We start from the raw sequence: 49260 nt of genomic DNA, 5'->3' as shown, positions 1-49260 counted from the left end.
GCGTTATTTTATAAGGCTTTTCACTTTATTTTTTTGTTCTCTCGGCTAACTCACTTAGCGTGGTTTGCCGTGACAACGAGGGCGCATTATAGGGAGTTTTGTGAAGCTGGCAACACTTTTTTTGAGTTTTTTTACTGACCGTTGAATTTTCCACCAAATTGCACTTAAAGCGCCAGTTTTCTGAGCGATTCAAAGCCAAAACCCGCTAAAACAGGTTTTAATAATTCGCTATTCTCATCTTCTTTTAAGCAATAAGCGAAACTAATTTCATTAGTTCCCTTTATTTTCGCTTGATTTACGACCAACCACGCAGTTCTTCGTGCAATTGCAGCACCAGAATCGATAATTCGTGTGCCATCAGGTAAAACAGAAAGAAGTTCATCAGCTAATAAAGGGAAATGAGTACAACCTAATACCACCGTATCTGGCGGTTCTTTCATTTTTAGCCAAGGTGTAAGGATTTTACGAAGCGCATCTAAAGAAACGGCCTCACCATGAAGTTTTCTTTCCGCCAATTCCACCAGCTCAGCCGAACCTAAAGAGTGAACTTTGCAATCAGTTGCAAAGCGTTCAATAAGTTCGTGGGTATAAGGACGTTTAACGGTTGCTCTTGTTGCTAATAATCCAACCACACCATTACAGGTTAATTTAGCTGCCGGTTTAATAGCAGGAACAACACCCACAATAGGAATATCAGTAAACTTGGCACGTAAAGCAGGAAGGCTCACTGTGCTTGCTGTATTACAAGCAATAACAATGGTGGCGAGATCATGCTTTTCCGCAACCGCGCTAACTATTCGAACAACACGGTCAATAATGAATTCTTGTGACTTCTCACCATAGGGAAAAGCTTCATTATCGAAAACATAGATATAGTGAGCATCCGGTAATTTTTCACGGATCTCACGATAAACAGATAAACCGCCAACCCCTGAATCAAAAACTAATACAGTAGGGTTAGCGGTAAGTTGTGCATCAGAAGTTGTAGCTTCCTGTAAGGAAGTATTCACGTCCTGGCGTGCGATAGCCATAAGCTGTCTCATAATCTTTATCAAACAGGTTGGCTATTCTACCACGAATTGAGAGATGTGATGTAATAGGATATGACGCAGTTAAATCCCAAATACTCACACCGCCTAAAGAAATAGGTTTTGATGAATAAGTTGAAGGATCGTACTCTTTATCAGTACGTTGACCAATATATTGGTATGTCACTCCCATATCTAATTTTTCGACTTGCCAATCAAGCTGATATTTCACTTGCTGACGAGCTCGGCGATCAAGGCGTTGATGTGTTTCATCATTTCTTGCATCTATATATTGGTAATTAAAAGTGTGATGGAAAATACCTGTATCCATTTCCCCTGTAAATTCTGCACCTTTAATTAATGCCTCGCCAATATTATGATTTTTCCAACCCTGATGAGGATCTGACTGGATAAGATTATTAATTCGGTTTCTATATGCGGTTAATCGCCATGATAAAGGTCCCGTTAACCCTTCAAATCCCCCTTCCCACTGTTTGCTCTCTTCAGGTTGTAAATCTGGATTACTTCCCCATTCACTATAAAGTTGCATCAGTGTCGGTGCTTTAAATGCCGTACCATAGCCACCAATCACATGATAGCCCTCAACGAACTCCCACGCTAAGTTAGATTGCCATGTAGTGTGCCAGCCATATTCAGAGTGTTTATCAGAACGCACTGAAGCTTCTGCAATCACATCGCCTAATTTTTGCTGACCAGTAAGATAGAGCCCAGTATTGTCGGAATGTTCTTTATTAGGGAATCCATTAGAACCTTCTTTAACAGATTGACGTTGCCAATCTACTCCCCCCCCTACACTGCCATTGCCTAATAAAAGGTGATTGCTCCACTGCACATTATATTGTTCAGAGTTGGTAAACCGGCTGCCTTTACCATAGCGACCTTGATGTGGATCGTAATCATAATCTTTGGTGTAGTTATAACTGGTATTTAAAGAAGAAGAGTAGTTATCACGATGAAATTGCATACCTGCATCATAAGTGCGGCTAAACAGTGCGCGAGTATCCGTAATAATGGTATTATCGTTATAATCTGGCTCAGCATCATAAGCCGTACGATTATCAAAACCATAAGCCCGTGCAAATAAAGAAACGTTATCATTTATATCGTGATTAACGCCTAACCATAGTGACTTATTCATAAAACCATCACGATCAGGTTGAGGATGCCCTCCTGTATTACCTCTCGCTTCTACATCATAGCCTTTGGTATAGAGATAACTACCTGCCGCCGTTAGTGTTGTTTTATCACCGAGTTTTTGTTTTACAGAGCCATCATATTCTTGATAACCATGAGAACCCATTGTGGCATTGAGAGTACCACCTTCGTTTTCTCTTTCAGTTAGAATATTAATTACCCCACCAATTGCATCAGATCCATAAACCGAAGAGCGAGGCCCTCTTATATATTCAATTCGCTGAACAAGAGAAAGAGGAATTTGGCTGATATCAGAACTTCCTGAAACATTCGCCTGATTTAAACGTACACCGTCTACTAAAATGAGAACATGGTTTGAATTTGTACCTCTCACAAATATTGAGCTTTGTTGCCCTATTCCACCATTTTGCCCAACATCAATCCCCGGCAATCGGCGTAATACATCAAGGACACTATTACTTTGCCAACGCTCTATTTGCTCGCGTTCAACTATCGTCATTGGCGCTAAAATAGAAGAGCTAGGTTCTTGGAAACGATTTGCAGTCACACTTAATGTATTGTTGTTATCTGCAAATGTACTAAAACTACTTGCCATTACACCCAAAGCAAGACTCGAAATGAAAAAAACATTTTTATGATTCATGAATAATCTGCATCCAACAGAATAAGTAGCAGGATGCCGCCAAAATTAAATAAAGCGCGTATTTAATTTAAGATGCGACAGGTCTTCGGCAGGTCTTCGGACTTTAGGTTAAAGCAACAAATTTATGTCTTTAAGATAATGACTTCCCACTACACTTATATAAGTGCTTTGCAGTGTCTTTTATTATCCTTGATCCTATTACCGCTGCGCGTCAGTTCTGGCTTTGCACCAGATTCCCTTTTCACTCCTATTAGGAGACCGAATAACTATGCTACGATTTCAAATCCATTGAGTCCAGAAATTGAACATGAAGAATACTGGACATCTTCATGAGGATCTCTACAATTTCGCTCGCTTAACTTTATTACTGCCAAAAAAGGCGAGATACCATGCAGAATTCATTACCAACGCAAACATATCAGTCTCAACTGAATGAAAAAACACAACGTCTACAAACAATGATGGCTCCTTTTAATGCGCCTAAAGCCGAGGTTTTTTCATCACCAGAACAGCATTATCGTATGCGTGCGGAATTCCGTATCTGGCATGAAGAAGAGTCTCTCTATCATATTATGTTTGACCAAGAGACTAAGCAGCGTATTCGGGTTGACCAATTTCCCGTTGCTAGCCAGCTTATTAATAAAATGATGGTTGTCTTGTTGGCAGAAATAAAAGATAAACCAACACTCAGAAAGAAACTGTTTCAGATTGATTATCTTTCTACGTTGAGTAATAAAATTATTGTCTCACTGCTTTATCACAAGAAAATTGATGAAACTTGGCAGCAAGAAGCAATGGCATTACGCCAATCATTAATTGCTCAAGGTTTTGATGTGCAATTAATCGGTCGTGCATATAAAACAAAAATTATGCTTGATAACGATTTTATTGATGAAGTATTACCCGTTGCTGGCAAAAAAATGATTTATCGCCAAGTTGAAAATAGCTTCACGCAACCTAATGCTCAGGTCAATATTAAAATGCTGGAATGGGCATTAAAGGCAACGGAGAATGCAAAAGGCGATCTGCTTGAACTGTATTGTGGTAACGGCAATTTTTCATTAGCACTTGCGCGTAATTTTGAACGCGTACTGGCAACTGAAATTGCAAAACCTTCTGTTTATGCCGCGCAATATAATATTGCAATGAACCATATTGATAATGTGAAAATTATTCGCATGTCTGCGGAAGATTTTACTCAAGCAATGAATGGTGTAAGGGAATTTAAACGCCTAGAAGGGATTGATTTAAAAGATTACCAATGTGAAACCATTTTTGTTGACCCACCTCGTAGTGGTTTAGATGAGAAAACTGTAGAGTTGGTTAAAACTTACCCTCGTATTTTATACATTTCTTGTAATCCAGAAACACTGTGCCAAAATTTAGAAACGCTCATTAAAACCCATAAAGTCAGTAAATTAGCCTTATTCGATCAATTCCCATATACCCACCATATGGAATGTGGCGTGTTATTAGAAAAAAGATAACCCCTTATTTCACTGGTTATAGATAAAAAGCGTTCAATAGCACGAGTAAAAACAAAAACACCAGCAAGATAACTTGCTGGTGTCAAAATTTCGCTGTGTTTACAACAAAGAGATAAGTACAGGCTAGTACTGCTCTGCTTGTGATGCTTTCTCAGCTTCTTCTGCCTGTATACGTAAACGTTGACGCTGTTTGAATTGACGATAAATCCACAACGCAACAATAACGATACAAACTGAAGAGAAGAAATTTGAACCCCATTCAGGGTTAACGGTTCTGGTGTAAGCGTTATAACCAAATAAGCCTAATAAAAAGAATGAAAAAATCAGCTTAGGCATACCATCGGTCATGGGTTGATTTAAATAGCGCTGATATAAACAGTAAACTGCCAAGATTAAACTGATGAGTGGGAAAACTGACCACGACTCAATAAACGGGTTAAAAAGACTTGAATAAGTACCATGTAAAGCGACACCAATGACTGTGGCAAGTAATAGCGTGCTTTTTTCACAGCGATTTTGTTCCATCATTTGTCTCCTTTCTGATGCGTTTTTTTCTTTATCTCTGGGTTATCTTGTGGAGGTATTTGCGTTTCTTGCTCACGTCGATACCAATAATAGGCACCTTTAGCAATCATTCGCAGTTGTATAACTAATCTTTCTTCTAATTGTTGACGCTTTTCAATATCGATATCCAGTGCTTCTGCGCCTGCACTAAATACAATAGTGACCATTGCTTCAGATTGCATTTCTGTAAAATAACGTGGCATATGGCTCTCTTGCTCAAGATAGTCTGCCAGTTCTGCAATAAAATGTTGGATCTCTCGTGCGACAGCCGCACGAAACTCAGCAGAAGTCCCTGAACGTTCACGAAGTAATAATCGAAACGCATTAGGATTATTGCCAATGAATTCCATAAAAGTTGCTACTGATGTTCTGATAACACTGCCACCTTTCGCAATACGTTGACGTGCTTGGCGCATTAATTGGCGTAACATCAATCCACTTTCATCAACCATGGTGAGCCCAAGTTCATCAACATCTTTAAAATGACGATAAAATGAGGTGGGTGCAATACCAGCTTCTCTAGCCACTTCTCGTAAACTTAGACTTGTAAAGCTACGTTCAGCACTGAGTTGGCTAAAAGCAGCTTCAATTAAAGAGCGACGGGTTTTTTCTTTTTGTTTAGCTCTAATGCCAATATTATTACTCACAGAAATCCTGATAATCCTAATTTGGTTTATACTCAATATATCAAACTTTGTTAAAAAAGCAGTGCGTACAATCATCTATCAAGACACATTCTCATAAAAACTCAACAAAGTGTGACTAATGCCCTTAATGTCCGTTGGGCTATTATTCATTGTAATGTTAATATAGCGTTGTCGGTTTGTATAAAACAGGTCTCTTCCTATGCAACATTCTCATTTCGATGCAATTGTGATCGGTTCAGGTCCTGGTGGTGAAGGCGCGGCCATGGGGCTTGTTAAACAAGGAAAGCGCGTCGCTGTTATAGAACGTTATAACAAAGTCGGTGGGGGCTGTACTCACTGGGGAACTATTCCTTCAAAAGCCCTACGTCATGCAGTAAGTCGTATTATCGAATTTAATCAAAACCCGCTTTACAGCGACCAATCTCGTCTTATTAACTCTTCTTTCTCTCAAATACTTCGCCAAGCCAGTACCGTAATTAATCAGCAGACTAAAATGCGTCAAGGTTTTTACGAGCGTAATAATTGTACGATGTATTCGGGTGAAGCTGCATTTATTGACGAGCACCGGATCAGCGTGCGTTATCCTGATGGTACTTGCGATATTCTTTCCGCTGATAGTTTTATTATTGCAACAGGCTCACGCCCGTATTGCCCGCCAGATGTCGATTTCTCTCATTCTCGTATTTATAACAGTGACACTATTCTCGATTTAGAGCATGAGCCTCATCATGTCATTATTTATGGTGCAGGTGTTATTGGTTGTGAATATGCCTCTATTTTTAGAGGATTAAGAGTAAAAGTAGACTTAATTAATACTCGTGATCATCTATTGTCTTTCCTTGATCAAGAGATGTCTGATGCCCTTTCTTATCACTTCTGGAATAACGGCATTGTTATTCGTCATAATGAAGAATATGAAAGCATTGAGGGTGTCGATGATGGTGTTATTGTACATCTAAAATCAGGTAAAAAAGTCAAAGCAGATTGTCTACTTTATGCGAATGGTCGAACAGGAAATACAGACACTCTAGGCTTAGAGAACGTGGGTATCAAAACAGACAGTCGTGGACAAGTTTCTGTTAATGCACATTACCAAACCAGTTGTGAACACATTTATGCCGTCGGTGATGTGATTGGTTATCCAAGTCTAGCTTCAGCTGCTTATGATCAAGGTCGAATTGCGGCGTTAGCTATCACAACCGGAAAATCAGAAACGCATTTAATTGAAGATATTCCAACGGGGATCTACACCATTCCTGAAATTAGTTCTGTTGGTAAAACAGAGCAACAACTCACGGCAATGAAAATCCCTTATGAAGTAGGGCGCTCTCAATTTAAACATTTGGCAAGAGCACAAATTGCAGGTATGAATGTAGGGAGTTTAAAAATTCTCTTCCACCGCGAAACCAAACAAATTTTAGGTATTCACTGCTTCGGTGAGCGGGCTGCTGAAATTATTCATATCGGTCAAGCGATTATGGAGCAAAAAGGTGAAGGCAATACTATCGAGTATTTCGTTAATACCACCTTCAACTATCCAACAATGGCAGAAGCCTATCGTGTTGCGGCTCTTAATGGTTTAAACCGTTTATTTTAATGCATTTTGTTTTTCTGCATAAAATGCGGTCATATGTTCACGGATTGTCTCTGCTAACTGTTCATAACGATTACGCAAAGGCGATCCGGGACGATAAACCAAAATAATAGACCGTGATGGATTAGGATCGGTACATTCTAGATAACACACCCCATCACGCTTTTGTTCTTGAGGGACGGATAAATCAGGTAACAAGGTTATTCCACTACCGGCAGCGACCATATTACGTAGGGTCTCTAAACTCGTTGCTCTAAAATGAGTATCTTCTTTTGCACCTGCTTGAAAACAGAAACCTAACGCTTGATCGCGTAAACAGTGTCCATCTTCTAACATTAATAAACGTTGACCTGCTAAGTCACCCATCGGCACAGATCCACGCTCATGCCATGGATGTCCCTCATAAATTGCTAACTTCATTGGCTCTTCAAATAGAGGCACTTCAATAAACGGCGCGCTCTCTTTTACCATTGCCAAAATGGCACAATCGAGTTTTCCGCTATCTAATTGAGCTAATAAGCTATGAGTTTGTGCTTCATGAAGATACATCTCTAACTTAGGATAGTTTTTATGTAATTCCGGAATAATGTGAGGCAATAAATAAGGACCAACAGTAGGGATAAGCCCGATATGTAAAGGCCCAGCCATACTTTCTCCTTGCAATGAAGCCATTTCTTGTAGCACTTTGACTTCACGTAAAACGGTTTTCGCTTGATCCACCAGCAATAAGCCTTGTTGAGTAAACAAAACCTTACGGCTCGTTCTTTCAAGTAACATTACACCGAGTTCATCTTCAAGTTTACGAATTTGACCACTTAATGTTGGCTGACTCACATGGCAAGAATCTGCCGCACGACGAAAATGTTTATGCTCAGCTAGAGCCACCAGATATTCCAAGTCACGGATATTCATTGCAGATCCTACATTTATTGCTGATAGTTAATGTCTATAGATAATATAGTAACTGATAAATTTTTCTATCAGTCGAATGTTATTCTGTCTCTCTTTTTCGATATTTTCTAAACAAACAACTCAAAAAACGAATTACTTCATACTCTAAAGAATTCAAAATGAGTATAGATATTATCGGCAATTAAAAATAAAAGAACAGAGTGGCATTCACCCTGTTCTTTTTGAATAACAGTCAGTTGTCTTAGATAAACGTTTTTTTATTTATCCATATTTAAGACTTCTTTGGCTTTTACTATCGCATAAGCGACCTGTTTTTGAGAAACACCACCTTTTGCAAGACGTTTATCTAAACAAGATTGAAGCGATAAAATGTCGTACACATCAATCATAATTTTACTGTTAAACATCTGTAATTCAGACAGCGGGAGTTCTTCAATCGCTTTACCTTGTTCAATGGCACAAACAACCACTTCACCCACAATATGATGAGCTTCACGAAATGGCACACCTTTCGCAACAAGATAATCTGCCAGTTCAGTGGCATTAGCATAACCTTGTTTTGCGGCTTCTTCGCAACGAGGGCGACGGATTTGGAGCCCATCAAGAACGAGCGTTGCCATATGCAAACAATCAGACCATGTATCGATAGCGTCAAACAGTCCTTCTTTATCTTCTTGCATATCTTTATTGTAAGCGAGAGGTAGACCTTTTAAGGTCATCATCATGCCCGTTAATGCACCTTGTACTCGTCCACATTTCCCACGGATAAGCTCAAGTGCATCTGGGTTTTTCTTTTGTGGCATTAATGATGAACCAGAAGTCACTTTGTCTGATAATTCAATAAAACCCGCTTCACCACTATTAAAGAAAATAAGATCTTCTGCAAAACGCGATAAATGCACCATACCAATAGCCGCAGAGGATAATAGCTCTAAGACATGATCACGATCGGATACACTGTCTAAACTATTATTGGTTGCACTCGCAAAACCTAACCATCCTGCTAATTGTTCACGATCAATATCATAAGCCGTTCCGGCTAAAGCCCCACAACCTAATGGACTAATATCTAAACGTTTTAATGCATCAGCTAAACGGCTTTCGTCTCTGGCTAGCATTTCATTATATGCTAAACACCAATGCGCAAAAGTGACTGGCTGGGCGCGCTGTAAATGGGTGTAACCCGGCATTACCGAGTTTTGATTTTGTTCTGCGGTGATAACTAAGGCTTTTTGTAGCTCAACAATCGCTTGACGAAGATGAATAACTTCTTCTTTACACCATAATTTTAAGTCTGTTGCGACCTGATCATTACGGCTACGCCCTGTATGTAGTTTTTTACCTAAATCACCGACTTTAGCAATAAGCTTACTTTCAACCCAGCTATGGATATCTTCTGCATCACTTTGCAAAATAGACTGCGGATTTGCTGTGACTTCTTCTGATAATTCATTTAAAGCTTGCTCAAGTTGAGCTTGTTCATCTTGCGACAATACGCCAACTGTGACTAACGCTTTAGACCAAGCTACTGAGCCAAAGATATCCTGTTGTGCCAGTCGAAAATCAAACCGCAGTGAATCATTGAATTGTTTAAACCGTTGATCAGCTTCCTGACTAAAACGTCCACCCCAGAGTGCCATAATCGCTTCCTGTATTTATTCTATGTAATAAAAAGAGTGAGAGTGATGCCTTATTAGCACCACTCTATTGCCTTACGTTATTTCTTGCTCAGTGCACGAATACGTGATGGCAGAGAATATAAACGGATAAAACCTTCAGCATGGCTATGGTCATAAACTTCATCTTCGCCAAAGGTTGCGAACTCTTCAGAGTACAGACTGTTGTCTGATTTTTTCTGAATAGCATTCACATGACCTTTATAAAGTTCTAACACCACTTCGCCATTCACATCTTTTGCCAGCGCTTCAGCAGCAGCTTGTAATGAAGCACGAATTGGCGTAAACCAACGCCCATCATAAGCGACATAAGACATCTCTAAGCCTAATTGCTGACGCCATTTAAAAGCATCTCTATCAAGTACGAGTTGCTCAACACCACGCAGAGCCGCCATCATGATCGTGCCCCCAGGGGTTTCATAGCAACCACGAGATTTCATACCCACTAAACGGTTTTCAACAATATCGATACGCCCAATACCGTGTTTTACACCTAACGCATTCAAGGTATCTAAGCATTCAAAAGGTGATTGTGTTTTACCATTAACCGCAACCACTTCTCCTGCTTTTACCGTCACAGTGACTAATTCTGGTGTTTCTGGTGCTTTTTTAGGATCAACAGTCCATGCCCAACAATCTGCATTTGAGGCATTCCATGGGCTCTCTAATACGCCACCTTCTGTTGAGATATGCCATGCGTTTTCATCACGGCTATAAATTTTCTCTAGGGTTGCTGTTGTTGGGATATTACGCACTTTTAGATAATCCAACAGCGCTTCACGAGAGCGTAAATCCCACTCTCTCCAAGGCGCAACGACTTTCAGTTGTGGCGCAAGTGCCGCATAAGTGCTTTCAAAACGAACCTGATCGTTACCTTTACCCGTTGCGCCATGAGCAACAGCATCCGCACCTAATTTTAAGGCTAGTTCAACTTGTGCTTTAGCGATAACAGGACGTGCCATTGAAGTACCTAATAAATAGCTACCTTCATATAACGCGCCTGTTTTTAATACAGGGTAGACGTAGTCTTTGATAAATTCTTCGCGTAAATCGACGATATGACACTCGGAAGCACCTGATGCTAATGCCTTTTGTTCCACACCGACTAAATCATCACGGCTTTGCCCCACATCTGCCACAAAAGCGACAACTTCACAGTTATCATAATGCTCCTTTAGCCAAGGGATGATTGCCGAAGTATCCAATCCGCCAGAGTATGCCAATACGATTTTCTTAATACCTTTAGTCATAGTGATAACCTTCAATTCCCAATTTATTTAAATTCTGCCAATGATCAAATAACGATAAGATATCTAGCGTAATTTTTAAGCTAAAATACGAGTTCCTACTGCAACACCATTAAATAATGTCGTCAGTTTTTCAGCGTGGCGCCAACTTGCGATTTCAACAGGTCGTCCTAACGTTTTAGCCGCTTCCAATGCCGCATTAACTTTCACTATCATGCCGTCAGTAATAATGCCTTGGTCGATTAACATTTGTGCTTTTTCAGCTGACATCTCGGCAATCTTCTGACCTTTACCATCTAAAATGCCACTGACATCGGAAAGTAGGACTAAATCAGCACCTAATGTTTCAGCAATAGCGGTTGCCGCTTGGTCAGCATTCACATTCATCAGCTCACCTTTTTCAGTCATACCAATCGAACTGATAATAGGTAGGTAGCCAGCACCCAATAATAAATTGAGTAAATCAGGAGAGCCGGGATTGGCATTTCCTACATGACCTAACTCTTCATTGATTTGAGTGACTTTAGCTAACTGGCCATCACCCAAAGAAAGCCCCACGCCATTAAGCCCAAACTTCGTTGCCCACGATAACAAGGTTTTATTGGCACTTCCGGCAAGCGCCCCTGTAATGATGTCTATCTGATCAACGGGTGTAACTCGAAGCCCCTGCTTTTTCACCACAGGCAACTGCAATTTACCCATCAACTCATCCACTAAACAGCCACCACCATGTACGATGACTAAAGGACGAGAATACGTTGAGCGATACTGTTGTAATGCAGTAAAAAACCGTGTTAACGCTTCTTCATTATCAAGGAGCACACCACCCAGTTTGATAATTAATGGTTCCATGAAACTTCCCTACCCATTATTTAAATAAGTGATTCGGTTTCAGCGAAACCAAACCGAATGTTCATACATTGCACTGCTTGTGCAGCAGCCCCTTTCAACAAATTATCTTCAACACCGACGACAATCAGATGTTCACCTTGTTGAGCAAATCCGATATCACAGAATGCAGTTCCTACCACGGCTTTTAATGCAGGCAACCCTTTTTCATAAACACGCACTAATGGTTTATCTTGATAAGCATCTTCAAAGACTTGTCTTACGTTCTCTTGTGTCACACCTGCTTTTAACTTACAGGTGATAGTGGCTAAGATCCCTCTGGCAAAATTGCCTAAATGAGGTGTAAAAATCACATCGATACCCAGATGTGTGGCAATTTCAGGTTGATGGCGATGCGTAAACACGCCATAAGGTTGCAAGCTCACTTCGCAAAAGCTACTGGTTAAAGAGGCTTTTCTGCCAGCACCACTCACACCGCTGGTGGCATTAATCACAGGCCACTGTGCTGTATCTAACAGTCCTGCTTCTACTAAAGGTTTTAGTGACAATTGAGAGACTGTTGGATAACACCCCGGCACAGCAATTAATTGCGCCTGACTAATAATGTCGGCATTCCATTCAGCTAACCCATAAACTGCCTGTGATAACCAATCAGTATTCTTATGCTCGAATCCATAGTATTGTTGATAAAAATGCTTGTTTTGTACTCGATAGGCACCAGACAAATCGAATACCACACAACCTTGCTCTAAAAAAACAGGGGCGATGTCATGACTGACTTCATGAGCGGTTGCGAGAAAAACGATATCAATGTTTTCAGCAGCTTTCGCGACATCAACCATCGGCTCAAGTGGGAGATCCACTAAACCACGATATTGTGGATGAAGTTCAGAAAAGTACTTCCCTGCATCTGCACTTTGAGCGGATACCATCAGTCTGCTCAAATTCACATGAGGATGCTGCTGAAGATAGGCGGCTAATTCAGCGCCAGTGTAACCACTTGCTCCTACAATCAGAGTATTTAACATGTCATTCTTACCTTGTACTATGAACACAAACCGATTAATGTATTTTTATTCAAAAAAAGTGCATGAATATTGATACTATTATGAAGAAAGGCTGTCAACAGTGAATATTAAATTACCTACATTTATTGAGATTTATCGTCAATTAATTGCAACACCCTCTATCAGTGCTACAGACGCTAAAAATGATCAAAGTAATGAAGCGCTGATTAATTTACTTGCTAATTGGTTGGAAACATTGGGTTTTTCAATTGAGATCCAACCCGTGCCCGAAACGCGAGGTAAATTTAACCTTTTGGCAACATTAGGATCGGGTAAAGGTGGGTTATTACTCTGTGGTCACACTGACACAGTACCGTTTGATGAAGGCCGTTGGACGCAAGATCCTTTTACGCTGACAGAAAAAGAAAATAAGTTATATGGTTTAGGCACTGCCGATATGAAAGGCTTTTTTGCCTTTATTCTCGATGCATTGCGACATATCGATCCTAAGACGTTAACTCACCCACTCTACATTCTTGCTACCGCAGATGAAGAAACCTCTATGGCAGGGGCTCGTTATTTTGCCGCTCATACAGCAATCCGCCCTGATTTTGCCATTATTGGGGAACCTACATCGCTAAAACCTATTCGTGCTCATAAAGGACATTTATCGAATGCAATACGTATTACAGGGCAATCAGGGCATTCTAGTGATCCAGAAAAAGGGGTGAATGCAATAGAGCTGATGCATGAATCGATTACTCACCTGAGTACACTGCGCGATACGTTAAAAACTCGCTATAACAACCCTGCGTTTGTTATCCCTTATCCAACAATGAACTTTGGTTATATTAATGGCGGTGATGCAGCAAATAGAATTTGTGCTTGCTGTGAATTGCATATGGATATTCGCCCACTACCGGGATTAACGCTACAAGACTTGGATGATTTACTTCACGAAACATTAGCGCCAGTCAAAGCACGTTGGCCGGGTCGTTTAAATGTTGAAGCGTTACACGATCCTATTCCAGGTTATGAGTGCCCAACCGATCATAAGATGGTCGCTGTGATCGAAAAACTATTAGGTGAGAAAGCGCAAACTGTGAATTACTGTACTGAAGCGCCGTTTATTCAAGATCTCTGCCCTACCTTAGTTTTAGGTCCTGGTTCTATTGAGCAAGCACATCAACCTGATGAATTTATTGATATGGCATTTATTGAGCCGACTCGTGAATTAATGGGGCAATTAATTGAAAACTTCTGTTTAACAGAGAAAACCCTATAATAAAAAATAACCCTATCGATTGATGTTGATAGGGTTATTTATCTTCAGTCTGACTTAATAGCTAGCGTAACCAATTCGTTTTTGCGAGTTGAACAATTTCATCGCCTCGACCATTAATGATCGCTTTCATCATATACAGGCTAAACCCTTTTGCTTGTTCAAACTTCACTTCAGGAGGCATTGAAAGCTCTTGTTTTGCCGTCACCACATCCACAATCACAGGGCCATCATGTTCAAAAGCCTCTTTTAGTGCATTATCGAGATCTTCACCTTTTTCTACTCGAATACCCTTGATACCAGATGCATTCGCAATAGCAGCAAAATCAGGATTATGTAAATCCGTACCATCGGTTAAATAGCCACCGGCTTTCATCTCCATTGCCACAAAACCTAATACACTGTTATTAAAGATAATCACTTTTACAGGTAAATTCATTTGGGCTAATGAGATAAAATCGCCCATTAACATGGTAAATCCACCATCACCACACATTGCGACTACTTGACGCTTTCTATCTAATGCCTGTGCACCAATGGCTTGAGCCATCGCATTTGCCATAGAGCCATGATTAAACGATCCCAGCAAACGACGTTTTCCATTCATTCCAACATAACGCGCTGCCCACACTGTTGGCGTTCCTACATCACAGGTAAAAATAGCATCATCATTTGCAAGTTCACTTAATCGACGCGCTAAATATTGTGGATGAATAAGTTCACGCTCACTCGGTTGTGCCAGTGCATCCAGATCTTGTCGTGCTTTCGCATAATGTTTTAATGAAGCATCAAGGTGAGTGGTGTCCGTTTTCTCTTTTAAACGAGGCTGTATCGCATTTAGTGTAGCTTTAATATCGCCAATCATCGCCATATCAACATGACAATGCGAACCAAGACTGCTTGGATTAATATCGATTTGAATAATATTGGCTTTTGATGGATAAAATGCACGATAAGGAAATTGCGTACCTAATAACACTAACGTATCAGCATTTTCCATCGCATGATAACCCGATGAAAAACCAATTAATCCTGTCATTCCTACACTGTAGGGATTTTTCCACTCTATATACTCTTTCCCTCGCAATGCATGTACAACAGGGGCTTTTAATGTTTGAGCCAGTTTAATCACTTCGTCACGCGCTTGAGCACATCCGGCACCGCACATTAAAGTGATATTTTTTGCATTATTTAGTGCATCGGATAATTTTTCGATTTCGAAACGGTTTGGCATGATGAGTGGAAATTGCAACGGATACCAGTTTTCATGCGCATCTTCTGGGGCTGGTTTCAGTGCCACATCTCCCGGTAAAACAACTACTGCAACCCCTTTTTTCAAAATAGCGGTTCGCATTGCAATAGCCAACACTTGAGGGATCTGTTCTGGATTTGAGACTAATTCACAGTAATGGCTACATTCGCGAAAAAGTTCTTGAGGATGTGTTTCTTGAAAATAATTGCTACCAATTTCAGCAGAAGGAATATGTGCGGCAATGGCTAACACAGGGACATGATTACGATGACAATCAAAAAGCCCATTGATAAGATGTAAATTTCCCGGTCCACAAGAGCCCGCGCAAACCGCTAATTGACCATCAACTGCCGCTTCAGCTCCTGCCGCAAAAGCCGCAACTTCTTCATGGCGGGTTCCCATCCACTCAATCGTTCCCATCTTTCGCAAGCTATCACTTAATCCATTGAGAGAATCGCCTGTCACGCCCCAAATACGTTTTACACCTGCATTATGGAGTACTTTAGCAATATAGGTTGCAACTGTTTGCTTACTCATGGTGATGTTTTTCCTCAGTTTTGGGTGAATTGCACCTCTGCGAGCTACACGTATTTCCTTCCCATATTCTGTTTCTCTTTCTTCTCAGCTTGCAGAGAAAATCATCTGACTAACTCAAATATAAAGAATAACACCAATCACTATAATGTCACTGTGGAGATAAAATCCGTTCTCAAAAATGTGAAAAATAAAATATCACTTCCAAATACATTCGCTAAATTTATAATAATCGCATTAAATAAGAATATATCTCATTAATAACGTATTATTATTTATTAAATTATAGACAATCTTCACTTATAGGATTATTTTAATAATTAAAATAATTTTTAATTATAATTTCCCCCTTCACATTTTTATTAACAATTAAGCTGACTCATTTCAGCCTTACTCACTGTCTTTATTAATAAATTTACCTTTCTTCTATTTGTTAATAAATTTATCACCATTGTATTATTTCATGCCCCATGAAAAAGAGGTATGAAATAAACATGACATTGGTCACGCTACCTTTTGCTTTTTGTCCTCTAGAATAAAGCCTGATTATTTTTCAACGGAGATTAACGGATGGACAAAAGTAGAAGTCCGATAAAGGTTTTCTTTATTAGTATTCTGGCAGTCCTTTTCTTAATTTTTATTTCACAATATGTCATTGGTAAAAAAGAAATTAAGATTGGCATTGCGGTAATACCTATTTTACCAATGCTATTCGCTGTCATTATTGGTATGTGTATATCTGCTGGATTTACCCGTAAAAAAATTAAAGTATGGGGTAAATTATTTACAGAAAAAGAAGAAGGCTTCTGCGGTAAAATGGTAGGTTTCAGCCTACTTATTTTAGGTACACAATATGCGGGAATGATTGTTCCTAATATTAAAATGATTTTAAGTGTCGGTATTCCTTTATTTGTTCAGGAACTCGGCAACTTATTACCAGTATTAATTGCGGTTCCATTAGCCATTAAATTTGGATTTGGTCGTCGTGCAATTGGTGCTTGTTCATCTATTAGCCGTGAACCTTCTATCGCTGTTATTCAAGGTAAATTTGGTACAGGTTCTCAAGAATATATTGGTGTATTAGCCATTTATTTATGTGGTTCTGTTATCGGTACTTTATGGTTTAGCGTATTAGGTAGTATTGCTCCATTAACTGGATTACATCCACTTGCTCTTGCAGCAGGCTCTGGCGTGGGTTCAGGTTCAATGTTAAGTGCGGCATCAGGTGCATTAATTAATGGTCTTGATGAAGCATTAGCACAGCAAGTATTAAGTGTTGCCGCTGCATCTAACTTATTATCTTCAGCACTTGGCGCACTGTCATTAACCTATTTAGGTTTACCTCTTTCAGAAAAAATTTATAAAATTTTCACCAGAGGCAAAACTGCATGAAAAATATAATTATTGATATGAAATTTGTATTCGTTGCTATTTTACTGGCAATGTTTACTCAGACGTTAACATCAGGGATCGCTCTTTATGCAATGTGGGATAGCTTTATTGCTATGTCATTAGTGGTATTTATTTCACTCGTTGCAAAACATTATTTACCTTCATCTTTACCCACATTTGCTTATGCAACAATTATCGGGATACTTATTTGTTTACCCGAAACTCCGGTAAGAGATTTCTTTATTAGTTCTATTGGTAAAGTTTCCTTCTTATCTTGTTGTGTTCCTTTATTAGCATTTGCTGGGTTATCTGTTGGTGGTCAATTAGAAGAACTTAAGAAAATGTCATGGAAAGTTATTCTTATTTTCATGATTGTTTCAACTTGTTGTTTCTTTGGCGCATCAATCGTCGCGCAAATTGGATTTACTATCCAGGGAGTTATCTAATGAATAATATTTATAATGTCAGTGAAAAACTCTTTCAATTAAATGACTTTAGTAAAAAAACACGACAAGACCTGCATAAAATACCTGAGCTATCAGGTGAAGAATATAAAACATCTAAATACTGTCGTGAATTAATGGAAAGTTTTGGTTATCAAATTAAAACTTTTGATGGATATACTGGTTTCACAGCAGACTTAATTGTTAATTCTGAATTTCCATTAATTGCTATCCGTGCTGATATGGACGGATTAGAAATGCCAGACTTAACCAATAATGAACATAGTTCAGTTCACCAAGGTTGTGCGCATAACTGTGGTCACGATACTCATATGACCATGGCATTAACCAGTGCTAAATATCTTGCCGAAAATAGAGAAGAGATGAGCGCGAACGTTCGCTTTATTTTCCAAATGGCTGAAGAAGATATGCGTGTACCTGGCGCTGAAAAAATGGTTGAACTCGGTTGCATGGAAGGCGTTGATGAAACTTACGCACTTCATAACGATGCAGCGATTGAAACAGGTTGTGTTCGCTTTAATGATGGTGTGATGTCATCTTATGGTTCTGCGTGGACATTAGATGTTTATGGTGTTTCTGCCCATGGTTCAACACCACACAAAGGGTTAGATGCGATTCGTGAAGCAACGCGCTTAATTGATTATATGGATTATGTTGTTGCGAAAAAAACAGATCCATTTAGCCCTGCGGTATTTGGTTGTGGCATGATCAATGGGGGAACAATCCCTAATGCATTAGCCGATCACGTACAAGCTCGCGGTACTATCCGTTCGATGGATGAAAATACCGACCAAGTACTGAAAGCTAGTTTTGATGAAATCGTTGCACGCAGTACAGCAGGTGGATTTAAAACCACATTAAGCTATAGCGGATACCCAGCGGTTGTGAATCATCCAACTGCACATCAGCGTTTATTAGATGCGATGCGTAAATTCTTACCAGAAGAGAATATTGAATCGAACGGTAAGCCAATGACAGGCAGTGAAGACTTTAGCTATATGGTTAACGCCACTAAAGGCAAGGTCGGTGCCATGTTCTTCTTAGGAAGTGGTAACCAAGCGAAAGGTATTAATAATTACCTTCACGCAAATCCTTATTTTGTCGATGATGATTGTTTACTTGTTGGTGCTCAGATTTTTGTTAATATTCTGACTCGCTAATCGCTTATTATTCTGCCCTAAGCCCGTTATTGCCCCCGCAAAACGGGCTTTTTTATTCTGACGTCTATTCTTATTCTGCAACGCTATTATTCACATTTACTGATCGTAAATCAGGTAATCCTTGGTATACCTCTTGACTGTGCCATTGTGTTTCCCACTGCTCTGGCATCTGAATAATATTTCTATCAATATGTGGCGCATAGAGAGAAATAAATTCATGCATATAATCTTTCATATGAGTATGTTTACTGACACAAATATGGGTATAACTCGGTTGCACTAAATGATCGATATTAATACATTTTAATGCGCCACCATCTTCAATCTCATCATAAGAGGCGGTCGCAATAACGCCGATACCTAAATGTCGCTTAACATAGTATTTAATAATCTCTGTATCCGTCGCGGTTAACGCCACTTTAGGTTTCAGGTTATTTTTATAAAATACCTTGTCTAATTTAGACCCTCTTGTAAAACCAAAAACATAAGTAATCAATGGATACTCTGCCATTTGTTCAATAGTAACCTGCTCATCCTCTTTCAATAAAGCAAGAGGATGATCATAAGGAACTAATAAACTACGAGTCCAGCGGTAACACGGTAGTGTAATGAGATCTTCATAAAGATGCATAGATTCTGTTGCAATAGCAAAATCCACATCACCATTCTTAACCATTTCCGCTAATTGAGCTGGCGCACCTTGATGAAAATGTAGCGAAATATTAGGGTAATAGCGACGAAAGTGATCAATCACATTCGGTAATGAATAACGTATTTGAGTGTGTGTTGTCGCAATATGTAAATCGACTTTTTTATTACGATCTTCTTCTGCCACAATGCTTTTGATTCGGTCAACTTGCCCAAGAATATCGCAAGCAATTTTATGGACTTCTTTACCCATCGGGCTGAGTGCTAATAAGTTATTATTTTTACGCACAAACAGCGACACACTGAGTTCATCTTCTAATATTTTTAGCTGCTTACTGATTGTCGGTTGTGAGGTATAGAGTTTTTCAGCCGCATTAGTGATGTTGAAATTATTTTTCACGACTTCAACAAAGCTTTTCAGTTGATTAATATTCATAGAGGTACCCGGGTTAATCTGCACAAATGCGCGGTTAATTATTAAATTAATAAATTGTTATTCTAAATATAGGTAACGCTTGGCGATCTTTAATATCTCTGTAGTAATATCCCATAACGACCTTGATATAATCTTATAATAAGAATAGCGAGATCTATTCTATTATCCACATTTTCATCTTGATTATTCTCTCAAATAATTAAGTAAAATAAGGCATTATTATTTGCTATTTATCTATCAGACCTTGCATTATGCACAATACACATATAAATGCGTTAGCCTGAATCAAAAAAACGGAAAAAGGATATAACACACTGTTATTAAAACAAAAAATAAATTTGTTTTTTTATTTCTCCAAGCGAGATTTTCCGTTGACTTAACACAAATAACACCTAAGTAACGCTATGAATTTTACACAAAAGCAGAATTACGTTATGATATTGATCACATTTTAATACTTAGAGGCTCTGTTTTGTTATATCAAAACAACAACGAAAACTTTCTAATATCTTATTCAATCTCATCTATACTTAATAAACATTCTCTTATCTATTAGCTTAATACCTCACTTTAAATTTGGTAGAAGTAAGCTGTTTTTTAGTGAATTTTTATCACTCACTCTTCTCGCTAACAAATAGTCGCTTCATTTCTTTTAATTAATTGATAAACAAAAAATCACAAATACCTTAATAAAGGTCACTTAATATGAAAATGAAGAAAAAAAGAAACAAACCACTACAAATCAACGATATAACTATTATTGATGATAGTAAGCTAAAGAAAGCCATTACTGCAGCGGCGTTAGGTAATGCCATGGAATGGTTTGACTTTGGTGTCTATGGCTTCCTTGCGTATGTCTTAGGTCAAGTTTTCTTCCCTGGTGCATCTCCGGGTGTGCAGATGATTGCCGCGCTTGCCACATTCTCAGTACCATTCCTTGTAAGACCATTAGGAGGTGTTGTATTTGGGATGCTTGGGGATAAGTTTGGTCGTCAGAAAGTGTTATCGGTTACTATCATCATTATGGCACTGAGTACATTTGCCATCGGCCTTATTCCTGCTTATGAAACCATCGGCATTTGGGCTCCGGTCTTATTATTACTCGCTAAATTAGCACAAGGTTTTTCCATTGGTGGTGAATATTCTGGGGCGGCGATTTTCGTCGCAGAATACTCGCCAGACCGAAAACGTGGATTTATGGGAAGCTGGTTAGATTTTGGTTCTATTGCAGGTTTCGTTATGGGTGCCGGTGTTGTGGTACTGATCTCGACTATCCTTGGAGAAACAGCATTCCATGAGTGGGGATGGCGTATCCCGTTCTTCTTAGCATTACCATTAGGTCTTATTGGCTTATATTTACGTCATGCATTAGAAGAAACGCCAGCATTCCAACAACATGTCGATGAAATGAATAGCGACGATCGTAAATCTATCCAAGATCCACCTCGTGTTTCATTACGTGAAATTGCATCAAAATATTGGAAAAGTTTAACCGTCTGTGTCGGTTTAGTGATTGCCACTAATGTGACCTACTATATGTTATTGACGTATATGCCGAGTTATTTATCTCATAACTTAAATTATTCGGCAGATCACGGTGTACTGATCATTATCGCAATTATGATAGGGATGTTGTTTGTACAACCTGTCATTGGGTTACTGAGTGATAAAATTGGTCGTAAGCCATTTGTTATTGGCGGTAGTATTGGATTGTTTGTCCTTGCTTACCCTGCGTTTATGATGATTAACAGTGATGAAATTGGTTTAATTTTCTTAGGGTTATTAATTCTAGCGGTTTTACTCAACTGTTTTACTGGGGTAATGGCATCGATTTTACCCGCTATTTTCCCAACCCATATTCGCTATAGTGCATTAGCAATCGCCTTTAATATTTCGGTATTAATTGCAGGGGCAACACCAACAGCGGCAGCTTGGTTAGTTGAAGCAACCGGTGATTTATATATGCCAGCTTATTACCTGATGATTGTCGCTGTTGTCGGTTTGATAACAGGCATCAAGATGATCGAAACTGCAAATAAACCTTTACGAGGTGCAACACCTGCAGCATCAGATAAATCAGAGGCAAAAGAAATTCTGTCTGAACATTATGATAATATCGAACAACGCGTTGAAGATATTGAAGCAGAAATCGAAGCATTACAGAAAAAACGCCAATCCCTTATCGATCAACACCCTAAATTAGATTAAGAGAGGCTACATGCACCCGTCCCCTGTTCATTTAGTTTGGTTTCGTAATGATTTAAGAGTGACAGATCACAAGGCACTCTTTCACGCTTGCCAAGATAAACAAGCACAGGTGCATGCTATTTTCACCGTAACGCCTGAACAATGGAAAGCTCACAATATGGCTTTGTCATGTCAGGCGTTCATTCATAATGCGTTGCTGGATCTTTCAATCTCACTAGCAAAACTCAATATTCCACTGACCGTTGTGATAAGCGATACTTATTCAAATGCGGCCGATAAAGTGGCTGAGTATTGCCAACAACATCACGTCACTGCACTTTATTTCAATCACCAATATGCCCTTAATGAACAACGCCGTGATAAAAAAGTCACTGAGTTACTAAAGAATAAGACAACCGTTTATACTTATCATGACAATGTGTTTATTCCTCCAGGTCATGTCGTTACCCAACAAGGGGAAATGTATAAAGTTTTTACGCCCTTTAGAAATGCATTTTTGCGACTCTTTGTTTCACAAGATAACGCCTCGTTACCTATCCCAGAGATCAGAACACATCAAAAAGCGGTATCGCCGTTAAAAGCACCGCTATTTTCACTTGAAAATACAAGCTCGCTCTCTTTTATCTCTACAGAAGAAGAGGCTCTTAAACGCTTAAAACACTTCTGTTATGAAAGCGTGCCACATTATGCAAAATGGCGAGATATTCCTGCCGTTGATGGCACAAGCCGATTGTCTCCTTATCTTTCAATGGGATTACTGTCTATTCGCCAATGCTTTAATCGCCTTTACCAAACCGAACCTGATTTCTTAGAAAACAATACTTCAGGCGCATTTGTTTGGTTTAATGAACTTATTTGGCGAGAGTTTTACCAACACTTAATTGTAGCAAACCCCAATTTATGCAAACACATTGCATTTCAGCTTTGGACAGAAAAAATCAATTGGCGTAACAGCCAAGATGAATTTACGGCTTGGACTCAAGGCTCAACAGGTTTCCCTATTATTGATGCGGCAATGCGACAGCTTAACCAAACAGGTTGGATGCATAACCGTTTACGTATGCTTACGGCTAGCTTTCTTATCAAAGACTTGCTGATTGATTGGCGTTGGGGCGAACGTTATTTTATGTCGCAACTCATTGATGGTGATTTCGCATCAAATAATGGGGGTTGGCAGTGGGCTGCATCAACAGGAACTGACGCCGTACCTTATTTTCGGATTTTTAATCCTACCACCCAAGGTCGTAAGTTCGATCCTGACGGTGAATTTATCCGTCACTGGCTCCCTGAGCTCGCTCATGTGCCGAGCCGATATATTCATACACCTCACGAATGGGCGGCAAAAACAAATAACTCTCTCGATTATCCATTACCCATTGTTGATCACGCAAAAGCACGAATAAGAGCGATTGAGTCTTATGAACAAGCAAAAAAATAAAGCCAATATCCGCAATAAGAGATAAAAAAACAGCGCTGTTATTAAGCGCTGTTTTTATGTCTAAATACAGATAACTAGCCTGTATTACGCATACCCGCAGCAATACCGGCAATAGTGACCATTAGTGCCTGCTCAATTCGAGGATCAGACTCGCTATGTGTGCGAGAACGTTGTAACAACTCAGCTTGAAGTACGTTTAATGGATCGGTATAGACATTACGTAGTGCAATAGATTCCGCAACCCATGGCAAATCAGCCATTAAGTGTTCATCTTTTGAAATTGCCAAGACACTCTTAATATCATCGGAGAGTTGCTGACGTAATTTAGATCCTAATGGCCATAAACGCTCTTCAACTAAACGTTGATCGTAATATTCTGCTAACCATAAATCCGCTTTGGCATACACCATTTCCAACATCGCAATACGTGTATTAAAGAACGGCCAGTTCTCACACATATCGTCTAATACGGCTTGTTTTCCGCTATCAATTTCATGTTGTAATGCGGCACCAGCACCCAACCAAGCAGGTAACATTAAGCGGTTTTGAGTCCATGCGAAGATCCACGGAATAGCACGCAAGGTTTCAACACCACCAGTAGGACGGCGTTTAGCCGGACGTGAGCCTAATGGTAGTTTACCCAACTCGCCTTCTGGGGTTGCTGCTCTAAAATAAGGAACAAAGTCTTCTTGCCCTCGTACATAGTCACGATACATAGCACAAGAAACATCAGATAAGGAATCCATTACCTCAATCCAAGGCGCTTTTGGCTCTGGTGGTGGCAATAAATTCGCTTCTAAAATTGCACCTGCATAGTGAGCAAGGCTACTGATTGTGACTTGTGGTAAGCCGAACTTAAAGCGGATCATTTCGCCTTGTTCCGTCACACGCAGACCCCCTTTTAAACTTCCTGGTGGTTGAGAAAGTAATGCTGCATGTGCAGGTGCACCACCACGACCAATCGTACCGCCACGTCCATGGAATAGTGTTAATGTTACGCCTGATTTTTCGCAGAGTTTGATTAATGCATCTTGAGCACGATATTGCGCCCATGATGCCGCCATCACACCCGCATCTTTTGCTGAATCTGAATAGCCAATCATCACCATTTGTTTATCATCGATTAAATCGCGATACCAAGGGATATCAAACAAACGTGTCATCACGCTTTCAGCGTTATTTAAGTCTTCAAGTGTTTCAAATAATGGTGCAACAGGTAAGCGAATATTTGCACCGGCTTCTTTCAGTAATAGTTTTACGGCTAATACATCAGATGGCACTTTTGCCATTGAAATCACATAAGAAGCAATAGAATCTTTAGGTGATTGTGCAATGACACGACACGTCTCAAAGACTTCTTGAGTCGCGGCACTTGGCTGCCAATTTGTCGGGATCAGTGGGCGTTTAGAATTTAATTCTTCAAGTAAGAACGTTTGTTTTTGCTCTTCAGACCAATTCGCGTAATCACCCAGTTCTAAATATTGTGTCAATTCAGAGAGTGCTTCCGTGTGATTGGTACTTTCTTGGCGAATATCAAGCTTAACGAGCTGTAAGCCAAAACAACGGATACGACGTAATGTATCTAACAGTTGCCCATTAGCGATAATACGCATACCACACTGAGTCAGTGATTGATAACACGCATATAGCGGCTCCCAAAGTTGGGCATTATCAATTAATAATCCTTCAGGAGGTAGAGATTGCTGTCCTTTAATGCGTTGTTCTAAATAATCGCGTGTCACTTGTAAGCGAGTACGCAATTGTTTAGCGATTTCACGATATGGCTCTGCAACTTCAGCACCACCGGCTAATTCACGCAGTTCAGGTGTACTTTCTGTCATTGAAAGTTCTGAAACAAGGACTTGAATATCATTTAAGAATAAATCAGCGGCTTTCCAACGACTTAATAGTAAAGCATGACGTGTGATTTCAGCCGTCACATTTGGGTTGCCATCGCGATCTCCACCCATCCATGAGGTAAAACGAATCGGAGAAGCTTCTACTGGTAAATTGTAATCAATGGATTCTTTAAGCTGCTCATTAAATTCACGTAAAAAAGCAGGAACACCTTCCCATAAACTATTTTCAACAACCGCAAAGCCCCATTTCGCTTCATCAATCGGTGTTGGGCGAATTTTTCTAATTTCATCCGTGTGCCATGATTGCGCAACTAACTGGCGCAGACGGCGCATAATATTAGTTCGCTCATAATCCGCTAAATCATCGTGATCCAGTTGAGATAAACAGGTATTTACTTCAACTAATTTATGAATAAGTGTACGACGTGCAATTTCGGTTGGGTGTGCCGTTAATACCAGTTCAATAGAGATTTGCTCTACGGCTTCTTTTAATTGCTCGTCAGTAAAATTCTTATCTTTTAGTCGAGTGATTAGTTTTGCCAATGCCACAGGATTGCTCGCCGCTTCACCGTGAGGCGAAATACTATGGTATTGTTCTGCCACATTCGTCAGGTTTAAGAATTGATTGAATGCTCTAGCAACAGGCAATAATTCATCATTAGAGAGATTTTGTAACGTCAACAACAGCTTTTGTCGCTGAACTTCATTACCTGCTCGTGACGATTTAGATAATTTTCGAATAGATTCAACCTTATCTAAAATTTCTTCACCGAGTGCTTCTTTTATCGTATCTCCAAGTAGCTTACCAAGCATACTGACATTGCTACGCATAGCTGAATATTGTTGATTCATAAGACTCCTGACCTTGTCTTTGTGGCGGTAACAACATGCTTCTTCCTATTAGAAAAGTCATGTCCTCCCAGTTGTGTAATTAACTTTCATTTCTGATGTGACTTTATTTTGATTTTTGTGATAAGCCACACTGCTTTTTTTACTTAGCCTACTATTCATATCAGAAAATAATCGTTTTGGGGGATTTTTCTGAAATTTAATTACGGCTTTAGTCTTATTAGAATGGCTAATATTCATGCTGTTCTAGCTCAATTTTATCGAGAATAAGGACATTTTTTCGTTTCTTATCTACAGTGAAGAGTTTTTTACTAAAAAGAGAGAGATACGTGAAAATTTATCTGGCGAGAAATTTAGATGATTTTTTTTAATATTGATAAATTGTCTGGTCTATTTTTTGATTTTTAGCTTATTTTACTAACGAGCTATAACTCATGTTTCTCTTTCACTCCTTATTTCTCTTCTCTTTTACTAGATTAAGATTTTCATAAGATAAAAACGAATAAAGCGCTGAATATCAGCGCTTTAAATTAAGAATAACGAATTGTCTTTCAGTAAGTTAAGTTGTCTGTTGTAAATAATGTGGTTAATCGAATTGTACTCTAAATAACGTTTAAACACGTTGTCACTGTACTTCAACTTCCACTCAAGACGCTTAAATTTCACATCATGAGCTACCGACAAAAGTTCTCTTTAGCTTGATGGTTCACCTCCGTCATTTCATTTCTTAGTGGGACAATCTGTCTTACTACTTTTGACATCAATCGCTCCTTTGTGACTAGAGATACGTTAAGTATAGCCAAAGAAATTAAAAAAATTGGGTGATATGACACAAAAATGACAAAAGGTTATCAGCAGAAAATAACCCGCTGATAACCCTTATAAAAAAGAAATAATGTAATTACAGTAATTGAGAAAGGCGGTTTAGATCTGACTGAATTGCGCCTGCGGTCACATCTCTGCCAGCTCCTGGCCCTCTGATCACAAGTGGATTATCACGATACCAACGACTTTCAATCGCAAATAAATTATCCCCCGGTAACAGTGAAGCAAGAGGATGATCTTTTCTCACTGCTTCGACACCAACTTTGGCTTTACCATTAGCATCAAAACGGGCGATATAACGTAATACCATATCCATTTCATTTGCGGCAGCTAATCGTTGTTCCATTTGTTCATTGATCAATGCACTGTTATCAAAAAACGCTTCTAACGAACCCGTTTCAGCTTGTACTGGTACTAAAGATTCAACTCGGACTTGTTCTGGCTCGATGTCATAACCGGCTTCACGAGCAAGAATAACCAGTTTACGCATCACATCTTGCCCTGATAAATCAATACGAGGATCAGGCTCGGTTAATCCTTGTTGCCAAGCTTGTTCCACCAGCTCACTGAAAGGGACTGTGCCATCAAATTGCAAGAATAACCAAGAGAGCGTGCCAGAAAAAATACCGCTAATTGATAAAATAGTGTCACCACTTTCACGCAGATCACGCACCGTATGATTAATTGGCAAACCCGCCCCCACAGTAGCGTTATATAACCAATGGCGACCCGTTTTAGAGAACGCGTCTCGTGTGGTACGATAACGTACACTCGAAGCCGAGCCAGCAATTTTATTTGCACTGATAACATGAAAACCGTAGCTAGCAAAATCTTCATAAGAAGCAGCTAGAGACTCATTGGCGGTAATATCAACAACCACTAAATCATCATAAGGATGCGCTCGCATCCAAAGATAAAGCGACTCTTCCGTATGTTCAGTCGCTTCGTCATCAAAGAAAGCTAAAGCGCGACTAGGATTAATCCCTTGATAATCAAGTAAACTACGACGGCTATCGACCACACCGGCAAGAATAAACTCAAAATCACTACGTGCTGATAAAGGCTCTTGTTCACGAGCAAACAATTCTAACCAACGTGATCCAATATTCCCTTTACCAAACAGCACTAAACCAATTTGTTTTTCAGCTCTAAATAATGTTTGATGCAAACCTTGTAGTAAGTGCTCGGTATAATTACGTAACACAGCAACTAGGCTGATATTATCTTCAGCATGCCAAATAAATTCAACGGGTTGGTCTTTAAGTTGTTGATAAAAACGATGACAATGCAATGGATTTTTACAAACACCCGCCCCCACTAACGCCACTAATGAGAAGCCTTCTCGTAAATGTAATTTACCCGGCAAAACGGCGTCTTGAAGTACATCTAATGCGCTATTAGCGACTTCGCTGGTATAGCAAAGTTGTAACAGTTGGCTGTCTTTATCCACACCAGTAGCTAACGGACGGATTTGTGTGCGCTTAAGTAATTCATCAACCTCTTTCACCACTTGTTCGAAATTTTGATGAGATGAAAGTTGGAGTTCAATCAAACAAACATCATCATGGCTAGTCACGATTTTAGCGCCCGTTCCTGATGCTAAAACACGTTCTATACGAGTTGACCCCTGTTCGGGTTGATAGCTACAACGAAGTTGTAAATCAATATTACTGCCTGAAACGGGTTGAAGTGTACGCGTATGTAAAACTGGGGCGGCTAATCGAGCCAATTCACTCGCTTCATCTAAACGCAACAAGGGTAATAAACAAGCATCTTTTACTTTGCGAGGATCTGCACTATACACACCCGCAACATCACTCCAAATAGTCACTTTACCGACATCAGCTAAAGCACCTACTTGTGTTGCAGAGTAGTCACTACCATTACGACCTAATAAGACCGTTTCACCTTGTTGATTGCGACTAATAAAACCCGTTACAACAAAACGACTTTCAGGATGTTGAGTTAATAGTGATTGGAGTAATGGGCGAGATAACGTTTCATTTACTTGTGGCTGAGCCGCACGTTCAGCACACAAGAATTCACGGGCATCTAACCATACACTAGGTAAACCTTGTTCTGACAGCAAGGCTGCCATTAATCTTGCAGACCAAATTTCACCGTGACCAACAACTTCTGCATAAGTTGCGTCTGTAATGGGTTTATCCAACAAATAACTTAAGCGTTCAAGATCAGCAATAAAGGTTTGAGAAAGTAATTCTGCATTCTCTTTTGAAAGCAGCCCTTCAATTAAGGATAACTGGTAACGGCGCAACGTTTGTTGAACTTGATGGGCAGAGATACGATCACTTTGGCTAAGTTTTAGCCAGTTAATCAACTGATTCGTCGTAGAGCCCGCCGCGGAAACCACCATTAGGTCATTCGGTTGGCTATAGTTCGTCATAATATTCACGACACGTTGATAACATTTTATGTCCGCAAGACTACTACCACCGAATTTATGTAACTGACGGCAAATCGGCTCCGCCTGTTGTTTAATCGCCACTACGCTCATGATCCATGGTTACCTTTTAGTTGCTGCATCAAACGCACTTTGCAAATCATTGATTAAATCCTGACTATCTTCAATACCCACTGAGATACGAAGTAATGATGGGCTGATCCCCGCTATTTTTTTCGCTTCTTCTGACATACCCGCATGTGTCATGGTGGCAGGGTGACAAATTAAGGTTTCTACCCCGCCCAAAGATTCTGCCAGTGTAAAGAGTGTTAATTGAGATAAAAAGAGTTTAATCACATCCAGTCCCCCTTTTAACTCAAAACTTAACATCGCACCGAAACCTTGTTGCTGTTTTTTTGCTATTTGATGACCAGCATGGCTTTCCAGTGCGGGATAATACATTTTTTCGACTAATGGCTGTGCTTGTAAGAATGCCACTAATGCCTGTGCATTTTCTTGCTGAAGTCGAATTCGAGGTACTAATGTTCTTATACCTCGTAATAATAAATAGCTATCAAATGCGCCAGAAGTGACACCAATATTATTCGCCCACCAGCTTAGCTCCTCAAGCTGTTTCTGACACTGACAGATAACAACCCCTGCAACAATATCTGAGTGTCCATTGAGATATTTTGTACATGAATGCACAACAATATCAGCGCCTAATGCTAACGGTTTTTGCAACACAGGGCTCATAAAGGTGTTATCAGCAACGACTAAAGCCCCTTGTTGATGAGCCAGTTCACTGATCTTTTGAATATCCGTTATTCTTAAAAGAGGATTACTTGGTGTTTCGATAAAAACAATTTTAGGCTGATGCGCTAAAGCCTGCTTAAGTGCAATATCATCATTTTGATCAACAAAAATGACACGGTAAGCTCCGCGCTCTTGTTGGCTGTTAAAAAGACGATAACTTCCCCCATAACAATCATGAGGTGCAACAATCACATCACCAGGTTTTAGAAAAACTGTACAAATTAAATGAATAGCTGACATTCCACTGCTAGTGACAACGGCTCCCACACCACCTTCTAGCTCGGCTAATGTCTTTTGCACCATATCTCGTGTTGGATTGCCTCGACGAGAATAATCATGCTCACGAGGCTGATTAAATTCTAAAAAATTGTAAGTACTCGAAAGATAGATAGGCGGTACGACACAACCAAATTGAGTGTCTTCATTTAGCCCATTATGGATAGCAATTGTTGCTGTTTTCTTCGTCATACAGGCACCTTGTCACAGCGATAAGTGGAGAAATCTACAACAGCATACCTAATTAGACATAAAGACGTCAATACATCTAGCCATCTAAACTACTTTACGGATAGATTAAGTAATGGAATAATACATAAATTGAGAATATCGCCAGTGACTATTACTTTTTCTCTCACCTTCAGCCAGAAGAGTCGGTGGTTTTAGAAAAGTCATGATAAACTGGTATTGCCCATCAGAATATGGGTTAGCCCTATTCTGACTTCAACTAAATGATATTAATTAAGGTAATCCATGGCTGAATGGAACGGTGAATATATCAGCCCTTACGCTGAGCATGGCAAAAAGAGTGAGCAAGTTAAAAAAATTACAGTTTCAATTCCATTGAAAGTGTTGAAAATTTTGACCGATGAACGCACTCGCCGTCAGGTTAATAACCTAAAACATGCAACCAATAGTGAGTTATTGTGTGAAGCATTTTTGCACGCATTTACCGGACAGCCTCTGCCAAATGATGAAGACTTACGTAAAGAACGTAACGATGAAATCCCTGAAGAGGCAAAAGAAATAATGCGCCAGCGCGGGGTTGATCCCGATACTTGGGAGTATTAATCAGCGTCAGTTTTTGACTTATTGCTTGATTAACACGAACAAAAAAGCCCAAAGTAAAAACTTTGGGCGTCAGATTATGCCCCCCTAGCTTTTAGCGAGAGGGGGGTTCTTTAGGTATGTATCGAAGATAATGCTCATCAACTGCATGAATAAAACCTAGCAATACATCATCTTAAGTTAATTTTTTTAGGTCTATTTGTCATCACCCTAGGCGAGCTATACGCGAACTTGCTTCATCAAGATGACTACGTAACGCTTTAAGGCAGGGAGAAAAATTGTCAGAAAAACAATTACAGCTCTCGGCTAAAGTATAAAACTGCTCGGCTAACTCTAAACATTCCTGCCAGATTTCACCGCTGATCCCATCAAGTAATGTCACTGGACGAAGTGTATTGACTATTTCACCACCGAACTTAGGTGCAAATCCCATGGGTAAAATATCGTAGGCAGGTGAAATCTCATATGGGCGGCCATGTCTACTGATAAACGACAAATTGCCGTGATGCATATCAGTATTTCCAATCAACATACCAAATGCCCAACGGCGTGCCGTGCTAATCGCAGCATCTGGATGAACGCGTTTTTGCTTAATTAGCTCATTCACTAATACTGGCCAAGGCTCCCTTGCCCGTCCTATAAACTCAGCATCTAGTGCTTGTAAAGAAAAAAGACCTATACGGCCTAGTGGACCTACACGATCAAATCGTGGGATTTCGAGGAAGCGTTGCCCTTCAAAATCAAATACCTCTGTTTCAACTCCAAGTACTTTTAATGCCAGATGCTCAGCTTGAAGCAGATCACGCCAACGTTCACTAACAGCATTATTATGAGGCGCCGTAAATTTTACGATAACATGGCCTTTCTCTGTATAGGCACAGAATTTGGGTTGCTCCCCACCCGCCGATGAACCAGGGTCCTCTCCCGAGCTAACAGCTCGTGCTAATGTGGGAAAAGTTTTATCACGCTCAACAATTTCTGGTGTCTGCATACCCAAAAATTGATCTCTTGCCTGCTCTCCTATTAGCAGATTTCCCACCGCATCATGCCCATGAGTCAGTAATGCTCTGATTATATCGGTATCAGACCAACGATCGGGGTTTTGTGGCAAACCAAGCTCAGCCGAATAGGCTGAAGCATAAGCTCTTCCAAGATATCCTTGGGGGCGCATATCCAATAACCACCACGGCAAACCTTCACTATGTCGGTTCACATTGTCTATCCGCTCCATGACGAAACCTTCTGGGAAAACTGGCGTCAATTTACCTAGTGGCTTGACCTTACCTTCTTCATTTATGCGATAAATAGGCACTGAATTAAACCCACGGGAACTATCTCGTAAAGCATATTGAATAGAGGCTCCTGAACCAATTCTCACAATATCATCACTTAGCGCGTTTAATGCCCGTGACAATGTTGGCTGACTAATATTCATAATATCAGTAAGTTGTCTTGCTGACCTAGGTTCATTACGTAGTATTTGCCGTATCAATTCAGCGCGTATTGTCATGATATTAATTGCTTTATGAATAAGTGAGTGAATAGATAAATGAATAGATAATTTATCAATTGTGATCTGGCTTGTCACTACCAAAAGCGTTATCTAAAAAGAGAAGACTTTGCCCATAAAAAAAGCCCAAAGCAAAAACTTTGGGCTTTTTTTCAATTCCGAACTGTCTGCAAGATGCCAGACGAGGCTGACATCTTGTGACAACAAATATCTTATTTGCTGCCTGGAATTTTGAAGCGTTTGTTGAACAGATCAACACGACCACCAGTTGCAACATCACGTTGTTTACCAGTATAGAATGGGTGGCATTTGTCACAAACGTCCAGATTCAGGTTATGACCTGCAGTGGAGTTGATTTTCATAACGTTACCGCAAGAACAAGATGCAGTAATTTCTTCGTATTTAGGATGGATATCTTTTTGCATGGAAAACCTCTACTAAGGCCGTGTCGCCATTCAGCCCACAGCCGAACACCACACGTCGTGTTGATTGAAATTAAGTGTTTGGTAATTTATCTACCAAAGGGGGCGGATCATACAGAATATCCACTAAACGCGCAATGAAATCTGCACACTTTTTGTGATATTCTTAACGTCATCTTTTCGCTAAAACTCTCGGAAACCCTGATATGACCATAGTTCAGGTGATTTTACCTGTACCACTATTTTCCTCTTTTGATTATCTGTTACCAGAAGGGATCGATGCGCCTGTTATCGGTAGTCGAGTGATCGTGCCTTTTGGTAATAAACGCCGCTCTCTTGGTATTGTCAAAGGACTCAGTACTCACAGTGAGTTTCCTATCGAAAAGCTAAAGCCTATTGATGAGATCCTTGATCGTGAAACACTCTTTCCCGGGGTGTTATGGGATATGTTAAATTGGGCATCGGCTTACTATCACTATCCTTTAGGGGAAGTGCTATTTCATGCCATGCCGATTTTATTACGACAAGGAAAACCCGCAGAATTCACACCATTATGGCAATGGTATGCCACTGAAGAGGGAATTAATCTCGACCTCAACAGTTTAAAAAGTGCAAAAAAACAACAACAAGCATTGGCTGCGCTTCGCCGTACACCTTTATATCGCCATCAACTTGATGAATTTGAGATCACCACGGCAACACTCAATAACTTAAAAAAGAAAGCCTTTGCAGATCTCCGCCCTATTCAACCGGCTCCTATACATTGGCACGATGATCTTGCGGTTCAAGGCGAACGGTTTAAATTAAATACCGAACAAGCTATTGCAGTCGGTGCAATCACAGCGCAAGCTGATCAATTCTCACCTTGGTTATTATTGGGTATTACAGGCTCAGGAAAAACGGAAGTTTACTTAAGCGTATTAGAAAAAGTGCTCGCACAAGGTAAACAAGCACTGGTACTGGTGCCCGAAATTGGCTTAACACCTCAAACCATTCGCCGTTTTAAAGCTCGCTTTAATGCGCCAGTAGATGTACTGCATTCAGGATTAAATGATACTGAACGGTTAGCCGTTTGGTTACGAGCAAAGCGAGGTGATAATGCCATTATTATCGGTACACGATCAGCGCTTTTAACCCCTTTTAATCATCTTGGTATTATCATTATCGATGAAGAGCATGATGGCTCTTATAAACAACAAGATGGTTGGCGTTATCATGCCCGTGATCTCGCCGTTTTCCGCGCAAAGCAAGAAAATATTCCTATCGTGATGGGAACTGCAACCCCATCCATTGAAACCAGTTTTAATGTTGAGCAAAAAAAATATCAACAACTCACACTGACTCAACGGGCAGGTAATGCCAAACCCGCAACAGAGCATTTAATTGATTTAAAAGGGCAACCTCTGACAACAGGACTGTCTCCAATTCTGATTAAAGCAATCAAAGAGCACCTGAATGCAGGTAATCAAGTGATGCTCTTTTTAAATCGCCGAGGATTTTCACCCGCATTGTTATGTCATGAATGTGGTTGGATAGCAGAATGCCCTCGCTGTGATCACTATTATACGCTCCATCAAAAACATGGCATGTTACGTTGCCATCAATGTGATAGTCAGCGACGAATTCCAGCACAATGTCCACAATGCGGCTCAACCAATTTAATGCCTGTAGGGTTAGGAACCGAGCAACTTGAACAAGGAATTGGTGAATTATTTCCTGATACGCCAGTGACACGAATTGATAAAGATACAACAAGTCGGAAAGGTGCTTTAGAGCAGCAACTGGAAGATATTTATCAAGGTGGTTCACGTATTCTTATCGGTACACAAATGTTAGCTAAGGGGCATCACTTTCCTGATGTCACCTTAGTCGCTTTGCTTGATGTGGATGGCGCGCTGTTCTCCAGTGACTTTCGTGCAGCCGAGCGCTTTGCACAGCTTTATATACAAGTATCAGGTCGAGCTGGTCGTGCGGGTAAACAAGGTGCTGTCTATTTACAAACTCACCAACCCGATCACCCTCTATTGCTGACGCTATTAGAAAAAGGCTATGACGCTTTCACTAAAGAAGCTTTACAAGAGCGACAAGCAACTTTTTTACCGCCTTATTCTAGTCATATTATGATCCGCTCCGAAGATCATAATAATCAACGTGCACCTCAGTTCTTGCGACAGCTCAAACAGTTTTTTGAACAACATCCAATGCGAGATGCTAACTTATGGGTAATGGGGCCAGTTCCTGCTATTCAAGCCAAACGGGGTGGAAATTATCGCTGGCAATTATTGCTCCAACATCCTTCGCGGGGTTATTTACAAAAATTAATGTCTATCACTTATCCTCAGATTGTCGCTTTACCTGAGAGTAAAAAGGTGAAATGGAATATTGATGTTGACCCAACAGATTGTTAAGGATCTTTTCTACCTCAATTGAATATATTTTGGTCAGCCTTCTGTTGAGGATACAATATCGTACAGAGACTCGTTACAACCCAAGACTATTTATCAAATTTGCGAACTACCTCATAAAAACGATTGGTATCACACTTTTTATGCAAACTAGGTAACAGTATCTATTTAAAAAGCGGGTAGAATAACAATTTAGAATATTTCTTGAATTAAAAACCGTCGATAAAATCCTTTTTTAAATATTGGCGGTTTTTTTGCAATAAAAAAGCAATCGTTTAACTAAACCATCCAAAAGGGAGGTATGGGGTTTGCAACAGAATAATAAAGATAATACGCAAGCAACAATGAAAGATGTTGCCCTTGCAGCCGGCGTGTCCACAGCAACCGTGTCACGTACTTTAATGAATCCGGAAAAAGTATCCTCACAAACCCGTCAGAAAGTTGAACAGGCTGTTCTTGATGTGGGCTATTACCCTCATAACCTGTCAAAAAACCTTAAACGTAACGAGTCAAAAACGATCCTCGTGATCGTCCCTAACATCAGCGATCCCTTTTTTACTGATGTTGTGTGTGGCATCGAAGAAACCGCCGCACAACACGGTTATCTCGTGTTAATTGGTGATTGTAAGCATCAGCAAAAACATGAAAATGCCTTTATTAATCTTATTATTACTAAACAAATTGACGGCATGTTATTGCTTGGTTCACATATTCCTTTTGATGTTTCCAAAGAAGAGCAAAAAAATCTCCCCCCCATGATCATGGCAAATGAGTTTGCACCTGAACTCGAACTCCCCACTGTTCATATTGATAATCTAACCGCTTCTTTTAGAGCAACACACTATTTACAGCAAATGGGGCATAAGCGCATTGCGTGTATTACAGGCCCTGAAGATATGCCTTTATGTCGTTATCGTTTACAAGGCTATATTCAAGCCATGCGTAGAACAGGTGTACCTTTGCGCGAAGATTATATTATTCGTGGTGATTTTACCCATGAAAGCGGTGCAGAAAGTCTGAAAAAACTGATTTCTTTACCAGAGCCACCGACAGCCGTGTTCTGTCATAGTGATATTATGGCAATTGGCGTTATGTGGCAGGCGAAAAAATTAGGATTAGAGCTCCCTAAAGATCTCTCTGTGATTGGTTTTGATAATCTTGATATCACACGTTATAGCGAACCAGCACTGACAACAATGGAACAACCTCGTTATCAAATTGGTCGTGAATCTATGTTGTTATTACTCGACCAACTACAAGGTAGACCTGTTGCACCCGGCTCTCGCTTATTAGATTGTGATCTCATTATAAGAGACAGTGTCTGTCGGCTTAAAAGCTAGGCAAAACACACTATGTTAAGTAACATATCGTTTGTGATACCTATTCCTTTAATTATCAGCGAATCGAACTGTGGCACAACGAGACTATGTGGGACGAGGGCAGACATCTGCTCGTCGTAAAAAGACAACGAAAAGTAAGAGCAAAAAGGCTGCTAAAGGGCTGCCTTTAACGACGCTTATCGCGACAATCGCTATTGTGGCGCTGTTTATCGGCGGTCTCTATTTTATTACACATAATAAAAAAGAAGCCGTAGAAACAACGCCAACCATCACTGGGCAACATCCAGCGAATAGCCTACCGCCAAAACCGCAAGAGCGTTGGCAATATATTAAAGAACTGGAAAATCGTCAGGTAGGTACACCTTTACTGCCTGAATATCCTTCATCGGGTAGCCAGATTAATCCGAAAGCAACACTTTCGCCTGAGCAGTTGCGTTTTTTACAACAAATCGAAGCGGATAAGCGCCAACCTGCCGTTCAACTGCCAGAAGTACCTTATAACGGGGAAGTACCGCGCTCACAAGTGGTTGTAACGCCACCTGCAACAACACCTTCTGTTGCACAACAGCCCGTACAAACTCAACAACCGCAAGCACCTACAATTGTTACACCACCGAAAGCGACTGTTACTGAAGCAAACTTTTTAGTGCAATGTGGCTCATTTAAAAACACAGAGCAAGCTGAATCCGTAAGAGCAACTCTGGCTTTTTCTGGTGTTGAAAGTCGAGTGACAAAAGGTAATGATGGTTGGATCCGCGTCTTATCAGGTCCTTACAGTAAAGAACAAGCCAACTCCGTGAGTAGACAAGCAGCCGGAGCTGGCGTATCAGGTTGTATTCTTCGCTCTTCTGGGGGTTGAAAAAAAAATTTTCTCCCCCACCTATAATTCTAATTCACACAACGGGTCGTACTTTATCTTAAATAAAGGTACTTCCCGTCTCATTTTTTATTGATTAAACCAGGGGCTGACTCATGACTACAATCGTAAGTGTTCGCCGTAAGGGCCAAGTTGTAATCGGTGGTGATGGACAGGCGACGATGGGTAATACCGTCATGAAAGGCAATGTTCGCAAAGTACGCCGTCTTTATAACGACAAAGTCATTGCGGGATTTGCTGGCGGCACTGCTGATGCTTTTACTCTTTTTGAACTGTTTGAGCGTAAATTAGAACTTCACCAAGGGCATTTAACGAAAGCTGCGGTAGAACTTGCTAAAGATTGGCGCACAGACAGAATGCTACGCAAATTAGAAGCGTTGCTTGCTGTTGCAGATGAAAATACATCTCTTATCATCACGGGTAATGGTGATGTGGTTCAACCAGAAAACGATTTAATTGCTATCGGTTCTGGTGGTCCTTATGCACAAGCAGCGGCTAGAGCTATGCTAGAAAATACTGAACTTTCTGCACGTGAAATTGCTGAAAAAGCACTTAACATCGCTGGAGATATCTGTATTTATACTAACCATAATGTCAACTTTGAAGAACTCTCTTCAAAAGAGTAAGGATTAGAGAGCATGTCTGAAATGACTCCTCGCGAAATTGCCAGCGAACTCGATAGATTTATTATTGGCCAAGATAAAGCGAAACGTGCTGTGGCGATTGCCCTACGTAACCGCTGGCGTCGTATGCAGCTTGATGAAGCGCTGCGTCATGAAGTAACACCTAAAAATATTCTGATGATTGGACCTACTGGTGTAGGTAAAACTGAAATTGCACGCCGTTTAGCAAAATTGGCAAATGCACCTTTCATCAAAGTTGAAGCAACTAAATTCACCGAAGTGGGTTATGTGGGTAAAGAAGTCGATTCTATTATCCGTGATTTAACCGACTCTGCGGTCAAAATGGTACGTAGCCAAGCTATCGATAAAAATCGTTTCCGTGCTGAGGAAATGGCTGAAGAACGTATCCTTGATGTCCTTATTCCACCCGCAAAAAATAACTGGGGTGTAACAGAACAAGCATCAGAACCATCAGCTGCACGTCAATCTTTCCGTAAAAAATTACGTGAAGGTCAATTAGACGATAAAGAGATTGAAATTGAGTTATCTGCAACACCAATGGGTGTTGAAATTATGGCTCCTCCAGGAATGGAAGAGATGACGAATCAATTACAATCGATGTTCCAAAATTTAGCGGGTCAGAAACAAAAAGCGCGCAAGATGAAAATCAAAGATGCGTTTAAGCTTATTGTTGAAGAAGAAGCAGCTAAATTAGTTAACCCTGAAGAGCTTAAGCAACAAGCGATTGATGCGGTAGAACAACACGGTATCGTCTTTATTGATGAAGTAGATAAAATCTGTAAACGGGGTGGACAAAGTTCTGGTCCTGACGTTTCTCGTGAAGGTGTACAGCGTGACCTCTTACCTCTGGTTGAAGGTTGTACAGTTTCAACAAAACACGGTATGGTAAAAACAGACCATATTCTGTTTATTGCATCAGGTGCATTCCAAGTTTCAAGTCCTTCTGATTTAATTCCTGAATTACAAGGACGTCTGCCAATTCGTGTTGAACTTCAAGCACTGACAGCAGAAGATTTTGAGCGTATCCTAACTGAACCTAATGCATCGTTAACAAAACAATATGAAGCATTAATGGCAACTGAAGGTGTGTCTATTAGCTTCACAGAAGACGGTATTCGCAAAATTGCTGAATCAGCATGGCGCGTAAATGAAACCACTGAAAATATCGGTGCTCGTCGTTTGCATACCGTTTTAGAGCGTTTGATGGAAGAAATTTCCTACGATGCGAGTGAACGTCAAGGTCAATCAGTATTGATTGATGCAGAATATGTGAAACAGCATCTGGATGAGCTTGTCGCAGATGAAGATCTGAGTCGATTTATTTTATAATCAACTTGTGCGATCCTTATCAGCAATATTTACGTGGGAGGCTTGCCTCCCATTCTTATTTTTATAATAACAACGAACATGAGTATCGAATTTCAGCATGAGCGCTCTAAATTCCACTAGCCGGACTCAGGCCTGGCTTGAAAGTTTACGACCCAAAACACTACCTTTAGGGTTAATTGCCATAGTGACTGGTTCCGCATTAGCGTATTGGATGGGTCATTTTGAGCTACCTATTGCACTGCTTGCTATATTGACTGCGGGAACGTTACAGATCCTATCAAACCTTGCCAATGACTATGGTGATGCCGTAAAAGGAACCGATACTGAAGAGCGTTTGGGACCACTTCGTGGAATGCAAAAAGGCATAATAACAGCGGCTCAAATGAAAAAAGCGCTGATCCTAAATGTTATTATTTCCTGTATCTGTGGTATTGCACTGATTATTGTCGCCTGTAAAAAGCCTGAAGATGCTATTGGCTTCCTCGTGATGGGTTTACTCGCCATTGTTGCCGCAATTACTTATACCGTGGGTAAGCGCCCTTATGGTTATATGGGGCTGGGTGATATCTCGGTTTTAATTTTCTTTGGCTGGTTAAGTGTCATCGGAACTTATTACTTACAATCCAATACCTTTGATATTGTTACCCTACTTCCTGCCACAGCCTGCGGTTTACTTTCTGTCGCTGTTCTAAACATTAATAATATGCGCGATTTAGAAAGTGATATTCAGGCAGGTAAAAATACATTAGCAGTTCGCTTAGGCCCTGCTGGCTCACGAACTTACCATACTTGTGTTATTTTTCTCTCTATTGCCTGCTTAATTATCTTCACTCTACTTTATATGCATCGCTGGACAGCCTGGTTATTTTTACTCGCTACCCCGATGCTTTTACTGCATATCAAACGTGTGAATGCCGATCACTCTGGTGAAGCAATGCGCCCTCTACTCGAACACATGGTAAAAGCGGCACTGTTAACTAATGTTCTTTTCTCTTTAGGTTTAGTTTTAGAATAATTTCACTCTATTGTTGATTTGACTCACTGAATTTTCAGTGAGTCTTTTGCCAACCGCCCCTGTTAAGGGATATACTGGACTTTCCTGTGGCAACCTGACGTAATCTCCTATGAAATATGATACTTCTGAACTCTGTGATATCTATCAAGAAGATATCAATGTCGTAGAACCGCTTTTCTCAAACTTTGGTGGTCAAAGTGCCTTTAACGGGCAAATCATCACCGTTAAATGTTTTGAAGATAATGGCCTGCTTTATGACTTACTCGAAGAAAATGGTAAAGGCCGTATTCTTTTGGTCGATGGCGGTGGCTCTGTACGTAAAGCCTTAGTTGATGCTGAGCTAGCGCAACTGGCTGTTTCTAACGAATGGGAAGGCATTGTCGTTTACGGTGCAGTACGTCAAGTTGATGCATTATCAGAGCTTGATTTAGGTATTCAAGCGATGGCAGCTATCCCAGCAGGTTGTCAAAGTGAAGGCATTGGTGAAAGTGATATCCGTGTTAACTTCGGTGGCGTTACCTTCTTCTCTGGTGATTATCTGTATGCTGATAACACAGGGATCATTTTATCTGAAGAGCCATTAGGCTTAGACGAAGATTTGATTGAAGAATAATGTAACTTTTATCTGCGTTCTTACGGTTTCAATACTCAAAAGCCACCTAACGGTGGCTTTTGTTTTTTAGGCTTTAAGCAAACAAAGACAATTATTGCACGTCTTCCATTTTACCTAATAGTGCGCGTAAACGCTCTTGCCAGCTTGATTGCTCTTGTTTCAATTCTTCATTTTCACGAACAAGAGCTTCGCGCGATCCTTTCGCTTCTTGAACTTCTTGGTTCAGCGCATCATTTTTTTCTTTTAGCTCTTCGATTTCCATCTGTAATAACGTGATGGTATCAATTGCTTGTTGTACTTTTGATTCTAACTTCTCGAAAACTTCAAATGACATACTGTAATCCCCCATATAATCGATACTTCCGATTGTAAGTAGCCTATCAACAACTGTCTAGCATCTTCCGAGGAATTACATTCTTTTTTCAATTTATCAAAAACACTGGTCAGATCACATTACAAATGTCGAACAAGTCACTAATTAAGAGCGTTTTCACTCATTTTCTTGATGAGACACACAAATTTCAATTTCGCTTATTCTCGTTTACGCTCATTAACGATAAATTCACAGTTATCTTTTCAATTCGAAAAGAATACTAACAATAAATAACCCTCTTTCAGGATAGAATATATGAGCCAGACGAAAACCTCTCTTATGGGTCAATGCATTTCTGAATTTATCGGAACTGCGTTGCTAGTCTTCTTCGGCCTTGGTTGTGTTGCCGCAGTACGGATTGCAGGTGCAGAGCTAGGACTATGGGAGATAAGTATTATCTGGGGGCTGGGTGTTGCCTTAGCCGTTTATCTTACCGCTGGCACCTCTGGTGCTCACTTGAACCCTGCAGTGACTGTTGCATTTTGGTTATTTGCTTGCTTTGAACGCAGAAAAGTTATCCCTTATATTATTGCACAAATGTTAGGTGGTTTCTTCGCCGCTGCGATTGTGTACTTTATGTACTACAGCGTTTTCCTCGACTACGAACAAGTTAATGGCATTGTCAGAGGCTCACAAGAAAGTCTCTTCACTGCTGGTGTATTTTCAACTTATCCTGCAGCTCAAATTTCCGTTGTACACGCCTTTTTTGTTGAAGTTATCATTGCCGTTATCTTAGTTGGATTAATTTTAGCCTTAACTGATGATGGCAACGGTGTACCTAAAGGCCCATTAGCGCCTTTACTGATTGGTATTTTAATTGCTGTTATCGGTGGTGCATTTGGTCCATTAACTGGGTTCGCCTTAAACCCTGCCCGTGACTTTGGTCCAAAACTGGTTGCGTACTTTGCTGGCTGGGGTGATATTGCGCTGACTGGTGGACGTGATATCCCTTATTTCTTAGTTCCAATCATTGCTCCATTTATCGGTGGTATCTTAGGCGCATTGGCTTACCGCAAATTAATTGGCCGTCACTTGCCTTGCGATACCTGCAAAATTGAAGACGATAAATAAAATTAAGAGCAATATTGTTGATTATCAGAACAGGTTACTAATATGACAACAGAAACAAATACATCGAATACCGAGAAAAAATACATTGTTGCACTGGATCAGGGCACGACCAGTTCACGCGCCGTAGTTATTGACCACAATGCTAATATCGTCAGTATTTCACAGCGTGAGTTCACCCAAATCTATCCTAAACCAGGCTGGGTTGAACACGACCCAATGGAAATTTGGGCAACACAAAGTGCAACCTTAGTTGAAGTATTAGCAAAAGCAGATATTCCATCCGACCACGTTGCGGGTATCGGTATCACAAACCAACGTGAAACCACTATTGTATGGGATAAAGAAACGGGTAAACCTGTTTATAACGCAATTGTATGGCAATGTCGCCGTACTGCGGATTTCTGCACTCGCTTAAAAGATAAAGAAGGTGTCGAAGAATATATTCGCCAAAATACAGGTTTAATGGTTGACCCTTATTTCTCTGGTACAAAATTAAAATGGATCCTCGACAACGTCGAAGGTGCGCGTGAAAAAGCAGAAAAAGGCGAACTGTTATTCGGTACTGTTGATACTTGGTTAGTGTGGAAAATGACACAAGGTCGTGTTCACGTTACAGATTACACTAACGCCTCACGTACCATGCTATTCAATATCCACTCTTTAGATTGGGATCAAAAAATTCTCGATCTGCTGGATATTCCTCGCAATATGCTACCCAAAGTGGTGCCATCTTCAGAAGTTTATGGTCAAACAAACATTGGTGGTAAAGGCGGTACACGTATTCCTATCGCAGGTATGGCGGGTGACCAACAAGCAGCACTTTATGGTCAACTTTGCGTACAAAGCGGTATGGCAAAAAATACCTATGGTACTGGTTGCTTCTTACTGATGAACACAGGTAAAGAAGCGGTTCGTTCTAATCATGGTTTGTTAACTACAATCTGTTGTGGTCCTCGTGGTGAAGTGAACTATGCCCTAGAAGGAGCGGTATTCGTTGGGGGAGCTTCTATTCAATGGCTACGTGATGAGCTAAAACTCATTGATGAAGCCACTGACTCTGAATACTTCGCAACTAAAGTTAATGATACGAATGGCGTCTATGTTGTTCCTGCATTTACAGGTTTAGGCGCGCCATATTGGGATCCGTATGCGCGTGGGGCTATTTTTGGTTTAACTCGTGGCGCTAACCGTAATCACATTATTCGTGCAACCTTAGAATCTATCGCTTATCAAACACGTGATGTGCTTGATGCAATGCAAGCTGATTCAGGGGCGCGTTTACAATCACTGCGTGTTGATGGTGGCGCGGTTGCCAACAACTTCTTAATGCAGTTCCAATCCGATATTTTAGGTACTCGTGTAGAACGCCCTGTTGTTCGTGAAAGTACCGCATTAGGTGCCGCATTCCTTGCAGGCCTTGCTATCGGTTTCTGGAATGATTTAGAAGAAGTGAAAAACAAAGCCGCTATTGATAAGGAATTCCGCCCTGGTATCGAAACCACCGAACGTAATTATCGCTATAACGGTTGGAAGAAAGCCGTTGCTCGCGCTCAAGAGTGGGAAGATCGCGGTTAATCGCAGTAAAACAGTTTGAGAGAGAAGTAGCCTAGGCTACAAAACTAAAATGCCGAAATTTTTATCTCGGCATTTTTTTATTTCAGTCACTGCATTAATCAACTAAATAGTATGTTCTTCATGACTAAAACGATGAGCCAAAGGAAGCCAACAAAGCATAATCACTACTGACATGGCAAACATGATCATACCTAAGCTAAATTGGTTATGTTGTGGCAGTAAAGCAGAAAACCATGTTGCCACACCTGAACCTACATTTTGTAAACCACCTACCAATGCACCAGCAGAGCCCGCTAAATAAGGGAATGGTTCCATTGCGCCTGTTGTTGCCAACGGAAATAACATACCCGCACCAAAGAAAAACAGTGCCGCAGGTACCAGTAATGTCCAGATATTAATAATATTTAGCCAACCGGGGAGCCACATTAAAATACCCGCAGATAAGCAACAAAACACAGAGTGCCACATCAGCTGAACAAAGGTTTTACCTTCACGACCAGCATACCAAGCTCCGAAGAATGCTGCGGGGATTGGTAAAATAAATAATATGCTGATAGTAATACTATTTAATCCTAGCACGCCGCCCATTAACACGCCGCTTGATGCTTCAAAAACAGCAATACCCGATAACGCACAAATCAGCATAATCAAAAATGCACTGAAGGTACTGTTTGAAAGCAGTAAATAAAATGATGACAACATTTTACGTTTTTCAACTTGTACAGGACGCGTTTCTGGCATCCAACGATACATACAAAACAGGACACTGGTTCCTAATAATAATAAGAAGATATAACACGCATGCCAGCCAAAAAAGTGAGCGACAACACCACCAATCATTGGCGCTAATAATGGACTAACTAACACACCCATATTTAACAAACTATTGGCGTAACGTAATGCAGTTCCTGTATATAAATCACGGGGTTGAGTACGTGTCATAACACCGGCAACCCCCGTTCCCATTCCTTGCAAGGTACTAGCAATAACCAGTGTGGTTAAATTTTGCGAGAAAATCGCCACCAGCGTTGATAAGCAAAAAATCGTCATTCCGACTAAAATAACAGGACGACGCCCTACTTTGTCGGAAATAGGCCCATAAATTAGCTGTGAAAAACCATAAGAAAAAAGATAGGCACCCATAACTTGCTGTACCGCCCCAGTTGGCTCACCAAAGTAAACGGCCATATCAGCAATAACAGGAACATAAATAGTTTGAGTCATTTGACCCACAGCAACCAATGCAATTATCAATAATAATAGATTTGCATGCTCTAACTTTCTCATTTCTTTTCTTTACTCAAGAATTTCAGATAAATAAATTAACGGACAGACACACACTACAGAGAATTTATAAAAATAAACTCCGCAAAATGCATGCCTTTTCAGAATGAGACTAAGTTAACAAATTTGGAGAAATTTGCGAGATAGCCAGCAATTTTTGTATAAAGATTAATGTCAGAGAAATACACCATAGTTGTCAATATAAATGTACATATTGTGTCATATATTGACAAAATATTAGATTAATCACATCAACGCATCATCTTGATAAATAAAAAATCGTTTCCTATTTAGAATAAATAAGCGACATAAGCATGTTTATCAAAAGGAGATAATCTCTATGGCTAATTGGGTGAATGGAAAAGTAACTCAAGTTCATCACTGGACTGATGCGTTAATGAGTCTCGTCGTCAATGCTCCTATTGATAAGTTTACAGCCGGGCAATTTGCAAAATTAGCGCTAGATATCGATGGCGAGCGAGTACAACGCGCCTACTCTTATGTAAATGCACCCAATGATCCTAACTTAGAGTTTTATCTTGTTACTGTACCCGAAGGAAAATTAAGTCCTAAATTAAGCACACTTGAAGTCGGTGATGAAGTACTGGTTACTGAGCAAGCTAGCGGCTTTTTTGTATTAGAAGAAGTTCCCACAGCAAATACACTTTGGATGCTTTCGACCGGAACAGCCATTGGACCTTTTCTATCTATTTTGCAATTAGGGCACGATCTGGAGCGATTTGAAAATATCGTTCTTGTCCACGCTGTTCGATATGCTAATGACTTAAGTTATTTACCTTTAATGGAAAAACTCGTTGAACGTTATCAAGGTAAATTACGTATTCAAACTGTTGTCAGCCGTGAAAATCATATTGGTTCATTAACAGGACGTATTCCTGCACTCATTGAAAGTGGTGCTTTAGAAAAAAAGGTTGGTCTAACCATCAGCCCAGAAGAGAGCCATATTATGTTATGTGGTAATCCTCAAATGGTCAGAGACACTCAACAACTCTTAAAAGAACAACGGGAAATGCGTAAGCACTTACGACGCAAACCCGGACATATCACCAGTGAGCAATATTGGTAATAAGACAAAAATAAAGGTGAGATTATTTATCTCACCTTTATTTATTTGATTTTAATAACATGAATTAACGCCAGCGACGATAATCTACTTGCTCAGTCTGTTTGCCAAAATAGTTTTCACCGTCATTACCAACAAATACACCGCAATCAAGCAGCATAATCATCCCGATAAAAGAAGGAAGAAAACGTCCCATCGCCCATTGCCAAAATGGTTCTAAACTACTGGTATCGGCTAATCCTAACATCACGGCAAGTAAGAGTAATAAAAGCCAGATTCCTCTTTTATTTCTATCATGGAGTCTTTTAGTAAAGATTGCGCACAATGGATAAAGAATAAAGAAAATCAATATCCACGTCACAATGGCAGGTAACGGATAAATCCTATCATTAATAATAGAAAGGCATAAAAAAAGAGCAAAACAAGTCCCTAAGCCAGCCCAAAAATCACGACGCCCAATTCGTCCTTTGAATGAAAATGCCCAATGTTGTAAGGTCATAAATTCTCAATAAGTTACTTAATTTGTGAATTACACTGTCCATTTAGTATCAAATAATACAGACTAGCCAATAACAGCACAGACAAGCGGAGGACAGATGATAAAAGCAAACACACTTTCTACGTTATACCTGATAATCATAAGCATTGCTCTTTGTTTGCCAACTTCAGTTTTTGCAACAGAGATGTCTGTTGCACAAAAACAGCCCGCTAAAAATGATATTGCCTACCTTAAACAGGATGCACCTGTTTTTGAGATAACTATTCCGGAGCTAAGAGCTAAGTTCAATCAACAAAATCCGTTGTTATCACTTAATGAATATAAAATTATCACTAACCACGATATTGCGATCCCTCTTGTCAGAGCCGCAACGCGTATCACGCCTTATCTCTATTCATCTGCAATATTAGAACGCGGTAGCGAAAAAATAAAAAGTTTACAACTCACGCTGATCCACACTCCTGATTCACCTGAGTTAGAAAAGATAAATCGCGAGATCACAACGCAATATATTATCACTTTAGTCACTCAATTTGACTCATCAATAACTCAAGAGCAAATTCAAGAGGCGCTCAATTTATTCGCCTTTAAAAATCAAACTTCTGATTATATTAGCCATGATGTGGGGGCTATTCGCTATATTATTGCCCATGAAGATAACCAATTAACGACGTTCGCCATTGAACCGATTAAGCTTTCTTTAAACAGCAAGATCGTTTCAGCTATTCCGTGATAAAAAACAAAGCTATTCTATTCATTGTTCTCTATACTGTTGTGCATCAACAGAATTCGTGTTTATTAGCAAACTAAATTTAAACCACTCGGTTGGAGGAAAAGTTATGCGCCATCCATTAGTCATGGGTAACTGGAAACTCAACGGCAGCATTCATATGGTTCATGAATTAATTGCTGCATTACGTAAAGAAGTTAGCGGTGTTGCAGGTTGTGATGTTGCTATCGCACCACCCGCAGTTTACCTATGCCAAGCACGCCATGAAATTGGTGGAAGCCGTATTGCATTAGGTGCTCAAGATACAGGTGTTAACTTATCAGGTGCTTTCACTGGTGAAACTTCAGCAGAAATGCTGAAAAACGTTGATGTTAAATACGTTATCATTGGTCACTCTGAGCGTCGTACCTATCATAAAGAATCTGACGAGTTTATCGCTCAAAAATTCGGCGTATTAAAAGAGTTAGGTTTAACACCCGTATTATGTATTGGTGAAACTGAAGCAGAAAACGAAGCTGGCAAAACTCAAGAAGTGTGTGCTCGCCAAATCGACGCAGTGTTAAATGCACATGGTGCAGCTGCATTTAAAGATGCCGTTATTGCTTATGAACCAATCTGGGCTATCGGTACAGGTAAATCAGCAACGCCAGCACAAGCTCAAGCTGTTCATAAATTTATTCGTGATCATATCGCGAAGAAAGATGCGGCTATTGCTGAACAAGTGATCATCCAATACGGTGGTTCTGTTAATGATAAAAATGCAGCAGAACTGTTTGGTCAACCAGACATCGATGGTGCATTAGTCGGTGGCGCTTCACTGAAAGCGGACGCATTTGCCGTTATCGTTAAAGCAGCGGCAGAAGCTAAAGCGAAAAAATAATTTTTATCTTTCTGGCTTATGCCGTTAATCGATAAAAAATAGAGAAAATCACCTTACTGAATATAAAACATGAACTGCACCCCAAAAGTTGGACACCAACTTTGGGGTGTTTTTCTATGGCTAAATATTCTCTTGATTTTAAACTAAATG

General features: G+C 40.1%; 40 protein-coding genes and 1 riboswitch. Of the genes, 21 read left to right on the top strand and 19 right to left on the bottom strand.

The window, feature by feature from the left end:
* Positions 1-164: 164 nt before the first annotated feature.
* On the bottom strand, positions 165-1031 hold the full coding sequence (murI, locus tag DK865_RS13290; protein ID WP_109392134.1) for a glutamate racemase: 867 nt from the start codon (positions 1029-1031) through the stop codon (positions 165-167).
* Complete coding sequence (btuB, locus tag DK865_RS13285) at positions 976-2847, bottom strand: TonB-dependent vitamin B12 receptor BtuB (protein ID WP_109392133.1); 1872 nt, start codon at positions 2845-2847, stop codon at positions 976-978. Before btuB ends, murI begins: the two co-directional genes overlap by 56 nt.
* A gap of 70 nt (positions 2848-2917) precedes the next feature.
* A riboswitch (cobalamin riboswitch) is annotated at positions 2918-3125 on the bottom strand.
* A gap of 111 nt (positions 3126-3236) precedes the next feature.
* Between btuB and trmA the strand changes: the two genes are divergently transcribed.
* Entirely contained in the window at positions 3237-4334 is a 1098-nt protein-coding gene (trmA, locus tag DK865_RS13280) for a tRNA (uridine(54)-C5)-methyltransferase TrmA (protein ID WP_109392132.1), read from the top strand.
* A 123-nt stretch (positions 4335-4457) separates the two neighbouring features.
* On the opposite strand, the gene DK865_RS13275 is transcribed toward trmA, so the two are convergent.
* Complete coding sequence (locus tag DK865_RS13275) at positions 4458-4859, bottom strand: YijD family membrane protein (RefSeq protein WP_036914589.1); 402 nt, start codon at positions 4857-4859, stop codon at positions 4458-4460.
* Positions 4859-5545: an HTH-type transcriptional repressor FabR gene (fabR, locus tag DK865_RS13270; RefSeq protein WP_036914586.1), complete on the bottom strand. Its 687-nt coding sequence runs from the start codon at positions 5543-5545 to the stop codon at positions 4859-4861. Before fabR ends, DK865_RS13275 begins: the two co-directional genes overlap by 1 nt.
* A gap of 199 nt (positions 5546-5744) precedes the next feature.
* Between fabR and sthA the strand changes: the two genes are divergently transcribed.
* The gene (sthA, locus tag DK865_RS13265) at positions 5745-7142 is read left to right on the top strand and encodes a Si-specific NAD(P)(+) transhydrogenase (protein WP_023583456.1); all 1398 of its coding nucleotides are present in this window, start codon (positions 5745-5747) and stop codon (positions 7140-7142) included.
* On the opposite strand, the gene oxyR is transcribed toward sthA, so the two are convergent.
* The 5 genes from oxyR to argC all read right to left on the bottom strand — a co-directional run bounded on the left by oxyR (position 7134) and on the right by argC (position 12851).
* Positions 7134-8051 carry a DNA-binding transcriptional regulator OxyR gene (gene oxyR, locus DK865_RS13260; RefSeq protein ID WP_023583455.1) on the bottom strand — a complete coding sequence of 306 codons (918 nt, stop codon included), beginning with the start codon at positions 8049-8051 and terminating at the stop codon, positions 7134-7136. The two genes, sthA and oxyR, sit on opposite strands and share 9 nt — an antisense overlap.
* A 257-nt stretch (positions 8052-8308) precedes the next feature.
* Positions 8309-9691 carry an argininosuccinate lyase gene (gene argH, locus DK865_RS13255; RefSeq protein ID WP_023583454.1) on the bottom strand — a complete coding sequence of 461 codons (1383 nt, stop codon included), beginning with the start codon at positions 9689-9691 and terminating at the stop codon, positions 8309-8311.
* 77 nt (positions 9692-9768) lie between these two features.
* Positions 9769-10977, bottom strand: a complete 1209-nt coding sequence (locus DK865_RS13250; RefSeq protein WP_109392131.1) for an argininosuccinate synthase — start codon at positions 10975-10977, stop codon at positions 9769-9771.
* A gap of 75 nt (positions 10978-11052) precedes the next feature.
* Positions 11053-11826: an acetylglutamate kinase gene (argB, locus tag DK865_RS13245; RefSeq protein WP_023583452.1), complete on the bottom strand. Its 774-nt coding sequence runs from the start codon at positions 11824-11826 to the stop codon at positions 11053-11055.
* 20 nt (positions 11827-11846) lie between these two features.
* On the bottom strand, positions 11847-12851 hold the full coding sequence (argC, locus tag DK865_RS13240) for an N-acetyl-gamma-glutamyl-phosphate reductase (protein WP_109392130.1): 1005 nt from the start codon (positions 12849-12851) through the stop codon (positions 11847-11849).
* 100 nt (positions 12852-12951) lie between these two features.
* Between argC and argE the strand changes: the two genes are divergently transcribed.
* The gene (gene argE / locus DK865_RS13235; RefSeq protein ID WP_036914580.1) at positions 12952-14115 is read left to right on the top strand and encodes an acetylornithine deacetylase; all 1164 of its coding nucleotides are present in this window, start codon (positions 12952-12954) and stop codon (positions 14113-14115) included.
* 61 nt (positions 14116-14176) lie between these two features.
* Here argE and poxB read toward each other — a convergent pair whose 3' ends face one another.
* Entirely contained in the window at positions 14177-15901 is a 1725-nt protein-coding gene (gene poxB, locus DK865_RS13230; RefSeq protein WP_109392129.1) for a ubiquinone-dependent pyruvate dehydrogenase, read from the bottom strand.
* Positions 15902-16468: 567 nt separating this feature from the next.
* Here poxB and DK865_RS13225 point away from each other — a divergent pair.
* Genes DK865_RS13225 through DK865_RS13215 form a run of 3 tightly spaced genes read left to right on the top strand, consistent with a single transcriptional unit; the run spans position 16469 to position 18914 of the window.
* Positions 16469-17290, top strand: a complete 822-nt coding sequence (locus tag DK865_RS13225; RefSeq protein ID WP_023583450.1) for a DUF3100 domain-containing protein — start codon at positions 16469-16471, stop codon at positions 17288-17290.
* Positions 17287-17736 (top strand): hypothetical protein, encoded by a 450-nt coding sequence (locus DK865_RS13220; protein WP_006534124.1) that lies wholly within the window; start codon positions 17287-17289, stop codon positions 17734-17736. The genes DK865_RS13225 and DK865_RS13220 overlap by 4 nt, the downstream gene beginning before the upstream one ends.
* Complete coding sequence (locus DK865_RS13215) at positions 17736-18914, top strand: M20 metallopeptidase family protein (protein ID WP_023583449.1); 1179 nt, start codon at positions 17736-17738, stop codon at positions 18912-18914. The genes DK865_RS13220 and DK865_RS13215 overlap by 1 nt, the downstream gene beginning before the upstream one ends.
* A 70-nt stretch (positions 18915-18984) precedes the next feature.
* On the opposite strand, the gene DK865_RS13210 is transcribed toward DK865_RS13215, so the two are convergent.
* Positions 18985-19998 carry a LysR substrate-binding domain-containing protein gene (locus tag DK865_RS13210; RefSeq protein ID WP_023583448.1) on the bottom strand — a complete coding sequence of 338 codons (1014 nt, stop codon included), beginning with the start codon at positions 19996-19998 and terminating at the stop codon, positions 18985-18987.
* Positions 19999-20703: 705 nt separating this feature from the next.
* Here DK865_RS13210 and proP point away from each other — a divergent pair.
* Both proP and phrB read left to right on the top strand, forming a co-directional pair.
* Complete coding sequence (gene proP, locus DK865_RS13205) at positions 20704-22206, top strand: glycine betaine/L-proline transporter ProP (protein WP_023583447.1); 1503 nt, start codon at positions 20704-20706, stop codon at positions 22204-22206.
* Positions 22207-22216: 10 nt separating this feature from the next.
* Positions 22217-23644 (top strand): deoxyribodipyrimidine photo-lyase, encoded by a 1428-nt coding sequence (gene phrB / locus DK865_RS13200; RefSeq protein WP_109392128.1) that lies wholly within the window; start codon positions 22217-22219, stop codon positions 23642-23644.
* 74 nt (positions 23645-23718) lie between these two features.
* Here the strand turns inward: phrB and ppc are convergent, their stop codons facing one another.
* The 3 genes from ppc to metB all read right to left on the bottom strand — a co-directional run bounded on the left by ppc (position 23719) and on the right by metB (position 30862).
* Complete coding sequence (gene ppc / locus DK865_RS13195; RefSeq protein ID WP_023583445.1) at positions 23719-26355, bottom strand: phosphoenolpyruvate carboxylase; 2637 nt, start codon at positions 26353-26355, stop codon at positions 23719-23721.
* Between the two features lie 898 nt (positions 26356-27253).
* Positions 27254-29692 (bottom strand): bifunctional aspartate kinase/homoserine dehydrogenase II, encoded by a 2439-nt coding sequence (locus DK865_RS13190; RefSeq protein ID WP_109392127.1) that lies wholly within the window; start codon positions 29690-29692, stop codon positions 27254-27256.
* A gap of 9 nt (positions 29693-29701) precedes the next feature.
* Positions 29702-30862, bottom strand: a complete 1161-nt coding sequence (gene metB, locus DK865_RS13185) for a cystathionine gamma-synthase (RefSeq protein ID WP_023583442.1) — start codon at positions 30860-30862, stop codon at positions 29702-29704.
* A 282-nt stretch (positions 30863-31144) separates the two neighbouring features.
* Between metB and metJ the strand changes: the two genes are divergently transcribed.
* Entirely contained in the window at positions 31145-31462 is a 318-nt protein-coding gene (gene metJ, locus DK865_RS13180) for a met regulon transcriptional regulator MetJ (RefSeq protein ID WP_006534139.1), read from the top strand.
* A gap of 202 nt (positions 31463-31664) precedes the next feature.
* Here the strand turns inward: metJ and yjjJ are convergent, their stop codons facing one another.
* Together yjjJ and rpmE are read right to left on the bottom strand one after the other, a co-directional pair.
* Positions 31665-32969, bottom strand: a complete 1305-nt coding sequence (yjjJ, locus tag DK865_RS13175) for a type II toxin-antitoxin system HipA family toxin YjjJ (protein WP_109392135.1) — start codon at positions 32967-32969, stop codon at positions 31665-31667.
* A 212-nt stretch (positions 32970-33181) separates the two neighbouring features.
* Positions 33182-33394: a 50S ribosomal protein L31 gene (rpmE, locus tag DK865_RS13170; protein WP_006534140.1), complete on the bottom strand. Its 213-nt coding sequence runs from the start codon at positions 33392-33394 to the stop codon at positions 33182-33184.
* Positions 33395-33597: 203 nt separating this feature from the next.
* Here rpmE and priA point away from each other — a divergent pair, with 203 nt between their 5' ends.
* The 7 genes from priA (at position 33598) to rraA (ending at position 41614) form a co-directional block, all read left to right on the top strand.
* On the top strand, positions 33598-35799 hold the full coding sequence (priA, locus tag DK865_RS13165) for a primosomal protein N' (protein WP_109392126.1): 2202 nt from the start codon (positions 33598-33600) through the stop codon (positions 35797-35799).
* Between the two features lie 305 nt (positions 35800-36104).
* Positions 36105-37136 (top strand): DNA-binding transcriptional regulator CytR, encoded by a 1032-nt coding sequence (cytR, locus tag DK865_RS13160; RefSeq protein WP_036914575.1) that lies wholly within the window; start codon positions 36105-36107, stop codon positions 37134-37136.
* A gap of 70 nt (positions 37137-37206) precedes the next feature.
* The gene (gene ftsN, locus DK865_RS13155) at positions 37207-37995 is read left to right on the top strand and encodes a cell division protein FtsN (RefSeq protein ID WP_109392125.1); all 789 of its coding nucleotides are present in this window, start codon (positions 37207-37209) and stop codon (positions 37993-37995) included.
* A 113-nt stretch (positions 37996-38108) separates the two neighbouring features.
* Positions 38109-38639 carry an ATP-dependent protease subunit HslV gene (gene hslV / locus DK865_RS13150; protein ID WP_023583438.1) on the top strand — a complete coding sequence of 177 codons (531 nt, stop codon included), beginning with the start codon at positions 38109-38111 and terminating at the stop codon, positions 38637-38639.
* Between the two features lie 12 nt (positions 38640-38651).
* Positions 38652-39986, top strand: a complete 1335-nt coding sequence (gene hslU / locus DK865_RS13145; protein WP_023583437.1) for an HslU--HslV peptidase ATPase subunit — start codon at positions 38652-38654, stop codon at positions 39984-39986.
* A gap of 97 nt (positions 39987-40083) precedes the next feature.
* Positions 40084-41001, top strand: a complete 918-nt coding sequence (locus tag DK865_RS13140; RefSeq protein WP_023583436.1) for a 1,4-dihydroxy-2-naphthoate polyprenyltransferase — start codon at positions 40084-40086, stop codon at positions 40999-41001.
* Positions 41002-41110: 109 nt separating this feature from the next.
* Positions 41111-41614 (top strand): ribonuclease E activity regulator RraA, encoded by a 504-nt coding sequence (gene rraA / locus DK865_RS13135; RefSeq protein ID WP_006534154.1) that lies wholly within the window; start codon positions 41111-41113, stop codon positions 41612-41614.
* A gap of 91 nt (positions 41615-41705) precedes the next feature.
* On the opposite strand, the gene zapB is transcribed toward rraA, so the two are convergent.
* Positions 41706-41948, bottom strand: coding sequence for a cell division protein ZapB (zapB, locus tag DK865_RS13130; RefSeq protein ID WP_036933299.1), 243 nt, complete (start codon positions 41946-41948; stop codon positions 41706-41708).
* 294 nt (positions 41949-42242) lie between these two features.
* Between zapB and DK865_RS13125 the strand changes: the two genes are divergently transcribed.
* Both DK865_RS13125 and glpK read left to right on the top strand, forming a co-directional pair.
* Positions 42243-43058 (top strand): MIP/aquaporin family protein, encoded by an 816-nt coding sequence (locus DK865_RS13125; RefSeq protein ID WP_023583434.1) that lies wholly within the window; start codon positions 42243-42245, stop codon positions 43056-43058.
* Between the two features lie 42 nt (positions 43059-43100).
* Entirely contained in the window at positions 43101-44633 is a 1533-nt protein-coding gene (glpK, locus tag DK865_RS13120) for a glycerol kinase GlpK (RefSeq protein WP_023583433.1), read from the top strand.
* Positions 44634-44735: 102 nt separating this feature from the next.
* Here the strand turns inward: glpK and emrD are convergent, their stop codons facing one another.
* The gene (gene emrD / locus DK865_RS13115; RefSeq protein WP_023583432.1) at positions 44736-45920 is read right to left on the bottom strand and encodes a multidrug efflux MFS transporter EmrD; all 1185 of its coding nucleotides are present in this window, start codon (positions 45918-45920) and stop codon (positions 44736-44738) included.
* A gap of 337 nt (positions 45921-46257) precedes the next feature.
* On the opposite strand from emrD, the gene fpr reads away from it, so the two are divergent.
* Positions 46258-47004, top strand: coding sequence for a ferredoxin--NADP(+) reductase (gene fpr / locus DK865_RS13110; RefSeq protein ID WP_109392124.1), 747 nt, complete (start codon positions 46258-46260; stop codon positions 47002-47004).
* Positions 47005-47068: 64 nt separating this feature from the next.
* Here fpr and DK865_RS13105 read toward each other — a convergent pair whose 3' ends face one another.
* The gene (locus DK865_RS13105) at positions 47069-47500 is read right to left on the bottom strand and encodes a DUF805 domain-containing protein (RefSeq protein WP_023583430.1); all 432 of its coding nucleotides are present in this window, start codon (positions 47498-47500) and stop codon (positions 47069-47071) included.
* Between the two features lie 97 nt (positions 47501-47597).
* Between DK865_RS13105 and DK865_RS13100 the strand changes: the two genes are divergently transcribed.
* Both DK865_RS13100 and tpiA read left to right on the top strand, forming a co-directional pair.
* Positions 47598-48233 (top strand): DUF1454 family protein, encoded by a 636-nt coding sequence (locus DK865_RS13100; RefSeq protein ID WP_023583429.1) that lies wholly within the window; start codon positions 47598-47600, stop codon positions 48231-48233.
* Positions 48234-48339: 106 nt separating this feature from the next.
* Entirely contained in the window at positions 48340-49110 is a 771-nt protein-coding gene (gene tpiA, locus DK865_RS13095; protein ID WP_036914565.1) for a triose-phosphate isomerase, read from the top strand.
* Positions 49111-49260 lie beyond the last annotated feature (150 nt).

This window comes from Proteus cibi (assembly GCF_003144405.1).
Taxonomy (GTDB): Bacteria; Pseudomonadota; Gammaproteobacteria; order Enterobacterales; family Enterobacteriaceae; genus Proteus; species Proteus cibi.
This window is presented reverse-complemented; position numbering and strand designations above follow the sequence as displayed.

Bases quoted from the DNA above. Each gene is read 5' to 3' on its own strand.
- murI (WP_109392134.1), bottom strand. From the start codon at position 1,031: ATGGCTATCGCACGCCAGGACGTGAATACTTCCTTACAGGAAGCTACA.
- btuB (WP_109392133.1), bottom strand. From the start codon at position 2,847: ATGAATCATAAAAATGTTTTTTTCATTTCGAGTCTTGCTTTGGGTGTA.
- trmA (WP_109392132.1), top strand. From the start codon at position 3,237: ATGCAGAATTCATTACCAACGCAAACATATCAGTCTCAACTGAATGAA.
- DK865_RS13275 (WP_036914589.1), bottom strand. From the start codon at position 4,859: ATGGAACAAAATCGCTGTGAAAAAAGCACGCTATTACTTGCCACAGTC.
- sthA (WP_023583456.1), top strand. From the start codon at position 5,745: ATGCAACATTCTCATTTCGATGCAATTGTGATCGGTTCAGGTCCTGGT.
- oxyR (WP_023583455.1), bottom strand. From the start codon at position 8,051: ATGAATATCCGTGACTTGGAATATCTGGTGGCTCTAGCTGAGCATAAA.
- argH (WP_023583454.1), bottom strand. From the start codon at position 9,691: ATGGCACTCTGGGGTGGACGTTTTAGTCAGGAAGCTGATCAACGGTTT.
- DK865_RS13250 (WP_109392131.1), bottom strand. From the start codon at position 10,977: ATGACTAAAGGTATTAAGAAAATCGTATTGGCATACTCTGGCGGATTG.
- argB (WP_023583452.1), bottom strand. From the start codon at position 11,826: ATGGAACCATTAATTATCAAACTGGGTGGTGTGCTCCTTGATAATGAA.
- argC (WP_109392130.1), bottom strand. From the start codon at position 12,851: ATGTTAAATACTCTGATTGTAGGAGCAAGTGGTTACACTGGCGCTGAA.
- poxB (WP_109392129.1), bottom strand. From the start codon at position 15,901: ATGAGTAAGCAAACAGTTGCAACCTATATTGCTAAAGTACTCCATAAT.
- DK865_RS13225 (WP_023583450.1), top strand. From the start codon at position 16,469: ATGGACAAAAGTAGAAGTCCGATAAAGGTTTTCTTTATTAGTATTCTG.
- DK865_RS13220 (WP_006534124.1), top strand. From the start codon at position 17,287: ATGAAAAATATAATTATTGATATGAAATTTGTATTCGTTGCTATTTTA.
- DK865_RS13215 (WP_023583449.1), top strand. From the start codon at position 17,736: ATGAATAATATTTATAATGTCAGTGAAAAACTCTTTCAATTAAATGAC.
- DK865_RS13210 (WP_023583448.1), bottom strand. From the start codon at position 19,998: ATGAATATTAATCAACTGAAAAGCTTTGTTGAAGTCGTGAAAAATAAT.
- proP (WP_023583447.1), top strand. From the start codon at position 20,704: ATGAAAATGAAGAAAAAAAGAAACAAACCACTACAAATCAACGATATA.
- phrB (WP_109392128.1), top strand. From the start codon at position 22,217: ATGCACCCGTCCCCTGTTCATTTAGTTTGGTTTCGTAATGATTTAAGA.
- ppc (WP_023583445.1), bottom strand. From the start codon at position 26,355: ATGAATCAACAATATTCAGCTATGCGTAGCAATGTCAGTATGCTTGGT.
- DK865_RS13190 (WP_109392127.1), bottom strand. From the start codon at position 29,692: ATGAGCGTAGTGGCGATTAAACAACAGGCGGAGCCGATTTGCCGTCAG.
- metB (WP_023583442.1), bottom strand. From the start codon at position 30,862: ATGACGAAGAAAACAGCAACAATTGCTATCCATAATGGGCTAAATGAA.
- metJ (WP_006534139.1), top strand. From the start codon at position 31,145: ATGGCTGAATGGAACGGTGAATATATCAGCCCTTACGCTGAGCATGGC.
- yjjJ (WP_109392135.1), bottom strand. From the start codon at position 32,969: ATGACAATACGCGCTGAATTGATACGGCAAATACTACGTAATGAACCT.
- rpmE (WP_006534140.1), bottom strand. From the start codon at position 33,394: ATGCAAAAAGATATCCATCCTAAATACGAAGAAATTACTGCATCTTGT.
- priA (WP_109392126.1), top strand. From the start codon at position 33,598: ATGACCATAGTTCAGGTGATTTTACCTGTACCACTATTTTCCTCTTTT.
- hslV (WP_023583438.1), top strand. From the start codon at position 38,109: ATGACTACAATCGTAAGTGTTCGCCGTAAGGGCCAAGTTGTAATCGGT.
- hslU (WP_023583437.1), top strand. From the start codon at position 38,652: ATGTCTGAAATGACTCCTCGCGAAATTGCCAGCGAACTCGATAGATTT.
- DK865_RS13140 (WP_023583436.1), top strand. From the start codon at position 40,084: ATGAGCGCTCTAAATTCCACTAGCCGGACTCAGGCCTGGCTTGAAAGT.
- rraA (WP_006534154.1), top strand. From the start codon at position 41,111: ATGAAATATGATACTTCTGAACTCTGTGATATCTATCAAGAAGATATC.
- zapB (WP_036933299.1), bottom strand. From the start codon at position 41,948: ATGTCATTTGAAGTTTTCGAGAAGTTAGAATCAAAAGTACAACAAGCA.
- DK865_RS13125 (WP_023583434.1), top strand. From the start codon at position 42,243: ATGAGCCAGACGAAAACCTCTCTTATGGGTCAATGCATTTCTGAATTT.
- glpK (WP_023583433.1), top strand. From the start codon at position 43,101: ATGACAACAGAAACAAATACATCGAATACCGAGAAAAAATACATTGTT.
- emrD (WP_023583432.1), bottom strand. From the start codon at position 45,920: ATGAGAAAGTTAGAGCATGCAAATCTATTATTATTGATAATTGCATTG.
- fpr (WP_109392124.1), top strand. From the start codon at position 46,258: ATGGCTAATTGGGTGAATGGAAAAGTAACTCAAGTTCATCACTGGACT.
- DK865_RS13105 (WP_023583430.1), bottom strand. From the start codon at position 47,500: ATGACCTTACAACATTGGGCATTTTCATTCAAAGGACGAATTGGGCGT.
- DK865_RS13100 (WP_023583429.1), top strand. From the start codon at position 47,598: ATGATAAAAGCAAACACACTTTCTACGTTATACCTGATAATCATAAGC.
- tpiA (WP_036914565.1), top strand. From the start codon at position 48,340: ATGCGCCATCCATTAGTCATGGGTAACTGGAAACTCAACGGCAGCATT.